This is a genomic window from Sagittula sp. (genome assembly GCF_052825245.1).
Genome location: NZ_JBRBWD010000041.1, coordinates 1 through 57,671 on the forward strand (window position 1 = coordinate 1; position 57,671 = coordinate 57,671).

At 67.4% G+C, this 57,671-nt stretch carries 45 protein-coding genes and 1 tRNA gene (1 of these 46 running past the window's edge); 20 read left to right on the top strand and 26 right to left on the bottom strand.

What is annotated here, in order from left to right; translation table 11 throughout:
- Positions 1–214: 214 nt before the first annotated feature.
- From ACU0DV_RS17925 to ACU0DV_RS17945, 5 genes are all read right to left on the bottom strand, one after another.
- Positions 215–4,738 carry a MupA/Atu3671 family FMN-dependent luciferase-like monooxygenase gene (locus tag ACU0DV_RS17925; RefSeq protein ID WP_446240738.1) on the bottom strand — a complete coding sequence of 1,508 codons (4,524 nt, stop codon included), beginning with the start codon at positions 4,736–4,738 and terminating at the stop codon, positions 215–217.
- Positions 4,725–5,714, bottom strand: a complete 990-nt coding sequence (locus tag ACU0DV_RS17930; RefSeq protein WP_446240737.1) for a glycosyltransferase family 2 protein — start codon at positions 5,712–5,714, stop codon at positions 4,725–4,727. The genes ACU0DV_RS17925 and ACU0DV_RS17930 overlap by 14 nt, the downstream gene beginning before the upstream one ends.
- 3 nt (positions 5,715–5,717) lie before the next feature.
- Positions 5,718–12,164 carry a type I polyketide synthase gene (locus ACU0DV_RS17935; protein WP_446240736.1) on the bottom strand — a complete coding sequence of 2,149 codons (6,447 nt, stop codon included), beginning with the start codon at positions 12,162–12,164 and terminating at the stop codon, positions 5,718–5,720.
- A 193-nt stretch (positions 12,165–12,357) separates the two neighbouring features.
- Positions 12,358–13,713: an oligosaccharide flippase family protein gene (locus tag ACU0DV_RS17940; protein ID WP_446240735.1), complete on the bottom strand. Its 1,356-nt coding sequence runs from the start codon at positions 13,711–13,713 to the stop codon at positions 12,358–12,360.
- Positions 13,710–14,540, bottom strand: coding sequence for a glycosyltransferase (locus ACU0DV_RS17945; protein WP_446240789.1), 831 nt, complete (start codon positions 14,538–14,540; stop codon positions 13,710–13,712). The genes ACU0DV_RS17940 and ACU0DV_RS17945 overlap by 4 nt, the downstream gene beginning before the upstream one ends.
- Before the next feature lie 180 nt (positions 14,541–14,720).
- On the opposite strand from ACU0DV_RS17945, the gene epsE reads away from it, so the two are divergent.
- Positions 14,721–15,938 (top strand): exopolysaccharide biosynthesis GT4 family glycosyltransferase EpsE, encoded by a 1,218-nt coding sequence (gene epsE, locus ACU0DV_RS17950; protein ID WP_446240734.1) that lies wholly within the window; start codon positions 14,721–14,723, stop codon positions 15,936–15,938.
- Positions 15,939–16,167: 229 nt separating this feature from the next.
- On the opposite strand, the gene ACU0DV_RS17955 is transcribed toward epsE, so the two are convergent.
- Positions 16,168–19,125 carry a calcium-binding protein gene (locus ACU0DV_RS17955; protein WP_446240733.1) on the bottom strand — a complete coding sequence of 986 codons (2,958 nt, stop codon included), beginning with the start codon at positions 19,123–19,125 and terminating at the stop codon, positions 16,168–16,170.
- A gap of 297 nt (positions 19,126–19,422) precedes the next feature.
- Between ACU0DV_RS17955 and ACU0DV_RS17960 the strand changes: the two genes are divergently transcribed.
- Both ACU0DV_RS17960 and ACU0DV_RS17965 read left to right on the top strand, forming a co-directional pair.
- Positions 19,423–19,779 carry a cupin domain-containing protein gene (locus tag ACU0DV_RS17960; RefSeq protein WP_283981774.1) on the top strand — a complete coding sequence of 119 codons (357 nt, stop codon included), beginning with the start codon at positions 19,423–19,425 and terminating at the stop codon, positions 19,777–19,779.
- Between the two features lie 12 nt (positions 19,780–19,791).
- The gene (locus tag ACU0DV_RS17965; RefSeq protein ID WP_100928785.1) at positions 19,792–21,354 is read left to right on the top strand and encodes a 2-isopropylmalate synthase; all 1,563 of its coding nucleotides are present in this window, start codon (positions 19,792–19,794) and stop codon (positions 21,352–21,354) included.
- 33 nt (positions 21,355–21,387) lie between these two features.
- On the opposite strand, the gene ACU0DV_RS17970 is transcribed toward ACU0DV_RS17965, so the two are convergent.
- From ACU0DV_RS17970 to ACU0DV_RS17995, 6 genes are all read right to left on the bottom strand, one after another.
- A complete protein-coding gene (locus ACU0DV_RS17970) occupies positions 21,388–21,588 on the bottom strand; it encodes a hypothetical protein (protein ID WP_157814968.1) in 201 nt (66 codons plus the stop codon).
- A 120-nt stretch (positions 21,589–21,708) separates the two neighbouring features.
- On the bottom strand, positions 21,709–22,149 hold the full coding sequence (locus ACU0DV_RS17975; protein WP_446240732.1) for a hypothetical protein: 441 nt from the start codon (positions 22,147–22,149) through the stop codon (positions 21,709–21,711).
- A gap of 147 nt (positions 22,150–22,296) precedes the next feature.
- On the bottom strand, positions 22,297–24,084 hold the full coding sequence (ggt, locus tag ACU0DV_RS17980) for a gamma-glutamyltransferase (protein ID WP_446240731.1): 1,788 nt from the start codon (positions 24,082–24,084) through the stop codon (positions 22,297–22,299).
- Positions 24,085–24,173: 89 nt separating this feature from the next.
- Complete coding sequence (locus ACU0DV_RS17985) at positions 24,174–24,890, bottom strand: LrgB family protein (protein WP_446240730.1); 717 nt, start codon at positions 24,888–24,890, stop codon at positions 24,174–24,176.
- On the bottom strand, positions 24,883–25,236 hold the full coding sequence (locus ACU0DV_RS17990) for a CidA/LrgA family protein (RefSeq protein ID WP_446240729.1): 354 nt from the start codon (positions 25,234–25,236) through the stop codon (positions 24,883–24,885). The genes ACU0DV_RS17985 and ACU0DV_RS17990 overlap by 8 nt, the downstream gene beginning before the upstream one ends.
- Entirely contained in the window at positions 25,233–26,219 is a 987-nt protein-coding gene (locus ACU0DV_RS17995) for a 2-hydroxyacid dehydrogenase (RefSeq protein WP_100928779.1), read from the bottom strand. The genes ACU0DV_RS17990 and ACU0DV_RS17995 overlap by 4 nt, the downstream gene beginning before the upstream one ends.
- 103 nt (positions 26,220–26,322) lie before the next feature.
- Between ACU0DV_RS17995 and ACU0DV_RS18000 the strand changes: the two genes are divergently transcribed.
- Positions 26,323–26,817 carry an SH3 domain-containing protein gene (locus ACU0DV_RS18000; RefSeq protein ID WP_446240728.1) on the top strand — a complete coding sequence of 165 codons (495 nt, stop codon included), beginning with the start codon at positions 26,323–26,325 and terminating at the stop codon, positions 26,815–26,817.
- Between the two features lie 144 nt (positions 26,818–26,961).
- Here the strand turns inward: ACU0DV_RS18000 and ACU0DV_RS18005 are convergent, their stop codons facing one another.
- The 4 genes from ACU0DV_RS18005 to ACU0DV_RS18020 form a co-directional block, all read right to left on the bottom strand.
- The gene (locus tag ACU0DV_RS18005) at positions 26,962–28,026 is read right to left on the bottom strand and encodes a Hint domain-containing protein (protein WP_446240727.1); all 1,065 of its coding nucleotides are present in this window, start codon (positions 28,024–28,026) and stop codon (positions 26,962–26,964) included.
- 142 nt (positions 28,027–28,168) lie between these two features.
- Entirely contained in the window at positions 28,169–29,170 is a 1,002-nt protein-coding gene (locus ACU0DV_RS18010; protein ID WP_446240726.1) for a lipid A-modifier LpxR family protein, read from the bottom strand.
- Between the two features lie 110 nt (positions 29,171–29,280).
- Positions 29,281–30,600 carry a UDP-glucose dehydrogenase family protein gene (locus tag ACU0DV_RS18015; protein WP_100928775.1) on the bottom strand — a complete coding sequence of 440 codons (1,320 nt, stop codon included), beginning with the start codon at positions 30,598–30,600 and terminating at the stop codon, positions 29,281–29,283.
- A 111-nt stretch (positions 30,601–30,711) separates the two neighbouring features.
- On the bottom strand, positions 30,712–32,103 hold the full coding sequence (locus tag ACU0DV_RS18020) for a phosphomannomutase (RefSeq protein WP_446240725.1): 1,392 nt from the start codon (positions 32,101–32,103) through the stop codon (positions 30,712–30,714).
- A 290-nt stretch (positions 32,104–32,393) separates the two neighbouring features.
- Here ACU0DV_RS18020 and ACU0DV_RS18025 point away from each other — a divergent pair, with 290 nt between their 5' ends.
- A complete protein-coding gene (locus tag ACU0DV_RS18025; protein ID WP_446240724.1) occupies positions 32,394–34,559 on the top strand; it encodes a malate synthase G in 2,166 nt (721 codons plus the stop codon).
- 78 nt (positions 34,560–34,637) lie between these two features.
- Here ACU0DV_RS18025 and ACU0DV_RS18030 read toward each other — a convergent pair.
- The 4 genes from ACU0DV_RS18030 to ACU0DV_RS18045 form a co-directional block, all read right to left on the bottom strand.
- A tRNA-Thr gene (locus ACU0DV_RS18030) sits at positions 34,638–34,713 on the bottom strand.
- Between the two features lie 46 nt (positions 34,714–34,759).
- The gene (locus ACU0DV_RS18035) at positions 34,760–36,328 is read right to left on the bottom strand and encodes a heme biosynthesis HemY N-terminal domain-containing protein (RefSeq protein ID WP_446240723.1); all 1,569 of its coding nucleotides are present in this window, start codon (positions 36,326–36,328) and stop codon (positions 34,760–34,762) included.
- A 13-nt stretch (positions 36,329–36,341) separates the two neighbouring features.
- On the bottom strand, positions 36,342–37,790 hold the full coding sequence (locus ACU0DV_RS18040; protein WP_446240722.1) for a hypothetical protein: 1,449 nt from the start codon (positions 37,788–37,790) through the stop codon (positions 36,342–36,344).
- Positions 37,791–37,804: 14 nt separating this feature from the next.
- Positions 37,805–38,551, bottom strand: coding sequence for a uroporphyrinogen-III synthase (locus ACU0DV_RS18045; RefSeq protein ID WP_370311598.1), 747 nt, complete (start codon positions 38,549–38,551; stop codon positions 37,805–37,807).
- 73 nt (positions 38,552–38,624) lie between these two features.
- Between ACU0DV_RS18045 and tsaD the strand changes: the two genes are divergently transcribed.
- Genes tsaD through ACU0DV_RS18065 form a run of 4 tightly spaced genes read left to right on the top strand, consistent with a single transcriptional unit; the run spans position 38,625 to position 41,354 of the window.
- Positions 38,625–39,704, top strand: coding sequence for a tRNA (adenosine(37)-N6)-threonylcarbamoyltransferase complex transferase subunit TsaD (tsaD, locus tag ACU0DV_RS18050; RefSeq protein ID WP_446240721.1), 1,080 nt, complete (start codon positions 38,625–38,627; stop codon positions 39,702–39,704).
- The gene (locus ACU0DV_RS18055) at positions 39,701–40,663 is read left to right on the top strand and encodes an NAD(P)H-dependent glycerol-3-phosphate dehydrogenase (protein ID WP_446240720.1); all 963 of its coding nucleotides are present in this window, start codon (positions 39,701–39,703) and stop codon (positions 40,661–40,663) included. Before tsaD ends, ACU0DV_RS18055 begins: the two co-directional genes overlap by 4 nt.
- Positions 40,664–40,665: 2 nt before the next feature.
- The gene (locus tag ACU0DV_RS18060) at positions 40,666–40,938 is read left to right on the top strand and encodes a YciI family protein (protein WP_283981756.1); all 273 of its coding nucleotides are present in this window, start codon (positions 40,666–40,668) and stop codon (positions 40,936–40,938) included.
- A complete protein-coding gene (locus ACU0DV_RS18065; RefSeq protein ID WP_283981755.1) occupies positions 40,935–41,354 on the top strand; it encodes an EVE domain-containing protein in 420 nt (139 codons plus the stop codon). Before ACU0DV_RS18060 ends, ACU0DV_RS18065 begins: the two co-directional genes overlap by 4 nt.
- A gap of 15 nt (positions 41,355–41,369) precedes the next feature.
- Here the strand turns inward: ACU0DV_RS18065 and ACU0DV_RS18070 are convergent, their stop codons facing one another.
- Positions 41,370–41,795 (bottom strand): hypothetical protein, encoded by a 426-nt coding sequence (locus ACU0DV_RS18070; protein WP_283981754.1) that lies wholly within the window; start codon positions 41,793–41,795, stop codon positions 41,370–41,372.
- 303 nt (positions 41,796–42,098) lie between these two features.
- Here ACU0DV_RS18070 and ACU0DV_RS18075 point away from each other — a divergent pair, with 303 nt between their 5' ends.
- Complete coding sequence (locus ACU0DV_RS18075; RefSeq protein WP_100928765.1) at positions 42,099–42,497, top strand: DUF1761 domain-containing protein; 399 nt, start codon at positions 42,099–42,101, stop codon at positions 42,495–42,497.
- A gap of 255 nt (positions 42,498–42,752) precedes the next feature.
- Here ACU0DV_RS18075 and ACU0DV_RS18080 read toward each other — a convergent pair whose 3' ends face one another.
- Entirely contained in the window at positions 42,753–43,094 is a 342-nt protein-coding gene (locus ACU0DV_RS18080) for a DUF2853 family protein (protein ID WP_100928764.1), read from the bottom strand.
- Between the two features lie 239 nt (positions 43,095–43,333).
- Between ACU0DV_RS18080 and ACU0DV_RS18085 the strand changes: the two genes are divergently transcribed.
- Both ACU0DV_RS18085 and ACU0DV_RS18090 read left to right on the top strand, forming a co-directional pair.
- Positions 43,334–43,906 carry an HD domain-containing protein gene (locus ACU0DV_RS18085; RefSeq protein ID WP_446240788.1) on the top strand — a complete coding sequence of 191 codons (573 nt, stop codon included), beginning with the start codon at positions 43,334–43,336 and terminating at the stop codon, positions 43,904–43,906.
- A 68-nt stretch (positions 43,907–43,974) separates the two neighbouring features.
- The gene (locus ACU0DV_RS18090) at positions 43,975–46,197 is read left to right on the top strand and encodes a response regulator (RefSeq protein WP_446240719.1); all 2,223 of its coding nucleotides are present in this window, start codon (positions 43,975–43,977) and stop codon (positions 46,195–46,197) included.
- A gap of 2 nt (positions 46,198–46,199) precedes the next feature.
- Here ACU0DV_RS18090 and ACU0DV_RS18095 read toward each other — a convergent pair whose 3' ends face one another.
- Positions 46,200–47,174 (bottom strand): ketopantoate reductase family protein, encoded by a 975-nt coding sequence (locus ACU0DV_RS18095; protein ID WP_446240718.1) that lies wholly within the window; start codon positions 47,172–47,174, stop codon positions 46,200–46,202.
- Between the two features lie 166 nt (positions 47,175–47,340).
- A complete protein-coding gene (gene ahcY, locus ACU0DV_RS18100) occupies positions 47,341–48,729 on the bottom strand; it encodes an adenosylhomocysteinase (RefSeq protein WP_283981750.1) in 1,389 nt (462 codons plus the stop codon).
- Positions 48,730–48,953: 224 nt separating this feature from the next.
- Here ahcY and ACU0DV_RS18105 point away from each other — a divergent pair, with 224 nt between their 5' ends.
- The 3 genes from ACU0DV_RS18105 (at position 48,954) to ACU0DV_RS18115 (ending at position 50,859) form a co-directional block, all read left to right on the top strand.
- Positions 48,954–49,547 (top strand): HD family hydrolase, encoded by a 594-nt coding sequence (locus ACU0DV_RS18105; RefSeq protein ID WP_100928760.1) that lies wholly within the window; start codon positions 48,954–48,956, stop codon positions 49,545–49,547.
- Positions 49,547–50,017: a GNAT family N-acetyltransferase gene (locus tag ACU0DV_RS18110; RefSeq protein WP_157814966.1), complete on the top strand. Its 471-nt coding sequence runs from the start codon at positions 49,547–49,549 to the stop codon at positions 50,015–50,017. Before ACU0DV_RS18105 ends, ACU0DV_RS18110 begins: the two co-directional genes overlap by 1 nt.
- A 128-nt stretch (positions 50,018–50,145) precedes the next feature.
- On the top strand, positions 50,146–50,859 hold the full coding sequence (locus ACU0DV_RS18115) for a hypothetical protein (RefSeq protein ID WP_100928758.1): 714 nt from the start codon (positions 50,146–50,148) through the stop codon (positions 50,857–50,859).
- 43 nt (positions 50,860–50,902) lie between these two features.
- On the opposite strand, the gene ACU0DV_RS18120 is transcribed toward ACU0DV_RS18115, so the two are convergent.
- Positions 50,903–51,457, bottom strand: coding sequence for an ActR/PrrA/RegA family redox response regulator transcription factor (locus ACU0DV_RS18120; RefSeq protein ID WP_005864075.1), 555 nt, complete (start codon positions 51,455–51,457; stop codon positions 50,903–50,905).
- Positions 51,458–51,538: 81 nt separating this feature from the next.
- Positions 51,539–52,171, bottom strand: coding sequence for an SCO family protein (locus ACU0DV_RS18125; protein ID WP_100928757.1), 633 nt, complete (start codon positions 52,169–52,171; stop codon positions 51,539–51,541).
- Between the two features lie 86 nt (positions 52,172–52,257).
- Between ACU0DV_RS18125 and regB the strand changes: the two genes are divergently transcribed.
- From regB to addB, 5 genes are all read left to right on the top strand, one after another.
- Complete coding sequence (gene regB, locus ACU0DV_RS18130) at positions 52,258–53,655, top strand: sensor histidine kinase RegB (RefSeq protein ID WP_446240717.1); 1,398 nt, start codon at positions 52,258–52,260, stop codon at positions 53,653–53,655.
- A 108-nt stretch (positions 53,656–53,763) separates the two neighbouring features.
- Positions 53,764–55,266, top strand: a complete 1,503-nt coding sequence (locus ACU0DV_RS18135; protein ID WP_446240716.1) for a PAS-domain containing protein — start codon at positions 53,764–53,766, stop codon at positions 55,264–55,266.
- A gap of 40 nt (positions 55,267–55,306) precedes the next feature.
- Complete coding sequence (gene tsaE / locus ACU0DV_RS18140; protein ID WP_446240715.1) at positions 55,307–56,770, top strand: tRNA (adenosine(37)-N6)-threonylcarbamoyltransferase complex ATPase subunit type 1 TsaE; 1,464 nt, start codon at positions 55,307–55,309, stop codon at positions 56,768–56,770.
- Positions 56,755–57,432 carry a nucleotidyltransferase family protein gene (locus tag ACU0DV_RS18145; protein WP_446240714.1) on the top strand — a complete coding sequence of 226 codons (678 nt, stop codon included), beginning with the start codon at positions 56,755–56,757 and terminating at the stop codon, positions 57,430–57,432. Before tsaE ends, ACU0DV_RS18145 begins: the two co-directional genes overlap by 16 nt.
- Positions 57,425–57,671, top strand: the 5' end (the start) of a protein-coding gene (gene addB, locus ACU0DV_RS18150) for a double-strand break repair protein AddB (RefSeq protein ID WP_446240713.1). The gene runs 2,690 nt beyond the window's last position; 247 of the gene's 2,937 nt are visible here — the first part of the coding sequence; the start codon lies at positions 57,425–57,427; the stop codon falls past the right edge of the window. The genes ACU0DV_RS18145 and addB overlap by 8 nt, the downstream gene beginning before the upstream one ends.

Here is a 57,671-nt window from a genome sequence, read left to right on the forward strand (position 1 = left end):
GCCTCTTCGCCGATCCGCGCCATGCCCCAGTGTATACCGGGTGCATGCAGCCGCTCGATCAGCGTCAGCAGAGCCTGTTGCGGGCCGGTCATCTCTGGCCGCTTCCGGTGCGGTTTCGGACCGCTGACGCGGCCCGACCCGCCGGGGGGCGCCGCCCCCCGGACCCCCCGGAGGTATTTCGGCCAAGATGAAGGCAGGGGGAGGGCGGCACAGGTCACGCGCGTCTGCGGCTGCGCATTTCGCGGCGGCGCGCCATGGCGTCGGAGCGGGCGCTGGCGCGCGTGGCGGCGGTCTGTTCGGGCATCTGCGCGACCTTGACCGGTTCGGGGGCCGCTGCCCTGGTTTGCGCGGGCACCGCCTTTGGCACGACGGGACCTGCCAGTTCCGCCACCTTCTTCCCGAGGTCCGAGAGGACCGGCAGGCGGAAGATGTCGGTGATCGACAGTTTCACCGCGCCCAGTTCCTCGCGGATGGCGCGGTGGACCTGCACGGCCAGCAGCGAGTGGCCGCCAAGGTCGAAGAAGTTGTCCGAGCCTTTCGGTTTCTGCACGCCGAGGAAGCGTTCCCAGATCGCCGCCACCTGCGCCTGAACGGCCTGGGCGTCGGCGCCCGGTCCGGTCGCCACCTGCGCAGGGGCCGGGGCGGCTTTGGGCGTGGCCTGCGGCCTTGGCGCGGCTTTCGGGACGGCAATGGCTTCGGGACGCGGCAGGGCCTTGCGGTCGACCTTGCGGTTCGGCGTCAGCGGGAAACGGGCGAGCGCCACGAAGCGGCCCGGGACCATGTAGGCGGGCAGGTCCCGTGCCATGGCGGCCTTCAGCGCGGCCTCGTCCTGCGGCGCGCCGGTGTAGTAGCCCACCAGCCGCATGTCGCCCGGCGTGTCCTCGCGCGCCATGACGACGGCCTGTGTGACGCCGGGGACCGCCTCGAGCACGGCCTCGATCTCGCCCAGTTCGATGCGGTGGCCGCGCAGCTTCACCTGGTGGTCGACCCGGCCGACGAAGTCGATGCGCCCGTCGGGGCGCCTGCGCACGAGGTCGCCGGTGCGGTACATCCGGCCCGGGTGGAACGGGTTCGGCACGAAGCGTTCGGCGGTCAGGTCGGGCCGCTGCCAGTAGCCGCGGGTCACGCCCTCGCCGCCGATCCAGAGCTCGCCCTCCATGCCGATGCCCACCGGCTGTTGCGCCTCGTCCAGCACGTAGAGCTGCTGGTTGGCGAGCGGCAGGCCGATGTTGACCACCTGTTCGCCGGGGGCGGCGCGGGTGCAGGAGGACCAGATCGTCGTCTCCGTCGGGCCGTACATGTTGGTCACGGTGGCGCCGGTGATGCGGGCGAACTCTGCCACAAGGGCGCCGGGCAGCGGCTCGCCCCCCAGGTATACATGCTGCACACCCTTCAGGGCAAAGCGCGCCTCGTCGTTCATCGCGATCATCCGCGCCATGGACGGTGTGCATTGCAGGTGGGTCACGCCGTGCCGCACGATCTGCGCCGCGATGGAAAAGTCGTCGGGCGCCAGCGCGCGGGCCTCGTTGGCCTTTGCCACCACCCTGGCGAGCGGGCGCAGCCCCTCCAGCACCACCTCGCGGTCGATGCCATAGTCGATCAGGCAGGCCACTTCGGTCACGCCGATGGCCCGGACCTCCTCGACCCGTGCCAGCGCGTCCTCCACCGTGCCGAACAACCCGCTGTCGTTGAAGTAGCGTTCGAAGGCGAAGTCGAGGATCGCGTCCAGTTCATCCGGCTCCAGCCCGTCGAGCTGCAGGTCGAAGGCGTTCGACACGCCCTCCGGCCGCTTGAAGGCGGGGAAGGCCCAGGCGTACTGCTTGATGAGGCCCGCCGCCGAGTTCAGGTAGTCCTTCATCGGGCCGCGGGCGATCTCGCGGGCGTGGTCGCGGGTGTCGGCGATGAAGGTGTGCAGCATCAGCGTCACCTTGAAGTCCGCCGGGTCGTGCCCCGCCTCGCGCAGCGCCGCGTGGTAGAGGTCGATCTTGCCCTTCACCTCGGCGACCGACTGGCCCAGCAGGTGGGTCAGCACGTTGCAGCCGTTGGCGCCCGCCTCCTTCCAGGTGGCCGGGTTGCCCGCCGTCGTCACCCAGACCGGCAGTTCGGAGGACACCGGGCGCGGCTGGGTCACCACCTCGTGCAGCGTTCCGTCCTTGCGCGGGAAGGCCACCGCCTCGCCGCGCCAGAGCTTCCGCACCGTGTCGAGGTCGCGCATCATCGCGGGCTTGTTTTCCGGCGGCGTGTTCTCGGGGCGCAGCACGAAGTCGTCCGGCTGCCAGCCGCTGGCGATGGCCATGCCCGCGCGCCCGTTGGTCAGGTTGTCGATGACCGCCCATTCCTCCGCGATGCGGGCGGGATGGTGCAGTGGCGCCACGACCGAGCCTGCACGCACGCCGATGTTCTTCGTGATCGACGCGACGGCGGCGCCGGTGACGGAGGGGTTCGGGTAAGGCCCGCCAAAGGCGTGGAAGTGCCGCTCCGGCGTCCAGACCGCGACGAATCCGTTCTCGTCCGCGAACTTCGCGCCCTCCAGCAGCAGGGCGTACTTGTCCCGGCCCGCGCCGTCGTCGTTGCCCCAGTAGTACAGCGAGAAGTCCATACCGCCGACCGTGGGCATCGGCCCCTTCGAGATCATGCCGCGGTCCTCGTCGCCGGTCAGCACCACCGTCATGCCGCGCGCCGTGGTCCAGAACAGTTCAAGCACCGAAATGTCGAAGGACAGCGAGGTGACGGCCAGCCAGACGCCCTCTGCCGGGATGTGCTGGTCCATGCCGACATAGAAGTTCACGGCGTTGCGGTGTTCGACCATGACGCCCTTCGGCTTGCCGGTCGAGCCGCTTGTATAAATCATGTATGCAAGATCGGACGGGCCGCTGGCAGGCGCCGGATCACCCTCCGGCATGGCGTCCAGCCGCGGCTCCGCGTCCAGCACCAGAAGTGCCGCGTCATGACGGGGCAGCTTCGCGTCCAGCGCGGCCTGCGTCACGATCACCTTGGCGCCGCTGTCCTCGACGAAGTGCTGCAGCCGGTCCGCCGGGTAGGACGGGTCCATCGGCAGATAGGCCCCGCCCGCCTTCAGGATCGCCAGCGCGCCGACCATCAGGTCGACGGAGCGCGAGGTGCACAGCCCCACGACCTGCCCGGCCGCCACGCCCATCTCGCGCAAAAGGTGCGCGGCGCGGTTGGCGCGGGCGTTGAGCTGGGCATAGGTCAGCTTCGTGTCCTCGAAGATCAGCGCCACGGCGTCGGGCGTCCGGGCGACCTGCGCCTCGAACGCGGTCTGCATGGTCAGGGCGCGGTCATGCGCCATCTCCGTCCTGTTCCATTCGTCCACGACCTGCGCGCGCTCCGCCTCCGGCAGCGGCAGCTCGGGCGTCGTGGCCCAGCATTCCAGCCGTGCGGCGAGGATCTCGGCCATGCGCGGCGCAAGGCGGCCCGCGTCGTAGGTCAGCGCCCGGGTCTGCAGGTCCACCGTGACCACCGTTCCGGGGACGTGGCCGCCGTGGCTGACGCCGATCTCCGGCATCTCCGGCCAGGACAGTTCCGGCGCGCGGGCGAAGAGGTCGGTGGCAAAGGGCAGCGGCTCGGACGGCTCCGCCCCGCAGCGCCACAGCGCCCAGTCGGACACGAGGTCGCTGCCGGTGTGCCAGGCGCGCGCAAGGTCCGCGACCTCCAGCCCGGTGACCCGCCGCGCCCAGAGCGACACCGCCGCCTCCGTCACGTTCTCCAGTTCCAGCGCGCGGATGTCGCCCGGCGTGCCGCCCGCCCCGGGCACCGTCGCCGGCGCATAAGTGCGGAAGGCCGCGCGCGCCGCCTTCTCGGCCCGCACCGCGTCCGTGACCGTGCCCTCCGCGCCCAGCGGCAGCACGTCGCCCACCGCCGCGATCTCAGACGCCTCCGCCGGCATCCCGCAGATGCGCGTCAGCCCGGTCAGGACCAGCGCGCCGCCGCCGCAGGCCACGACCAGCCGGTCGCCCGCCTCCAGCACCGTGCCGGGCGCGGCGTGGCTTTGTTCGACCCGCGCGCCACCCACCAGCCAGAGCGCATCGCGCGACCGCAGCTTCGCGGCGCACAGCGGGTTCCAGTAGGGCCCGTGGTCCAGCGCGCGCACCAGCCGCTCAAGCTCGGTGGCGGGGCGGGCGAAATCCAGAAGGCCGAAGCCCGCGGGCCGGTCCTTCAGCGCATGGTAGCTGCGCTGCGACAGGTCCTGCGGCTGGCGTTTCAGCCCGGTCTCCAACTGGTCCAGCACCTCGGGGAAAGAGCCGATCGCCGCCTCCCACGCCTTGGTGTTCAGCGTCAGCGCCGTATCCTCCGGCGTCACGTCAAAGCCGCGCTGCACCAGCACGTCGCCCTCGTCCACGCCGCCCTCGATCATGTGCCAGGACACGCCATGCGTCGTCTCGCCCTCGATCAGCGCCCAGACCGGCGCGTTCAGCCCGGCATGGCGCGGCAGCGGCCCGTCGTGAAAGTTCACCGCCCCCGACACCGCGCAGCGCAGCACGTTGTCCTGGATCATCTCGAGGTTGGCGATGGACAGGAGCCAGTCGAAGATGCCCAGCCGTTCCGACAGGCCCGGACCGTAATCCTCCACCCGCAGCCCGCGCCCCGACGCCCAGCGGCGGACATCATCGCTTTTCGTGACGACCGCGCGAATGTGGTGGCCGCGCTTCAGCACCATCTCGGCGCATTGCACCAGCAGAGATTCGTTTCCCATCAGGACGCAGTCAAACGCGGGCATGGTCTTCCCTCCGTTGCGGGCCGGCTGTCGCCGGAAGCGGGCGCAGCATGGCATTCAGGTCGTGTTTCACGAGATCGCGCAGGAAATGCGCGGGATCGGCGGGCGGCTTCTTCTGCAACAGCACCCTCAGCCGCCACAGCAGGCCACCGGCCACATGCGCGGCGGTCGCGGCCATGGCATAGGCCCGCCCGTGGTTCTTCGAGAAGTAATGCCAGCGGCTGTCCAGCCAGAAGCCCGGCACCCGCTGCCACCGGCGCATCCCCGTCGAGACAGAGCCGATGTGCATCACTTCGCTTTCGCATACATAATGTGTACCGTGCCCGGCACGCGCCGCGCGCAGGCACAGGTCGGTCTCCTCGAAGTAGAGGAAGAAGGTCTCGTCAAAGCCGCCGATGCGGTCCAGCAAGCTCTGCCGGATCATCATGGACGCCCCCGCCAGCCAGTCGACGGGGCGCGTCGCCTCGGGCACGCCCAGCGGCACCCTGTGCGCCTCCAGCATCCGCGAGATCGGCCCGAGGCGCGCCGCGCCCTCCAGCTCCGACGCGACAGAGGGGAAGCGGAAGGCGGTCCAGTGCGGTTCCCCGTCCTCGCCCACGATGCGCGACCCGGCGATGCCGGTGTCCGGATGCGCCTCCATGTGGCGGACCAGCGCGGCAATCGCACCGGGCGCGGGAAAGGCGTCGGAGTTCAGCAGGTAGACGTAATCGGGCGCCGACCCGTCCGCCATGCGCGCCGCGATCCCCACGTTGTTGCCCGCGCCGAAGCCGCCGTTGTGGCCCGACTGGATCACGCGCACGTCCAGCCCCTCGGCCTCCACCGCGTCCCGGATCGCCTCGAACGACCCGTCGCCGCTGTCGTTGTCGACGCAGACCACGTCGGCCTCGACACCGTCCAGCGCGCCCAGCGCCGCGCGCAGCGACCGCAGCGTCATCTCCGGGGTCCGGTAGTTCAGCGATACGACCAGCACACGCGCCATGACCTACTCCGCCGCGTGCCCCGGAAAGCGGAGCACCTCTCCGCCGCCGCGCTGCCCGGCCTCCGCCGCCTCGATGGCGTCGCGCATCAGCGCCGCCAGGACACGCACGTTCGGCTCCAGCACCATGGAATCGTGGTCGCCCGGCACCTCGTGGACCTCCACCTGCGGCGCCACCGTGCGCCAGTCGTTGTCCTCCAGCACGTAGGTCCGTTCCGAGTTGACCAGCTTTCCGCCGGACACCCGCCACTTGCCCTTCAGCGGCGGACGGTACAGCACAAGCCGCCCATCCCATGGATGCACGTTGTATGCAGAGATAGCGCGGTAGAAGGCCGCCTCGATCTCGGCGTTGTGGAAACCGTGCGCCTCCTCCGTCACCCCGGACTGGCGGCGCTTGGCAAACTCCCAGGCGATGCGGTTCCGCGCCCAGACGAAGGGATACAGCACCCCCTTCTCGCGCGCCTTGTGGCCCTGGATGATCAGCCGGTCGGGCAGCGACAACGGACGGCGCTGCGGCAGCGGCGTGTCCAAAAGGACGACCAGCGACACCGCCTGCCCTTCGGCCTCGAGCTGCCGGGCGACCTCGTAGGCGGTGATCCCCCCGCCCGAGAACCCGCCCAGCATGTAAGGCCCTTCCGGCTGCACCTGCCGGATCTCGGAGATGTAGTCGCGGGCCGCCTCCTCGATCGTCTCGTGCGGCGCCTCGCCGCCGTACAACCCGCGCGCCTGCACGCCATAGAACGGCCGGTCGGTGCCCAGCAGGTGCGCGAGGTGGCGCAGGTTCAGCACGTTGCCGAACATGCCCGCGATCAGGAAGAACGGCTGCTGCGCGCCGCCGTCGCCGTCGTGCATGGCAACGAGGTGCTTGAACCGCCGCACCGGCGCGGCCTGCACGTCCGGGGTATCGCCGCCGACCGGGCCGATCTCCGCCTCGATCAGGCGGGCACAGGCGCGGATCGTCGGCGCCTCGAACAGGACCGAGATCGGGAAGTCGACGCGGAACGCCTTCTTGACCATGGCGAACAGCCGCACCGCGATCAGCGAATGCCCCCCGAGGTCGAAGAAGCTGTCCTCGACGCCGACGTTCGACACGCCCAGCAGGTCCTGCCAGAAGCCCGCCAGCCGCACCTCGATCTCGCCCTCCGGCGCGACGAAATCGCTGTCCAGCTGCGGCCGGTCGAAGGACTGGCTCGCCACGCTTTCCACCACCGACGCCTGCCGGACCAGCGACGGCAGGTCCATGGAGGACACCACCACCTGCCGCTCGCCCGAGGCCAGGACCCGGCGGAACGCCTCTGCCCCCTCGTCGGGCAGGATGCCCTGCGACAGGTTGTGGGCCAGCCGTTCCTCCGCGGGCGACAGCGCCTGCGTCGCGCCCGGTTCGTCGAACTCCACCTCCGCCGAGGTCAGGCGCGTGGCCGACAGGGCGTCCGGGCTGTCCAGCTTGCGGATGGTGAACCCCTTGATCTCGGCCACGACGGTCCCGTCCGTGTCGCACAGCGTCACGTCGAAGGACGCCGCCGCGCGGTCGGCGCGGTTCTCGGCGGCGTTGCGCACCCAGGACACGATGCGGTCGGGCAGCGGCGCGTGCACCTTGACCGAGGCATAGCGCACCGGCACCCAGAGGTGCATCGCCTGGTAGCCCTCGATCAGGTCCATCGCCCAGCCGGTCGCGATATCCAGAAGCGCCGGGTGCAGGAGGCAGCGGTCGCCTTCCGCCACGGCGCCCAGCGACAGTTCCGCGATGCCCTCGCCTCGGCCCAGCGCCGTGCGGTCCAGCACCTTCCAGCGCGGGCCGAAGGCGAGATGGACCTCCTGCGCGGCGGTCATCTTGCCACCCTCGCCGTCCCGCTTCGACACGCAGCGCGCGCGGATCGCGTCGAGGTCCAGCGCCTCGGGCCGCGAAAGCGGCATCAGCGACAGCGCCCCTTCGGCATGGGCGGCAAAGCCGTGCCGCCCGTTCAGGCTCACATCCGCCAGCACCGCGAAATCATAGCCGGAATCCGTCCGCTCCAGCCGCACCTTGACCTCGCGCGTGCCCTGCTCCGCCACCTTCAGCGGCCGCAGGAAGTTCAGGTCGCGCACCTCGAAGGCGCCGTCCTCGTGGTGAGCGCGCAGCGCATGGGCGGCCAGCGTCAGGTAGCCGGTGCCGGGCAGCAGCGCGTCGCCCGCGCGGGTCCGGTGCTCTCCGATCCACCAGTCGTTCACCGACCAGTGGGCGTGGAAGACGCGGTTGCCCTGCGCGTCGAAACTGGCGGTGTCCAGCATCGGCAGCGCCACATCCGTCACCGGCGGCTTCGGCAGGTCGCCGGTGCGCGCGGCCACGGCCTCTGCCGCCATGCCGACCTCGTTCCAGATGCCCCAGTTCAGCGCCACGACCCGTGTCTTGCCGGACCGCGCCTGCGCAAAGGCGTTGAGGAATTCGTTGGCGGCGACGTAATCCACCTGCCCGGCCGGCGCCGTCACGGTGGAGGACGAGGCAAACAGCACCATCCAGTCGGCATCGCCGTCGGGAAAGACCTCGCCCAGCACGTCGGTGCCGTGGATCTTCGGCGTGAACACGTCCTCGACGCTGGCCGGTGTCTTGGCCAGCATCGGCGCGTCGTCGATCACGCCCGCGCCGTGCACGATGCCGGTGATCCGGCCATAGGCCTTTTCGACCTCGGCGCGGACCTCGCGCATCCGCGACGCGTTGCAGACGTCACCGGCCAGCACCATGACCTCGGCGCCCTGCGCCTCCAGCGCCATGACCGCCCGGATGCGCCGGGCGCCCGCGTCCTGCGGGGCGTGGCGCATCAGGTAATCGTCCCACTCCGACCGCTCCGGCAGGGCCTTGCGCGCCAGAAGCGCCAGTTTCGCCCCGCGCTTGGCCAGGTCGCCCGCCAGCGTCAGGCCGATGCCGCCGAAGCCGCCGGTGATCAGCACCACGCCGCCCTCCGGGACCTCCTGTGCCGGCGGCAGGGCCACCGGCTTCATCGCGCATTCGTAACGGCGGTCGCCGCGCAGCGCGGCGATGCGGTTGCCCGGCTCGGCCAGCAGTTCCTCCAGCACGCGGGTATCCAGCGCCTCCAGCGCGGCGGCGCGCGCCGCCTCCGCCTTGGTGCGCGCCCAGAACGGCGCCTCCCCGGCGACCGGCAGCACCACGTCGAGGGTGGAGACGGTGACACCCGACAGCTCCTTCGGCATGACCCGCGCGGGACCGGCGATGGTGGCCTTCGCCGGGTAGGGCAGCGCCTCGTCCCGCAGCCGGGCCGCGCCGTTGGTCACGACCGTCATGTGCAGCGGGCGCGGCGTGTTCTCCGCCTCCAGCGCCTGCGCAAGGAACAGCAGCGCGTAGAAACCCTGCTCCTGCACCCGGTGGAAGAAGGACGACCCGGGCCGGTGGCCCTCGCCCTCCGTCAGAAGCCACAGGTGCGCGATGCGCGTCGGCAGCAGCCCGCGCGCCGAAAGGTCCGCGACCAGCAGGTCATAGCCCTCGCGCCCGCGCTCCGCCGCCAGCACGTAGTTGCCGTCGGACAGCCGGGCAAAGGCGTCGCCGGGGCGCACCTCGACCACGTCGTGACCGGCGGCGCGCAGCCGGGCGGACACCCGCGTGCCCACGCCCGCCTCATCGCGGAACACCAGCCAGACCTGCCGCTCCGCGTCCTCCAGCCCGTGCGCCACGTCGACCTCGACCTCTGCCGCGCGCGGGCGCCAGACCGGCTTCCAGCCCCAGCTCTCGATCTCGTCGCTGCGCATCAGGTAGGTGGAGCCCTGCGTCCGCGCGGTGCCCGGCGCGATGAAATAGCTCTGCCGCTGGAAGGCGTAGGTCGGCAGGACCACGCGCTTGCGCCGCGCCTCGCCCCAGACTTGGCCCCAGTCGATTTCGACGCCCAGCGCGGCCAGCCGCCCCAGCACCTCGAACATGAAACGGTCGTCGGGCACATCCTCGTCCCGGTGCCGGAGGCTCGACAGAACCGCCTGCGCCGCGACCGACGGATGCTGCCGCGCCAGCGAGGACAGCGCCTTGCCCGGCCCGACCTCGAGGAACACGCGCCCCTCGCCCGCGACCGCGCCGATGCAGTCGCCGAACAGCACCGTGCTGCGCAGGTGGGACACCCAGTAGTCCGGGTCCGTGGCCTGCGCGTCGGTCATCCGCGCGCCCGTCACGTTGGAGGTCAGCGGCAGCACCGGGGCGCGCAGCTCCAGCCCGCGCAGGTATGCCCCGAACTCCGCAAGGATCGGCTCCAGCATCCGGCTGTGCGCCGCCACGTCGATGCCGATCCGCTGGCAGTCGATGCCCTCGCGCTCCAGTCGCGCGCGCAGGTCCTCAAGCGCCGCCACCGGGCCGGAGGCGACAGACAGCCCCGGGCCGTTCACCACGGCAAGGTCCAGCGCGTCGCCCAGCATGGGCCGCAGCGCATCCGCCGACAGCGCGACCGACAGCATTCCGCCCGGCTCCACCGTGTCGAACAGCCGTCCGCGCAGATGCACGAGGCCGATGCACGCCTCGAAGGACATCACGCCCGCAAGGCAGGCCGCCGTGTTCTCGCCCATGGAATGGCCGGTCAGCGCCACCGGCGTGACGCCCCAGCCCATCCACATCTGCGCCAGCGCGTATTCGGTGATCATGATCAGCGGAAGCTGGACCGAGGGGCGCAGCAGCGCCCGGTCCGCCGCCGCCACGTCCTCTGCCGTCTCCGGCAACCACAGCGCCTTCAGCGTCTGCGCCTTCTCGGCCGCCAGACCACCCGCGGCCTCCGCCTCAAGCCCCGCCAGATGCTCCAGCCCGCGGTCCATCCACTCCGCAAAGACCGGCTCCGTCTCATAGAGATCGCGCGCCATGCCCGCGTATTGCGCACCGCCGCCGGGGAACATGAAGACCACCTCGGGCCGTTCCAACGCCTCGTGCAGGTGCCTCCGCCGCGCGTCGCCGTCGAGGTAGCGCGCCGCCTGTTCGTGGCTCTCGGCGACCACCACCATGCGCTTTTCGAACGCCCGGCGGCCTTCGCGCAGCGTATAGGCCACGTCCGCCAGCTTCTGTTCGGGATGGGCGCGCAGATGCGCCGCCAGCCGCGCCGCGTTGTCTTCCAGAGCGGCCTTCGACCGGCCCGAGACGGTCAGGATCTGGAACGGCCAGTCGCTCTCTTCGCTGGCGATCTCCGGCGCCTCTTCCAGCACGACGTGCGCGTTGGTCCCGCCCACGCCAAGCGAGTTCACCCCGGCGCGGCGCGGATGCGCCCCGCGCTCCCAGGCGGTCAGCCGGTCGTTCACCACGAAGGGCGAGCCCTCGAACCCGATGGCCGGGTTCGGCGCCTCGAAGCCCAGCGAGGGCGGCATCTGCCGGTGATGCAGCGCCAGCGACGCCTTCACCAGCGAGGCGACGCCCGCCGCCGTGTCGAGGTGCCCGATGTTGGTCTTGACCGACCCGATGCGGCAATGGCCCACCGCCTCCGATGTCTCGCGGAAGGCCTCCGTCAGGGCGGCGACCTCGATGGGGTCGCCCAGATAGGTGCCGGTGCCGTGGCATTCCACGTAATCCACCGTGTCCGAGGTGACGCCCGCCACCGCCTGCGCCTCGGCGATGGCCTCCGCCTGCCCTTCCACCGAAGGGGCGAGGTAGCCCGCCTTGGCCGAACCGTCGTTGTTGACCGCCGTGCCCTTGATGACCGCCCAGATGTGATCGCCGTCGGCCACCGCGTCGGCCATGCGGCGCAGCACCACGACCCCCGCGCCGGACCCGAACACCGTGCCCTGCGCGCGGTGGTCGAAGGCGTGGCAGGCGCCGTCCGGGCTGAGGATCTCGTTCTCCTTGTAGAGGTATCCGCGGTTCTGCGGCAGCTCGATCGTCACGCCGCCCGCAAGCACCATGTCGCATTCGCCGTTCAGCAGCGCCTGCACCCCGTAGTGCACCGCCACGAGCGAGGTCGAACACGCCGTCTGAAGGTTCACCGAAGGGCCCTTCAGGTTCAGGATGTGCGACAGGCGCGTCGTCATGAAATCCTTGTCGTTCCCGGTGTGCCGCAGCAGGAACATCCCCGTGCTGTCCACGAGGTCCGGGTTCGAACAGACGTTGAAATAGAAATACGACCCCATCCCGCAGCCGGCAAAGACGCCGATCCGGCCGTCGAAGCCTTCGGGCACGTGGCCCGCGGTCTCCAGCGCCTCCCATGCGCATTCGAGGAACTGGCGGTGCTGCGGGTCCATCACTCCCGCGTCCTTGGGCGACAGCCCGTAGAAATCCGCGTCGAACATCTCGAACCCGTCGAGCGGCGCGGCAAAGGGGACGTAGTCGCGGTGGCGCATCAGGCCGGGATCTTCGCCCGCCTCGCGCAGCTCTTCTTCGGAAAGGCGCCGGATGGAGGACACCCCGTCGCGCAGGTTGCGCCAGTAGGCGTCGATATCCGCCGCACCCGGAAGATGCGCCGCCATCCCGACAATTGCGATGTCGTTCTCGCCGTAAGCGTCCGTCATGCCCAACACACCATGCCCCTCACTACGCCACCACCCTGAATGGTAAATGCGGGGTGAATACGGCGATTTTTAGGTAATCCCCCGCAAATGGTCTTATTTGCAGGGGCCTTGTCTCCGGGTGCTGCACAATGCGGCACCCTGATTTGAATCGCGGCAGGTCGTACTGATAATCGACCTATCCGAAGGGGTGGGGTCACATGGCCGCCAATGCCACAATTGCGCCCCAATTCACCCACAATGCGAGCGATGTTAAACATACTGCAACCAATGCGAAACCCACGTCATGCGCGGCGTCCCAGGCGCCCATGCGCACCGCCAGCCAGACCACCGCCGGGTAGGCGGCCAGGTAGGCCGCCCCCATGCCGATCAGCGCCCCCAGCAGGCCGTGCTCCCAGACGCCCACGATCAGGCCGATCCAGATCAGCACGGCGCGCGTCAGCGCCAGGTAGAAGAACCGCCGCGAGTCGCCCGCCGCCAGCGCCGCCTGGTCGTAGGTCATCACGATCAGCAACGGCATCTGTGCGCAGGCCAGCACCACGGCCACCGCCCCCGCCGCCGCGTAACGGTCATCGTACAACATTCCCACCAGCCACACACCCAGTACCGAGAAGATGCCGACAAAGACCATCAGCAGGCTCGTCACGATCACCCGCATCTTGCGCAGCTTGGCAAAGTTGCGGGCGCTCGCGCGCGGGGGCGCCTCCCGGTAGATCGGGATCAGGATCTTCTGCGTCACCATGTAGCCCAGCATCAGCGGGAAGGACGCCCAGAAGAACCCGATGTTGTAGACGCCGAACACGTCGAGCGGCAGGAATTTCCCCATCAGGATCTTGTCGGCCTGATTGTAGAAGAACCCGCACACGGTGGCGAGGAAGACCCATTTGCCGAACGAGATGAGCTCCTGCGCGGCGCTCTGGTCCCAGCGCAGGCGGTCGCGCACGCCGGGCAGGAAGCGGGTGTTGAGGTAAAGCTGCACGCAGGACCCGACCAGCGCCGAGGCGACCAGCGCCCAGACGCTGCCCCACCACCACGCCAGCAGGATCGCGGCCACCACGCCAGACAGCTGCGTGACCATGTCCAGAAGCGTCACCCGCTCCAGCATCAGGTGGCGGTTCGCGGTGACCATCTTGGTCGGCCTGAACCCGTCGATCACCAGCGTCAGCGCGGCCACCGGCAGCATGTGCGCCAGTTGCGGCGCCCCGAAGAACTGCGCCGCGGGCCAGGCCAGCGCACAGGCCACCACCCACAGGCCGAAGCCGCGCACCACCTGCATGGTCCACGCCGTATCTAGGAAATCCCGGTCGTCACCGCGCTTCGACTGCATGATCGCGGGCACCACGCCCACGTCGCTGAACTGGTGCAGGCCCATCAGGAAGACCATCACCAGCGCCATCAGGCCGAAGGCCTCGGGGAACAGCAGCCGCGTCAGGATCAGGTTCGACGCCAGCCGCACCATCTGGCTGAAGCCGAAGCCCCCCACCGTCAGCAGCGAGGACCGCATCACCCGCGCGCCCAGCGACCCGCCGCGCAGCCTCGACAGCGCGATCATCGCCCGCGACTCCAGCCGCTCTGCCGCCCGCGGGTGGCCTTCACCGCCAGCGCGACACCGGAATAGACGCCGAAGCCCAGCGGATCGCGCAGCGCCATCCGCAGCTTCGCGCCCGTCCCCAGCGGCGCCTTGTCCTCGTTCTTCAGCAATTGCGGGTACATACGCCCGATCTCCTCGACACCGGCATCCTGCCTGCGTCTTACACGCACGAGCCGGGAAAAACCCTCGGCGATTGGCCAGCGGTAGGCGGCGTCGACCCGCACCCGCTCTGCCGGAGTAAAGTTCAGCCGCACGAAGGTGTCATCGGAAATGATGTCGGGAAAGGCCCCCCAGCGCGCGCGGCCCGCGGCATTGACCGCGAACAGACCACATCCCGGCACACCTGCCGCCATGAAAGGCACCTGCCGCCAGATCCGGGCGTAGGCGCGCGACACCGCGCCCTCCGCCGCGATCTCCACCCGGCCGCTGGCATAACGCGGGGCGTCGACCTCCAGCGCCTCGACGACCTGCCGGATCACCCCCGGCCCGACCGTCACATCGGCGTCGAGGTAGATCCGCACCGGCGCCGACACCGCGGCGTCGCCGGCGTTCAGCGCGCCCAGCTTGCCGCCCTCCGCCAGCTCCAGCACCGTCAGCCGCCACTCCTTCGCGGCAAAGGCCCCGGCATGGTCCCGCGCCCGCTCGGCCGTGTCGTCGGTGCAGCCGTTGGCCACCACGATGACCTCCACGCCATCCGGGCCGGGCCACTCCGACGCGACAAGCGCCGAAAGGCAGCCGCCGATCAGCGCCGCCTCGTTGCTGGCCGGGACGATCACCGCCGCCCGCATCGCATATGTGTTGTCACTCTTACGCACGAACCCGTACCCGCTGCGCCACACCCCAGGAAAAACCGGGTCGGTGGCAGACCCTTACTTTCAGTTAACTATGGCCAAATGATGATACCCCCCGGAATAGTTGGCCCACCTGTCTGTGGGAGGGCAGGGCTGCCAAACTTCAGGGAATCATTCGTGCCGCAAGGCCTCCGCATCGGTTATCTGGTCCCGCAATTCCCGGGACAAACTCACATCTTCTTCTGGCGCGAAATCAAGGCGCTCGAAGCGATGGGGCATTCCGTTCACGTCTTTTCCACACGCAGACCCCCCGCAGGGCTCATTTCGCACGACTGGTCCGGAGAGGCCATCGCCCGCACCACGTATCTCGGCCGTCTCGACCCGTTCCGCGCCAGCGCCGCCATCGCCAGGCTTCTGCCCAAGGGTCTGGCGAAATGGGTGCTGTCGGAACCGCGCACCTTCATGAAGGACGTGACCGTCTGCCTCGCCGCCGCCGACCGGCTTCATGCCGCGTCGCGCCGCCTGCAACTGGATCACATCCACGCCCATTCCGCCGCCCGCGCCGCCTTCATCGCCGCGCTGTCGCACCGCATGGGCGGGCCGAACTACTCGCTGACGCTGCACGGCCCGCTGTCCGACTACGGCCCCGGCCAGCGCTTCAAGTGGCGCCGCGCCTCCTTTGCCACGGTCATCACCGAAAAGCTGCTGGCCGAGGTGCACGAGGAACTCGCCGGCGACCTGCCCGAACGGCTGATCGTGCGGCCCATGGGCGTCGACACCGACATCCTGTCGCGCAAGGCCCCGTACGCCCCGCCGGAACACGGCCGCCCGCTGCGCATCTTCTCCTGCGCGCGGCTCAACATCGTTAAGGGCCATCAGGACCTGATGACCGCCACCCGCCAGCTCATCGACCAGGGCACCGACGTGCGGGTCGAGATCGCGGGCGAAGACGACGACGGCGGCACCGGCTACCGGCAGGAGCTCGAGGCCCACCTCAAGAAGCTCCGCCTGCAGGACCACGTGAAACTGCTGGGCGCGATCTCGGCCGAACAGGTGAAGGCCAAGCTGGAAGAGGCCCACCTTTTCGTCCTCGCCTCCTGGCACGAACCGCTGGGCGTCGCCTACATGGAGGCGATGTCCATGGGCGTCCCCACCATCGGCACCGACGCGGGCGGGGTGCGTGAACTGATCGACGACGGGTCGACCGGCTATCTCGTCGAACCGAAGAACCCCGGACAACTGGCGCGCACCATCCGCGCGCTGGCGGGCGACCCCGACGCGCTGCTCCGCCTCTCTGCCGCGGGCCGCGCGCATATAGAGGACAAGTTCCGCGCCTCCCTAGGGGCAGAGGTGCTGGTGGAGGAAATCCGGCGCCTCTCCAGGAAGGACTCCTGAGGACGCCTTCGGGAGGAGGTGCGGCGGAATTCGTCCCTCTGTTCACGGAAACGTGTGGCGCGTCAGTGCGCTTTTCCGGTCCGCCCCGGGCGAACCCGGGATTTTTGCCGGATCGCGCGTGAATCGCCGGTTTCCATAGTTAACAACCGGCCGGTTCGAGGGGCTGAACCGGCCGGGACTCACCATAAGAATGGGTTAACGCGCGCGGATGAACGCCGCGGGCGGCGGGTTAACCCCCGAGGCTCTCGACCGCCATGTCGGGGCCGTTCTCGACCTCGAATCGCAGCACCTCGACCCCGGCCATGCGGATCGTGCCATCCGGGCCCGTGGCCTCCAGCCGGTCGCCAACCTGCTGGAATTCATAGCTTTCCTGCGGCAGGGGCAGCACCACCACGTCGCGCCCGGCCCCGCCGTGCACCACGTCCGCGCCGCCGCCGGTCAGGATAATATCGTCCCCGCCCAGCGCGACGAGGTAATCCTCTGCCGCCGTGCCCTCCACCCGCTCGTCCGAGCCCGAGCCCAGCGCCCGGATTCCGTCTTCGAAAACAACGGGATCGCGGGTTTCCCACTGGGGTCCGCTGGCGTTGTAGGCCATCAGCATGTCCCAGCGCGGGTTGGAATCCTCAAGATGTCTTAATGCGCCCCAGGACCCCCATTGCGTGGCCGGCGCCACGTCCACGAAGGCGTTGAACAGCGTGCCCCCGGCAGCCGCCCAGCCGCCCATCAGGATCTCGTAAAGTTTCGCCATTTCAGGGGTATAGTTGAATTCCCGGAAGAAGGCGGTCAGCCGTTCGTCGTTCACCCGCGCGCCATGCCCGGCGACATGGGTGCCGCCTTCGTACATCACCAGCGTCAGGTCGTATTTCATTGCCGCGTCGGCGTGGTACGGGAACACTTCGTTAACGAGTTGCGATAAAGACCCTTCTTCCAAGGCCTTGGCCACCGGCGCGATGGCCCCTTCGAAGCGCGCGTCCTTCACGAACTCCCGCAGGGCGACACGGCGCAGGCCCTCGGCCTCTCCGGCCTTGGTGGCCAGCTCCTCAGACTGGTCGAGCCACCCGTCCATCCGTCGGGCCATCTCCTCCGTGCCCATCTCGTACCCGAAATAGCCCGTCACCGCATAGGCATCGAAGCTTTCCACCGGCTTCTTGCCCAGCGCCAGATAGGCCAGCGGCGCCACGAGGATGTTCTCCTCCAGCCCCGGCCAGCCGGTGTGCGTCGCCGCCACACGGACCAGCCGCTCCTGCGCCGCATCGCGGTAAACTTCGGTCCAGATGTCCATCACTTGTGCCGAGCGCAGCCCGTACCACTGCATCCAGCCCATCTCGCTCTCACCCCAGAGGGTCGTCGCCTGCTCCCGCGCATAGACGGCCTGCGGAAAGATCTGGTTCCAGACCTCGTTGGAGTACTCGACATAGGCCTTCAGCCCGGGGTCCAGATCGCGCTCCACCATCTCGGCGAACTGCCGGACATAGGCGTCGTCGGCCTGGTGCGGCATGGTGAACCACGGGTCGGCACCGATCACGTTGGCCAGCCGGATCATCACCTCAAGCGGCACGCCCCACTCGCTCCACGTCGACAATTCCATGACCGGGCGATCCTCCCAGGTCATCACCGGAGAGCCGTTCGTCATCATCCAGTCCATGAACCGGATTTCCCGAACGTCCTGAATTGTATCAAGAAACAAGGGGTTGAAGAGCGCGCCCGCCTCCCACAGCGGCACCAGTTCCTCCTTCACGACCGAGATGTTGCGGATCGGATCGTCGGCCGAGGTCTCGGTGATCCTGACCCCCACCACCCCCTCGCCCGGCTCGTAGAAGAAGCCCACCTCGTGCTCGTCATAGCGCACCCGTTTCGCGCGGCCCGACAGCTTCAACTCTCCGGTGCCCTCGTAGCGCAGCACGTAGGACCCGCGCAGCCAGGACTGGTCAGGGTTCTGGTCCGTCAGCAGCACCGCCTCAAGCGCGGTCGCCTCTTCCGGAACACGCACCGGCCAGTCGTTCTCGTCGAGGTAGCCACCGGCCCGCAGTTCCACGGTGGATATCGCGCCCCAGCCCTCCGCTGTGTGCCCGACCCAGCCGCGCGCGGATTTCATCATGTCCACAAAGGGATGCTGGGTCGACCAGTCGGCAATCCCGTTCAGCCCCATGCCCAGCGACGGCACCCCGTCGGGCCGGATGCCCGCGGGCGGCAGGATCACCGCCTCACGCTCCGGCAGGTCGGCGGCAGCGACCTCGGCCTCCTCCGCGACCGTCTCTGCGCCCCCGGTTTCGGCGGGCGCCCGTGCGTCGCGTTCCGGGGCGGCCTCCCAGATCAGGCGGGCGATCTCGGCGTAGTTCTCCACCACCTCGGGCAGAAGCGTCGCGGGCGGGCGGTATCCCTCCGGCGGCGGCACTTCGTAGATCCAGGCGTAAGTGACCATGGCTGCAAGGAAATACAGCGACGAGGTGCCATGCGGGGCGCTGTCCTCGTACAGGTCCGCGGGCGGCACATCGGCCAGCGGACCACCCTCCGCCATCAGCCCCGCCAGCACGGAGGCAACCGGGATCAGCTCCACCTCGTAGTCGGGGCGCGTGACCTCCAGCATTCCGATCAGGTCGAGATACCACTGGTGATAATCGCCCCGGTTGACCTCGTGATAGGTCTCGAACGCCCGTTCGCGCGGGGGGAAGCGGCCGGTGATGCCGTCCATCTCCGCCCAGCCTTCATAAACATAGAGCGCGCTCTCGGGGCTTTCCTCGTGCACCCAGTCGAACAGCTTCTGCATGGCGCCCAGAGGCGTTTCGCCAGAGGGGTTGTCGCCTTCGTAGGGCACGTCGGGCAACTGGTACTGGATGAAGTTCGCGGGCGTCACCACCACCGCGTCGAAGCCCGCATCGCCGAAAGACCCCTGCGTCGGCCCCCACACGCCCTGCACACCTTCGAAGGACCAATTGGCGGTCGGCGGCAGCCCGTCCGAGAAGTTCCGCAGAAACCCCCACTGGCCGTCGACACCGAACGACCGCCCGTCCGCCTTCGCCAGTTCGTTCATCCAGTGCGGGACGTTGGTCTGCTTCGACTGCTCGCTCAGGTGATGCACCAGCGAGTTGCCGAAGAAGTAGACTTCCGCGACCGAAAGCTCTGCCCGGCCCGCGCCGGGGACGATGCCCAAAGCCAGCGCGCCCGCCGTTACCCATGTCCTGATCATCACCCTGCCCTGCCTGTTTTCAACGAGTATGCCCCAACTCGGCCCACCCGCAAAGAACCGCCGGACCGCCCCGGCATCATTTCGCGAACTTCATGGGTTTTCATTCACGATTCCGTCCGTATAGTGGCGGCCATGATGACCTTGGCCCATATCGCGACCATCCAGCGCCTTCCGGCGCCGTTTGCGCGTGGCCTGGACCTGCTGCTAACTCGCCTCTGAGCGTGGCCCGATCGGCGCGCGTGCTCAGAGGACATGTGTGACGCGCCGACCCACTTCACGCACGAGTTAGGACACTTCATGAAAGCGATAAATCTGGCTGAAAAGCTGGCCCTGTTCTCCACCCACTGGGACCCGCACGTGGTCGCCGGTTACAACGGCAACGACGTCATGGTGGTGAAATTCCAGGGAGAATTCCCGTTCCACAAGCATGACACGACCGATGACTTCTTCCTTGTTCTCGAGGGCGAGATGGTCATGGAATACGACGACCGCGACCCGGTGACGGTGCGCGCGGGCGAGATCGTCGTCGTGCCCGCCGGACAGACCCACAGGCCCCGCGCCGAGGAGGAGGTGAAGGTCCTCCTGATCGAGCCCAGGGGCGAACCCAATTCCGGAGACGCCGACGTGACCCCGGCCTCCAAACCGAGCATCTGAGGAATCAAGACCATGAGCACCGACAGCAACCGCGTCCTCATCTTCGACACCACGCTCCGCGACGGCGAGCAATCCCCCGGCGCCACCATGACCCACGAGGAGAAGCTGGAGATCGCCGAGCTTCTGGACGACATGGGTGTCGACATCATCGAGGCGGGCTTTCCCATCGCGTCCGAGGGTGACTTCCGCGCCGTGTCCGAGATCGCCGAACGGTCGAAGAACGCCGTGATCTGCGGCCTCGCGCGCGCCCAGCTTCCCGACATCGACCGCTGCTGGGACGCGGTGAAGAAGTCGGAGCGTCCGCGCATCCACACCTTCATCGGCACCTCGCCGCTGCACCGCGCCATCCCGAACCTGACCATGGACGAGATGGCCGAGCGGATCGAACAGACCGTGAGCCACGCCCGCAACCTCTGTGACAACGTGCAGTGGTCGCCGATGGACGCGACGCGGACGGAATGGGATTACCTCTGCCGCGTGATCGAGATCGCCATCAAGGCAGGCGCCACGACGATCAACATCCCCGATACGGTGGGCTACACCGCGCCCCGCGAAAGCGCCGACCTGATCCGCCGCCTGATCGAGACGGTGCCGGGCGCGGACGAGGTGGTCTTTGCCACGCATTGCCACAACGACCTCGGCATGGCGACGGCGAACTCCCTTGCCGCGGTGGAGGCCGGTGCCCGTCAGATCGAATGCACGATCAACGGCCTGGGCGAACGCGCGGGCAACACCGCGCTGGAAGAGGTCGTGATGGCGATGCGCGTCCGCCACGACATCATGCCCTTCGACACGCAGATCGACACGAAGAAGATCATGCACATTTCGCGCCGCGTCGCGACGGTGTCGGGATTCCAGGTGCAGCCGAACAAGGCGATCGTCGGCAAGAACGCCTTCGCGCACGAGTCGGGCATCCACCAGGACGGGATGCTGAAGAACGCGGAAACCTTCGAGATCATGCGCCCCGAGGACGTGGGCCTTGCCGGCACCTCGCTGCCGCTTGGCAAGCACTCCGGCCGGGCCGCGCTGCGGGCAAAGCTGAAGGACCTCGGGACAGAGGTGGGCGACAACCAGCTCAAGGACATCTTCGTCCGCTTCAAGGACCTCGCCGACCGCAAGAAGGAGGTCTTCGACGACGACATCCTCGCGCTTGTGTCCGCGACGACCGAAGGCGCCGACGCGATCACGCTCGTCAATCTTCGGGTGGTCTGCGGCACCGGCGGCCCGGCCGAGGCACAGGTCGAGCTCGAGATCGACGGCAAGGACCTGACGGCCACCTGCGAAGGCGACGGTCCGGTGGATGCGACCTTCAAGGCGATCCGCGCGCTGCACCCGAACATGGCGCGGCTCCAGCTTTACCAGGTGAACGCGGTGACGGCTGGCACGGACGCGCAGGCCACCGTGTCGGTGCGGCTGGAAGAGGACGGCGTGATCGCCACGGGCCAGTCCGCGGATACGGACACCGTGGTCGCATCGGCGCTTGCCTATATCCAGGCATTGAACCGTCTGATCGTCCGTCGCGAAAAGGTCGGCGCCGGGGCCGACAAGCGCGAGATCAGCTACAAGGAACTCTGAAACACGACGCGCCGGGGCCTGTCCCCGGCGCCTTCAGTTCACGAAGTCCCAGGCGGTGCTGCGCTTCTGCGGTGCTTTCTTCTCGGCGTAGGTCGCGCCGACGCACTTGTAGAGCGCGCGCACCAGCTTTTCGGTGAGGTAGCGGCTGGCGCTGAATTCCCAGCCGCTTGCGCGTGCCGTGGCATATGTCACGAATGCGGCCACGATAGCGAGGATCGTCATATCTGAGGACATCGTCGTTTTCCCATCTTCCACTCGCATCGAAAGATGACGGCGCAATCGGGCAAGAATGTGCACAACCGTGGGCGGTGTCGGGATATTTTGACGGATTTCCTTGGTCAGCGCGCCTGCGTGTCAGCCGCGCGGCAGCGTGTCCAGCGTGCCGCCAGCAACGAGGTGGTCGAGGATTGCGCGCCGCGTCACGGGGTCGGCGGCTTCCAGAGCCTGCATTTCCTGCGGGGTCAGGTCGCGCCGGGTAAAGCCGCGTTTCTTCATGCAGCGGTCCATGCCGGAAACCTCGCCGTTGTAGCGCAGTGCCGGTGCGTTCGATGCGACGAAGATCGGCCCGACGACCACACCACCCCAAAGCACGCTGCCGATGTAATGACCGGCCATGGTGTTCTGTCCCGCCTGCTGGGCGGGGCCAAGGCAGCTCTGGAATGCCGCGCGGGCGGAGGCAAGGCTTGCGCCCTGCTGGTAGGGGACCGAAGGTCCGGGAGTCTGAGCTGCGCAGGCCGCCAGAAGCGCGGAACACAGGAGCACACCAAGGGCACGAATGGGAAAAAGCACGGTCATGCGCGAAGGCGTATCCGCCGCACCGTTGAGTCGCAAGGAACTGGTCCGCAAAGGAAAATGGATGTGGTGCCGGTGTGACAGGAGTTATGCCGTGCCGCCGTCATCCCTTCTTGGCGGACGCCCCGGCCGGCGGGGCGCCCGTGTCGCTCATTCACCCAGGGCGATGCCTTCGCGCCGGGGATCGGCACCGCCGGACAGCCCGTCAGCCGCCACGGCAATGGCATGAAGGCCCGAGGTCAGACCCTGCACGCTGACCTCGAATCCCATCTCCGTCAGGGCGTCCTGCATCCCGGCCATGTCGGTCCCTTCTTCCAGATCGAAGGTGCCGAAACGGTTCAGCCCGTGCGGCATGGCAACCGCCTGTTGAACGTCCATCCCCCAGTCGATGAAGGCGATGATCGCCTGCGCGGTGTAACCGATGATCCGCGACCCGCCGGGCGAGCCGATCACCAGCACCGGCGCACCGTCCTTGCGCACGATGGTCGGGCTCATGGAGGAGCGCGGCCGCTTGCCCGGCTCAACCCGGTTGGCAATCGGCACGCCGCCGTCATGCGACCGGAAGGAGAAGTCCGTCAGTTCGTTGTTCAGCAGGAAGCCGTTCGTCATCAGGCGCGAGCCGAAGCCGTTCTCGATGGTTGTCGTCATCGACAACGCGTTGCCGTACTGGTCGACGATGGAGATGTGCGAGGTCGACGGGAACTCGATGCTCTCGTCATCGGCGTAGAGCATGGCGTGATCCCACTCCGGCGCACCCGGGGCGACCTCCGGCAGCGCGTCGTCGCCTTCCAGCAGCTTGGCGCGTTCGGCGAGGTAGGCGGGATCGACAAGGCCCTTGGTCGGCATCGGAACGAAATCGCTGTCGGCCATGTAGCGGCCACGGTCCGCGAAGGCGAGACGCGAGGCATCGCCGATCTTGCGCCACGTGTCCGGATCGTCTGCTGCGCCCGGCTCCGACGCGTCGAGCATCCCGAGGATCTGGCCCACGGTCAGCGCGCCGGAGGACGGAGGACCCATGCCGCAGACCTCGTGATCGCGGAACTCCGCACAGACGGCAGGCCGCTCTTTCACCTCGTAAAGAGAAAGGTCGAGCAGGGACATCACGCCGGGATTGTCCGTGAATCCGGTGACGGTGTCGACGATGCCCTGCGCGATCTCACCTTCGTAAAACCCCTTTGCGCCCTCAGCCGCGAGGGTCTTCATGACTTCGGCGTAATCCGGGTTGGTCAGCGTCGTCCCCGCCGCGATGGGTTCGCCGTCCGGGAAGAAATAGGAGGCCGCAACCTCCTGCCGTGTCAGCTTCAGCGGATCCTCGGCCACCAGCGCAGCGAGGCGGGGAGAGACCTCGAACCCGTCCTCTGCCAGCCCGATGGCCGCATCGAACAGGCCGGCCCACTCCGCCTTGCCCCATTTGTCATGCGCGGCCTGCATCAGGGCGGGTGTGCCCGGCACACCGACCGACCGGCCGCCGACCACCGCGTCCCAGAAGCCCAGCGGCTCGCCCGCCTCGTCCTGGAACAGCAGCGGCGTCGCGTCCAGCGGCGCGGTTTCGCGCCCGTCGAGTGTCGTGATCTCGCCCGTCTCTCCATCGTGCCAGACAAGGAACGCGCCGCCTCCCATGCCGGAGGACTGCGGCTCCACCAGCCCCAGCACGGTCTGGACGGCGATCATCGCGTCCGCCGCCGTGCCGCCGTTGCGCAGCACCTCTGCACCTGCGGACACCGCATGCGGGTTGGCCGCCGCAACCATCCACTTCGACGCCGTCACGGGTTCGCCCGCCTCCTTGGACGCCAGCGCCGCGCCGACCTCTTCGGAGATGGCGGCGAAGCCTGTCGTTCCCCCGGTTTCCGCCTCTGCGTCCACCGCATCCGCCGCCTGTTGCGCCATCGCCGTCCCGGCCATGACACCCAACAGTGCCACCCATCCTGACATACGCATCGCCACACTCCCTGATTGTATTAACTTCTACCCTGAAGGTACTCGATTCTGCCGAAAGGCCAATGCCCTTGCGGCCTGGAACTGGCGGCTCAGAACAGGATGCCGACGACCAGCGGGGCGAGCATCGCGGTCAGGATCGCGTTCAATCCCATGCCGATGCCAGAGAACGCACCTGCCGTGGGGTGGATGCGGAAGGCGTGCGCCGTGCCGATCCCATGCGCCGCGACACCCACCGCAAAGCCCCGCGCCCGCCAGTCGGTCACCCCCAGGGCGTTCAGCATCGGCGTGGCAACAACGGCACCGACGATGCCCGTAAGAATGACCAGCGCCGCCGTGAGGGTCGGCAGACCGCCCACCGCCTCCGACACGCCAAGCGCCACAGGGGCCGTCGCGCTTTTCGGTGCCAGGGACAGCAGAACCGGCCCGCGCACCCCGAACAGCCATGCGATCCCCAGCGCCGAGAGCATCGCCACCAGCGACCCGGCCAGCAGCGCCGCCAGCATCGGCCAGAGCGCCCGCTTCACCCGGCCGAGGTTCAGGTACAACGGCAGCGCCAGCCCGACCGTCGCGGGGCCCAGCATGAAGTGCACGAATTGCGCGCCTTCGAAATAGGTATTGTACGGCGTGCCGGTCACCCGCAGCACACCCGCCAGCAGGATGACGGAGATCAGCACAGGGTTGGCCAGCGCGTGGCGCCCCAGCGCCTGCGACAACGCCTCTGCCGCGATGTAGGCCGACAGGGTCAGGGTCAGCCACAGCAGCGGTTCGCGGGCCAGATAGGACCAGAGCGCCAGCGCCTCACTCATCACCGACCCCCGCCATGCGCGCCACCAGCACGAAGGCCCCCACCCCGGCAAGGATCGCAAGGATCGTGCTCGCCACCAGCGCGACGGCCAGCCCGATCCCGTACTGCGTGAAAGCGTCCAGATGCGCGACCACGCCGACGCCCGCCGGGACGAACAGAAGGGACAGATGCCCCAGCAGTCCGGTCACCGTCTCGCGCATCCACTCCGCAAGGCGGGGCGCGGCAAGGAAGGTGACGAACAGCGCGGCAAGGCCGATCACCGGGCCGGGCACCGCCAGATCGAAGGCGCGCGACAGGGTCTCTCCGCCAAGCTGGTACAGCAGCAGGACGGCGAAGACGCGGATCACAGCATCGAGGGGACGACCTGGTCCGGGGGACGATGGCCGTCGGCGAAGGTCTTGATGTTGATGATGACCTTCTCGCCCATCTCGATCCGGCCCTCGCGGGTGGCCGACCCCATGTGCGGCGTCATCACGACGTTCGGCATGGCCCGCAGCTCAGGGTTGCCCTGCGTGCCCTGCTGGTAGACGTCCAGACCGGCACCCGCCAGCTTGCCCGCCTTCAGCATCCGGACCAGCGCGTTCTCGTCGATCACCTCGCCGCGCGACGTGTTGACGATCACCGCGGTCGGTTTCATCAGCTGCAGCCGCCTTGCGTTCAGCAGGTGGAAGGTGGAGGGCGTGGAGGGACAGTTCACGCTGATCACATCCATGCGCGCGACCATCTGGTCGAGGCTTTCCCACCACGTGGCTTCGACGCTCTCCTCCACCTCGGGGCGCAGGCGGCGGCGGTTGTGATAGTGGATCTGCATCCCGAAGGCCTGCGCCCGGCGCGCCACGGCCAGCCCGATGCGCCCCATCCCGAGGATACCCAGCCGCTTGCCGCCCAGACGTCCTCCGAGGAAAGCGTTCGGCGCCCACCCCTGCCAGGATCCTTCCTGCATCGCGGTCAGCCCCTCCGGGATGCGCCGGGTCACGCCCAGCATCAGCGCCATTGCCATGTCGGCGGTGTCGTCGGTCACCACCCCGGGCGTGTTCGACACCAGGATGCCGCGCGACCGGGCCGTGGCCACGTCGATGTGGTCGAAACCGGCACCGTAGTTGGCGATCAGCTTCAGCCGTTCGCCGGCCTGCCCGATCAGCCCCGCATCGACCCTGTCGGTGATCGTCGGCACCAGGACATCCGCATCCTGCACCGCCGAAACAAGCTGTTCGCGAGTCATCGGGGTGTCGTCGCTGCGCAGCCGGACGTCGAACAGCTCGGACAGGCGGGTCTCCACCACCTCCGGCAAGCGTCGCGTCACGACAACACTCAGACGTTTTGATGGCATGAAATCTCTCCCAAAGCTTCTCGCGGATGCCGTTCGTTTGCTAACCTGCGTCAGGACCGGACGGGGCACAAGAACCCCGCCGCAATAATTCGGGCAGCAACTCATGTTCAGACATATCCTGTCGGCGATCCTGTCGCTGAACGTCCTGGCCTCGGCTTCCTTTGCGGCAGAGCGCGGCCCGGTCACCAACCTGCCGCTTCCCCGCTTCGTCTCGATGAAGGCCGCAGAGGTCAACGTGCGCAGGGGGCCCTCCCTGTCGCACCGGATCGACTGGGTCTACAAGCGCCGCGACATGCCGCTCGAGATCACGGCGGAATACGGACACTGGCGCCGCGTGCGCGACCGCGACGGCGCAGGCGGCTGGGTGCATTACGCGCTCCTGTCGGGCGTGCGGACCGTCATCGTCGACCAGGACCTGCTGGCGCTGCACCAGAGGCCGGAGGCGGACAGCAACGTCACCGCGCGGCTGGAAATGGGCGTCATTGCCCGGCTCGGCGAATGCGGCATCGACTGGTGCGAGCTGAGCGCCGACGGCTACAAGGGCTGGGCGGACAAGTCCGCGCTCTGGGGCGTCGGCCTGCACGAGATCCGGGACTGACCCCAGACCTTCATCTTGGCCGAAATACCTCGGGGGAGTCGCGGCACGCGACGGGGGCAGAGCCCCCTCCCCCGTTCGGCCCGGTGCCGCCCGGAGGGTCACTCACGACGGGCCGCGGCGGACCGCGACCCCGCCGGTCCTGACCTAGGCCGCCTCGTGCAGCAGGATCGCCGCCTCGGAGCTCGACAGATTGCGCCGCGCGTAGGAGCCGTAGGCATGCGGGTTGTCCGCGATCAGCGGCAGATGGCTCAGCAGCCGGGCGCGATCCGCCTCCGAGATTGTCGAGAGCGCGGTATTGGCCGGATGAAAGCTTTCCGTCTCGACGCCGTTGGCGAACAGCACCTCGTGGCGGGACAGCAGGAGGTGGATGTAGGTCACCTCCTTCAGGGTCATGTCCAACCGCACCGTGCTGCCGTTCACGAGGTCACGCGCCGCCACCAGCACCTCGGGCGTGTTGAACAGCGCCCGCGCCACCACACCCTTCACCACCATGCGGTGTTCCGGCGAAACGAGGATCTCGTCGTCCGGCTCGCCGATTCCGAACGCGCCGGGACGGATGCGGATCGGCCTGAGCTTCGGCATCGCAAAGAGCCGCGCCCCCGACATACGCCGCGACCCGATCCACTGGATCTGTTGCGGCCCGGAGTCCTTGGTCTGCACCATGTCGCCTTCGCGCAGCTCCTCGACGTGAAGCGGCCCGTGGGGCGTCAGGATGCGTGTGCCGGGCGTGAAGCAGATCACGCCGCTGGACTGTTCTCCGGCCGCGTGGGTGCCCAGCGGGTCGAGGTTGTGATGCACGATCCACAGATCGCGCCCGGCGGGCGGGATCTCGTCGAGGAACATCAGGAGCGGTCGCGACCCGCGCTCCACCTCGATCAGCGTCACCATGTAGCTGGACGACCCGTCTGTCACGACAAAGCTGGAATCCGTCAGCGGATGCTCCACCTCGACATCGTCGACCCGTATCTTCTGTGTCAGTGCGGCGCCGACAAGTCGCCGCACCATGCGTGCCGCCCGTCTGCGCAAGTCCGCTTCGCCGTCAGCCTGGTCCAATCGCAAGACCGATGACGGGCCGTCGACCCGCACCGGTTCACCCGCCCAGGACCACGCGGCCCCGACGGTCAATGCAGACGTGGGTGCGGCCTTCAGGCCGTCTATTTCCGTCTGCGACCAGGAAATGACGAACGTGCCTCTATAGCCCGTTCCCATACCTGTACTACCTGCCTCAAAGTACTACCATTTTTATATTTATTATTGGAAGGTTAACCGAACAACCTTCACCTGTGAACCCTACCCTATACTTTCGAGCGCAGGCCTACGGCTAAAGCCTTTTAACCGTAGCGGTTATGCATCAGAAACGGAGGTCCAGCCGCACCGATCCCAGCACCTGGCCCTCGGGTTGCGTGTCGAACTCCTTCGACATCCAGGTGAAGCCGTAGAACATGGCGTTGCTCTGCCCCTGCCAATGCAGGCCGGCGCGGGCGCGGGTCCGGGTGTTGCTCAGATCGTAGCCGTGGCCGGACGGCAGGAACACCGAACTGTCCACGTAGGCGATGTCGCCGCCCATGACGAAGCTGAATCCGGGCACTGAATCGGTCACCGCCCGGTATCGCTGGCCGGTCACGGAGTCGCGCACCAGAAGCTCGCCCTGCCCCACGGATCCGATGGTCAGGTCGAACCCCGCACGGACCAGCGTCTCGACCCCGGCGCGCGCCTCGCCGAAGGGCCGCAGCACGGATTGTCCGCCCATCGAGATACTGTTGGCCGCCTCGAGCACCAGCGTCGGATGCACGCCGTTCTCGATCTGGTTCGACAGCACCGATCTGGAGGCGGGCTGTTCGCCGATGGCATCGTGCACGAAGGTCTGGAGGTCGCCGAGGCCGGTCTGCGGGCCGGTCACCACAAGGTCGCCACCCATGCTCATTTCCACCGGGCCGCGCATGAAGTGGGTGTGCAGGCCCAGCGAGAGCGCACCGGCCCAGGGCCGATCGTCCGGGTCGGGCGTGCGCATGTTCTCCGGCGCGATGATCTGACCGGCGAGACGGTACTCGAGGATGTCGAACGGCCGGTCCGGCAGCATGCCCGACCAGTTCCGTCCCACCACGCGGGACGAGGACACCGATCCGGTCTGCCAGCGGTCGTCGAGATCGCCCAGAAGGTCGTTGTTCGTCAGGCGCCCGTGACCCAGCACGATGCGCCCCGACGTGCCGTAGTTCGCGGGCGCGGCATAGACCGGCTCTGCCCCATAGCTGGCGTCCGGGTCATAACCCGCATCGGCGTCATAACTCTGGGAATGCGCTGCGGGGGCAAGCGCAAACGTGGCAGTCAGTGCCACGGCAAACAGACGGATCATCTCTGTCCTCGGTCTTCGTGCCCCCCCGGGCCCGATTGACATAACACGCAGGCCGCCGCTCCGAAAAGGGAGACCGGTCAATTTAGGGGAATGATGTTGCGCGTTTGCCTTTACTCGGAAAATCCAGACCGGCCGATGCTGTCATAAGCGGTAAACCCTGCCTCCCGCGCGGCATCTGCGCTGTAGATGTTGCGCAGATCGGCCATCCGCCGGCCACGCATGCCCTGTGCCATCCTCGGCAGGTCGAGCGCGCGGAACTCGTTCCATTCCGTCAGGAAGACGACGAGGTCGGCCTCGGCCGCCGCAGAATAGGGATCTTCGTACCAGGAAACACCGGGCAGAAGGTGCTCGCCCTCGCGCCGGCCCTGCGGGTCGCAGACACGGACCTCTGCCCCGCCGCCGATCAGCGCGGGAACGATGGTCAGGGACGGCGCATCGCGCATGTCGTCTGTGTTGGGCTTGAAGGTCACGCCCAGCACCGCCACCCGCTTGCCGTTGAACGAGCCGCTGCACAGGTCCATCAGCTTTTCGATCATCCGGCGCTTCACGTCCTCGTTCACCTTGATGACCGTTTCCACAAGGCTGACGGGGCTGGCGTGGTCCTGACCGATGCGCGCCAGCGCCTTGGTGTCCTTCGGGAAGCACGACCCGCCGTAGCCCGGCCCGGCGTGCAGGAACTTGTTGCCGATCCGACCGTCGAGGCCCATCCCCTTCGAGACCTGCTTCACGTCGGCGCCGACCCGTTCGCACAGGGCGGCGATCTCGTTGATGAAGGTGATCTTCGTCGCGAGGAAGGCGTTGGCCGCGTACTTGATCATCTCGGCGGACTGGAGGTCGGTCGTCATGATCGGGAAGTCGCGCAGGTAGAGCGGGCGGTAGATGTCTTCCATGACCTTGGCGGCACGCTCGGTTTCCACGCCGACGACCACGCGGTCGGGCTTCATGAAGTCGTCGATGGCCGCACCTTCGCGCAGGAACTCGGGGTTGGAGGCGACGTCGAAGTCGAGATCCGGGTTGGCCTTCGCCACCACGTCGCGCACCTGCGCGTTGGTGCCCACGGGCACGGTCGACTTCGTAACGACCACGACATAATCCTTCGCCGCCCTGGCGATCTCCTCGGCCGCGGCCATGACGTAGGTCAGGTCGGCATGGCCGTCACCGCGCCGCGTCGGCGTGCCCACGGCGATGAACACCGCGTCGGCGCCGTCGATGGCCTGCTGCAGGTCCAGCGTGAAGCTGAGGCGCCCGGCCTCCACGTTCTTGGCCATCAGCACGTCGAGGCCCGGCTCGTAGATCGGCACCTTGCCCGCCTCGAGCATCTCGATCTTGCGGGGGTCCTTGTCGACGCAGACGACGTCGTGCCCGAAGTCCGAGAAACAGACACCCGACACGAGGCCCACGTAGCCGGTTCCGATCATCGCGATTTTCATGAACGCACTCCTAAACTGCCCGCCGTTCGGTGCAGACCCTTGGGCGGCGCGCAGGTGTTTGTCAACGCACCCGGGGCGCGCAGTCCTTCCTTCGGCGCCCTCGCGCCCGCGTCAGGCCAGCCGGTCGCGCAGCTTTCCGAGCGTTTTGGTGACCAGCTCTTCGGCTTCATCGCGGGTCGCCGCTTCGGCGTAGCAGCGGAATTCCGGGGCATTGCCGGAGGGGCGCAGATGCACCACGCTGCCATCAGTGAAGGTCGTGCGCAGGCCGTCGGTTTCGTCCACCGATGCCTCGGTCCCGTAGCCGTCGAAGAACGCCGCCCGCGCCTCGGCAGAGCCCCTGAGTTCCGCGATGAAGGCCTTAGACACGTCCGTCTCGATCCCCTGTATGCGGTCGGCGGCGGTAAACACCGCCGGAAGCGCGTCCCACAGGGCCGACAGGGTCACGCCCTCTGCCCGCGCGGCGGCCAGCGGCGCCACGATGGGCAGCAGGCAGTCGCGGGTCATCAGTGGCTTCAGCGCACCGGCAGGCGCGTCGGCGGTGAACCCCAGAAGGAAACCGCCGTTCGCCTCGTAGCCTGCGACACGCGCGGCGGGATCACTGGCCAGCGCATCTTCCATCGCGGCGATGACGAAGGGCGAACCGATCTTCGTCCGCTCCACCCGGTCGAAACCGAAACCAGCATCAGAGATCATGGAGTTCGAGGACACCGGCGTGCAGACCACCTTTGCCCCCAACGCCTGCGCCGTCAGCGCGCCCAGCACGTCGCCCGGCACAACCCGCTGCGCGTCATCGACCACCATCGGCCGGTCGGCGTCGCCATCGGTGGAGACGAGGACATCCAGCCCGTGCGCGTCGAACCATCCGGCGAACAGCTCCTTGGTTTCGGGGTCCAGTGCCTCCGTATCGACGGGGATGAATGTGTCGGAGCGGGCGATGGCGACGGTCGTGGCACCCAGCGCCTCGAACACCTCCATCATCAGGTCGCGCGCTACAGAGCTGTGCTGGTAGACGCCCACGGTCAGCCCGTCGAGGCACCGGCCAAAGGCGGACACGTAGCGCGCCCTGTAGGCGTCCTGCGCGTTGGCCACGGCAAGATCGCCCTGCCCGCCGGATGCCCGGGGCTGCCCGAGGGCCGCGTTGATCCGGGTCTCGTCGGCCTTGGAAATCTCGCCCGTTGGCACGTAGAACTTCAGTCCGTTGCGGTCCGCCGGAATATGGGAGCCGGTGACCATGACCGCCGCCGCCCCGGCCTCCAGCGAGGACAGCGCGAGCGCGGGTGTCGGAAGCGCACCGCAATCGACCGCCTCAAGCCCGGCGGCGCGCACCGCGTCGATCACCCAGCCCGCGATCTGAGGAGAGGAGGGGCGCAGGTCCCGGCCCACATGCACCGAGCCGCCATGCGGGCAGGACGCAAGGAACGCCGACACGTAGTCGTGCACCAGGTCTTCGGTCAGCTCCACCACGAGGCCGCGCAGGCCGCTTGTTCCGAACTTTGGCGCCATGTCTTTACTCCGTTCGTGCGTCGGTTGCGTTGTCCCGCAGGGCGTCGGCCATGGCAAGGGAAAGCTGGGGGCCGGGCGTCCGGCCACGTCAGGTCGCGCAGGCGATGGGCGATCGCCCCCTTGGCGCCCGGCTGACAATCTCCCTGCGCCGCGCAACTGCCCGTTTCGGCGCTTTCGACCCGAGGATTTTGCCGCGCGCAGACAGCGACCCATTGGCGACGGCCGAACAATGCACCATTCTGCACACTGTGGCATGCAAAGCCGCTCCACGACCAGAAAGAGGAACATCCGTGCCTGACCAGACCGCCGCGCCCCGTATCGACACCGAAGGCCTGTCCATCGACGCCGGGCTGAAACGCTTTGTCGAGGAGGAGGTCCTGCCCGGCACCGGGATCGACGCCGCAGACCTGTGGTCCGGCCTCTCGGCCCTGGTGCATGACTTCGGCCCGCAGAACCGCGCGCTGCTGGAAAAGCGCGAAACGATCCAGAAACAACTGGATACCTGGCACAAGGAGCGCCGCAGCGCGCCGCACAACCGGGTCGCCTACAAGGGGTTCCTCGAACAGATCGGCTATATCGTGCCCGAGGGCGGCGATTTCACAATCGAGACCGCAAACGTCGACCCGGAGATTGCCACCGTGCCCGGGCCGCAGCTTGTCGTGCCGGTGACAAACGCCCGCTTCGTGCTGAACGCGGCGAACGCGCGCTGGGGCAGCTTCTACGATTGTCTGTACGGCACGGATGCCATGGGTGTCCTGCCGCCGCCGGGCGGATTCGACGACGGGCGCGGCACCCGCGTCGTGGCGCGCGCCGCCGTGTTCCTCGACGAGATATTCCCGCTGACCGCCACCAGCCACGCGAAGGCCACAAGCTACGTTGTGAAGGACGGCGCGCTTGAGGTTGACGGGTCCGCCCTGAAGACGCCGGAGGCCTTTGCCGGCTACAAGGGCGATCCCGACGCACCCACCGCGATCCTCCTGAAGAACAACGGGCTGCACGTGGAACTGGTCTTTGACGCCAGCCACCCCATCGGTAGCCAGACGCCCTCCGGCCTGGCGGACGTGCAGCTCGAATCCGCAATCTCCGCGATCATCGACTGCGAGGATTCGGTGGCCTGTGTCGATGCGGAGGACAAGACGCTTGCCTACCGCAACTGGCTCGGCCTGATGAAGGGCGATCTGGATGACACGTTCGAGAAGGGCGGCAAGCAGATGACCCGCCGCCTGCACGGCGACCGGACCTACACCGCACCGGACGGGTCGGAGATCACCCTGAAGGGGCGCGCGCTGCTCTTGGTGCGCAACGTCGGCCACCTGATGACCAACCCGGCAATCCTCGACCGCGACGGGGGCGAGATCTACGAAGGGCTGATGGACGCGATGTTCACCACGCTCATCGCCATGCACGACCTGAAGAAGACGGCAGGGCCGCGCAACTCCGTCGAAGGGTCGGTCTACGTGGTGAAACCGAAGATGCACGGGCCCGAGGAAGTGGCTTTCACCGACGCGATCTTCACCCATGTCGAGAAGGTCCTGGGCCTGCCGCAGTACACGGTCAAGCTGGGCATCATGGACGAGGAGCGGCGCACCTCGGTCAACCTGAAGGCTTGCATCCGCGCCGCCCGCCACCGCGTCTGCTTCATCAACACCGGCTTCCTCGACCGGACCGGGGACGAGATCCACACCTCGATGGAGGCGGGGCCGTTCTCGCGCAAGGACTTCATCAAGCGCAAGTCGTGGATCACCGCCTACGAGAACCAGAACGTCGACATCGGCCTTGAATGCGGGCTGTCGGGCAAGGCGCAGATCGGCAAGGGCATGTGGGCCGTCCCCGACAAGATGGCCGCGATGCTGGAACAGAAGATCGAGCACCCGCGCGCCGGGGCGACCTGCGCCTGGGTGCCCTCGCCCACGGCCGCGACGCTGCACGCCACGCATTACCACAAGGTCGACGTGATGGCGGTGCAGGCGGAACTGGCCAAGGGCGGACGCCGCGCCTATGTCGACGCCCTGCTGGACATCCCGCTGGCCGCCTACCGCCAGTGGACCCGCAAGCAGATCCGCCGCGAGGTGGAGAACAACGCGCAGGGCATCCTCGGCTACGTTGTGCGCTGGATCGACCAGGGTGTCGGCTGCTCGAAAGTGCCGGACATCAACGACGTGGGCCTGATGGAAGACCGCGCCACCTGCCGGATCTCCGCCCAGCATATCGCGAACTGGCTGCATCACGGGGTGGTCTCGAACGACGAGGTCGAGGAGATCATGAAGCAGATGGCCGAGGTGGTGGACCGCCAGAACGCCGAGGACCCGAACTACGTACCGATGGCGCCGGGCTTCGATGACATCGCGTTCAAGGCGGCCTGCGACCTGGTGTTCGACGGGCGCAAGCAGCCCTCCGGCTACACCGAGCCCGTCCTGCACCGCCGCCGCCTGCAACTGAAGGCGCGCCAGCACTGAGCCAACGCAGCCTCTGAAACGCGAAAAGCCCCCGGATCGGGGGCTTTTTCATGATCCCGGCAAGCTCCGGGAGGGAAGTGGTGCCGGTGAAGGGACTCGAACCCCCGACCCCATCATTACGAATGACGTGCTCTACCAGCTGAGCTACACCGGCATCTGGTGGGCGGCCTATTAGCAGGCCGCCCGACCGAGGGGAAGGCCTATTTTGATCCGGCGGCCGCTTCGGCTCGCGCGGCCTCGTTGGGTTCGCCGAGGATCTCAGCGTCCGCTGGCTCCGTTGCGTCGGGGGCCTTCGGTTTGCGTTCGACCGGGCTGACGTCGATCATGCCGGGGGCGGCTTCGGGCACCACCGCGGTGTCCTCCACGGGGGACTTGTCCTCCAGCGCGCCGATGATGAGCGGCAGCATGTTGGCCTGGGCGGGCAGCACGACCTCGGACTGGGCCGGGGTTGTCCACGACAGCGTGTCGAAAGCCCCGCAGTTTGTGCAGGTCGGGCGCCACTCTCCGTGGATGGTCTTGCAGTTGTCGCAGACCCACTGCGGGCCGCGCGGGGCTGTGACGGCCTTTGCCAGCCAGCCACGCACCACCTGATCGGGCGCGCCTTCGCCCTTCTCGATGGCCGCCATGATCGCCAGGACACGGGCGTCCGGTTCCTTCTCCACCAGATCACCCAGCGAACGGCGCGCTTCGGGGAAGTGTTCCGCCGCGAGGTTCAGTTCCGCCTTCAGAAGCCGCGTCTCTCGGTGATCCGGGTTGATCCGGGTCAGCGGAACGAACCGCTTGATGCGCTCGTCCGGGGTCTCGTTCGGCTCGATTTCCGCGTAGGCCGCGGCGAGGTCCGGGTGCGGATGGCTTTCCCAAGCCTTCTTCAGAACGCGGATCGCGTTGCGCGGACGGCTTTGGGCGATGTAGGCGCGCGCAGCCTTTGCCGCGGCGGGCACGAGGTCGGGAGAATTCCGGTTCGCCTCGATCGCCTTCTCGGCGGCCGCAATGCTTTCGTCCCGGTTCTCGATCTCCGTCGCCTGGCTCAGCGCCAGCACTGCGTCACGCCGTTTGTAGACGTCGCGCGGCAGGGTACCGTGCTTCAGCTTGGCCTGAAGGGTCTTGCGGGCGCCGGACCAATCGGCCTTCTCGGCCTGAAGCTGGAGAAGGGTGTCCTGCACCTCCTCGTGCTTCGGCTTCAGCGCAAAGGCGCGTTCGGCCAGTTGCAGCGCGGTATCGGTGTCGCCCGAGGCCAGCTTCTGCTTCATGATTCCGCGGATGCCGACAAAACGGGTGCCGTCGCGGGTCAGGAGCTTCTTGTAGGTCTCTTCGGCCTTCTTGCGATCGCCCATCATCTCGGCAGCCTGAGCGGTCACGAGGTCTGTCAGTTCCGGCTTGTGCAGGTACTTCTCGGCCTTCTGGGCCTTGGCGATGGCCAGCCGGCCCTCACCCGAGGCCAGTGCCATCATGCCGTCCGCCAGTGCCTCGTAGCCCTTGCGTTCGCGGTTGCGGTGGAAGTGCCGCGACAGGGCGGTTTCATCGCCGTTGATGAACCGCAGCAGGGCGACAAGCAGGCTCGCCAGTTTCAGCAGCAGCCAGACCGCCAGCAGCAGGACAAGCGCGCCGATGAGCATCATCACCGGGGTCAGCGTGTATTCCACGCCGTTCAGCGTGATGCGTGCCTGCGCCAGCCCGGTACCGTCCGCCTCGATGAGATACCCCAGCCCCAGGGTCAGCGCCGCCACGATGACGACGAATACGACGATCTTGATCAGTGACCACAACATGATTTCCGGACCCTTATTGCTGGTTCAGTTCCTGGGCGAGCGAGTCCGCCCCGGCGAGCGCGTCTGCACGCAACTGGGCCAGCGCGATCCAGTCGGACATCGCGGCCTTCGCCTCCTCCGGCAGTGCCTCCAGCTCCACGAGCGCGGTCTGCAGGTCCCCCCCCTTGATGGCCGCTTCCGCGCGCGACAGAATCGCGTCGGCGGAGTTGCCTTCCTTCGGTACGACAGAGCGTGCGCCCATCTGGCTGGTCAGGAAGCTGGCGAACCCGCCGCCGCCCTCCTCGCCGTCCGCGGCCGGAGCCCTGCGGGCCGCGGCCAGCGCATCGCGCGCCGCGTCCGGGAAGCTTTCGGCCAGCGTCGGGATCGAGGGAACCCCGTCGCCTGCCGTCGCCTCCAGCGCGCCGGGGATCGAGACGCCGTTAGTCGTCAGGATGTTGACCGGCTCGGAGAACGGGCGTCCGTCCTGCACGCGCGCCGTCAGATCGGCCAGCGCGGCGCGGTTCTCGGCCAGGCGGGCCTGATCCTCGGCGCTGGTCTCCAGTGCCTGCGCTTCCGACAGGACGCGCTCCATCTCGGCGGTCTGCGCCTCGATCTGCTGGCTCAGGGCGGCCTTCTCGGCCTCCAACGCCTCTTTCTGTGCGGTCACCTCGTCGCGGAGGGCTTCGAGTTCACGCTCATAGGCGGCAATGGCTTCGGGAGAGACGGACTCTTCGATCGGGCGCTTTTCCAAAGCGGTCAGGCGTCCGTCAATGGCCGCCATCTCGTCGCCCATCCCGGTGATCCGGCTGTCGATGTCGTTCAACGCCGACTGCACCGCCGTCAGACCGCCTTCGAGGGCGGACAGGTCGATGCCTTCGACCTGCGCCCGGATGGCATCCAGATCGCTGCGAGAGCTGTCGGCACCGGCAGACAGACGTTCCAGTTCCGCGCCCTGGTCGGACAGGGCGGCACGGGTTTCGGCAAAGAAGGGATCGGGCTCCTCGGGGCCGCCCGCCGTCAGTCCGTAATAGGCGGCGCCGTAGCCGAGGCCGGCGGCGATCACGCCCCCCAGCAGCATCGGAACGAAACCGCCGGACTTCTTCTCCGCCTGCGGGGCCACCGGAACCATCCCGGTCGCGGCCTTGCTGTCGCCGGCAGCGCGCTTGTCGCCCGTGGATGTGGGTTCGTCGGCAACGAAAGCGGGCTGCTCAGATGTAACTTCATCGTCAGGCGTCACACCCTGTTCGGGCGCTGCCGCTTCGTCCACCGTGCCGTCAATCGAGGCCTCGTTCCCGGTTTCGTCTACCGTGCCCTCGGTGCCGGCATCTTCGTCAGGTCTTGCGGCAGCGGTGTCAGAGGACGTCTCGACAGTCTCTTCCGTCTCCTGTGGTGTCAGGTCCGTCTTGCGGCCTTCCTCCGGTCCGGTTTCGGTTGCGGCGTCGGTCTCTTCCTTCGCCGATTTGTCCTCAGTCGTGTCTGCCACGTCCTGTCACCCTTTCAACCTTCGTCCGGAGAGGCCCCGGATCCTTTTATCTGCGCCTGCGCCCTGTCGAGCGTCTCGAGCACCGCAGTCACCATCGCGCCCGAGTCGGGGCGGTCCGCGACCTTCAGAAACACTATATGAAGCGGAGGCAGGGCCAAGGCCACCGCTTCGCTCATTGCCGCGACAAGAAGCGGCGCTTTTGCCCTTTCCTGCGCCAGTAATGAAGCCGTCCGGGGAGAAAACACCGGAGCGACGACCGGAGCGTCCCCGACCAACGCGGCCCGCGCGGTTTCGTTCAATGCCAACTGCGGCTGATCGTAGACGGCAACGGCGCGGGTATAAAGCCCGTCAAAAGTCAGACGCCTGGCGATGTCCCCGCGCGTGTGGGTCCCGTGCAGATGAAGAAGCGGCCCCTCGATCCCCGCCCCCAGCAATTCCTTCACGAGGCTCGCAGCGGTCGGCTGCACAATGGCCGGGCGCAGACCGGCGGCCTGCGCCGCCTGCGCCGTGGCCTGTCCGACGGTGTAACACGGTATCTGCAGCTTCAGCCCGCGCGCCTTCCAAGCCGCCACGCCATGCACCGAACTGAAGATCAGGCCCTTCACGCCATCCAGCGGCAGCGCGGTCTCCGTCTGCACGATCTCGAACAGGGGCGACACGACCGGCCTGAAGCGCCCACCCGCCCGGTCCAGTTCTGCCACGAATCGTTCGGAGGCGGCGCGGGGCCGTGTCATCAGCAGAACGGGAAGCGTTTCATGCATGTGGCCTCTGGCGTTGTCGGGCGCGTTCTCCGGTGGTACTCGCTGTGCTCACGCATGTCCACGGGAGCGCCGGATGAACGACCCCCTGATCCTCGGGCTGGAAAGCAGTTGCGACGACACCGCCGCAGCTCTGCTGCGCGGCCGGGAGATCCTCGCCTCCGTGGTGGAGGGCCAGAGCGCGCTGCATGCGGACTTCGGCGGGGTGGTCCCGGAAATCGCGGCGCGCGCCCATGCCGAAAGGCTCGACCTCTGCGTCGAACGGGCGCTGGAGCAGGCAGGTGTCCCCCTGTCGGAGGTCGACGCGATTGCGGTCACCGCCGGGCCGGGGCTGATCGGCGGCGTGCTGTCCGGTGTGATGCTGGCCAAGGGGCTGGCGACCGGGCTGGGCAAACCCATGATCGGCGTGAATCACCTTGCCGGGCACGCGCTGACGCCACGGCTGACGGACGGGCTGCGCTATCCCTATCTAATGCTGCTGGTCTCGGGCGGTCACTGCCAGTTCCTCATCGTGCGCGACGCGCAGGATTTCACCCGTCTGGGCGGCACCATCGACGATGCCCCCGGCGAGGCCTTCGACAAGACCGCGCGCCTTCTGGGCCTGCCTCAACCCGGCGGGCCGTCGGTGGAGGCAGAGGCCCGGCTGGGGGACGAGCGCCGCTATCGCTTCCCGCGCCCGCTTCTGGACCGTCCGGGCTGCGACCTGTCGTTCTCCGGCCTGAAGACCGCGCTGATGCGTCAGCGTGACAAGATCGTGGCCGAGAAGAACGGCCTGACACGGCAGGACCGGGCCGACCTCTGCGCCGGGTTCCAGGCGGCGGTGCGTGACACGCTGGCCGAGAAGACCCGCCGCGCCGTCGCCATGTACCTCGACGAACAGCCCGGCGCTCCGGCCCTTGCCGTTGCGGGCGGCGTCGCAGCCAACATGGCGATCCGCGGTGCGATGGAGACCGTCTGCACCGAGACCGGCCTGAGGTTCACTGCACCGCCGTTGGCACTTTGTACGGACAACGCGGCGATGATCGCCTATGCCGGTTCCGAACTTCTGGCCGCGGGCGCCGAGGACGACATGACCCTCGCCGCACGTCCGCGCTGGCCGCTGGACACGCAGGCGGCACCACTCATCGGCCACGGCCGGAAAGGAGCCAAGGCATGAGCATCTCCATCCTGGGCGCCGGAGCCTTCGGCACGGCACTGGCCACCACGCTTGCCCGGGAGGGCCGACCCGTCACGCTCTGGGCCCGCGATCCCTATGCCGTGTCGCGCATCCGCGACCACCGGGAGAGCCCGCGCCTGCCGGGTGTGCAGCTTCCCGAGATCGTCAGCGCGACCACCGACCTCAACGCCGCGGCAAGCGCGGAAACCGTCCTGGTGAGCGTGCCGACGCAGACCCTGCGCAGCGTCCTGGAGCGCATCGACAGCCCACTTGACGACCGCGCCCTTGTGCTGTGCTGCAAGGGCATCGACCTCGAAACCGGGCTGGGTGTATCGGATGCCGCGCGGAAGGTGAAACCCGGCCTGGTCCCTGCGGTCCTCACCGGCCCGAGCTTTGCCGCCGACATCGCCAAGGGGCTGCCGACCGCCCTGACACTGGCCTGTGCCGACGAAAACATCGGTCAAACGCTCCAGCACCAGCTCTCTACCTCGTCCCTGCGACTGTACCGCACCACCGACGTGACCGGGGCGGAACTGGGCGGGGCGCTGAAGAACGTGATTGCCATTGCCTGCGGCGCCTGCATCGGTGCGGGGCTGGGCGACAGCGCCCGTGCCGCGCTGATGACACGGGGCTTCGCCGAGATGATGCGCCTTGCCGAACAGCTCGGCGCCAGGCCCGAGACGCTGTCCGGGCTCTCCGGTCTTGGCGACCTGACGCTGACCTGCACGTCCGACCTGTCGCGGAACTACCGCTACGGCATTTCGCTTGGCCGGGGCGAGGCCTTCGATCCCGAGATCACGGTCGAAGGGGCCGCCACCGCCCGGGCCGCCGCGCGGCTGGCCGACGACAAGGGTCTTTCTGCCCCCATCGCCACCGTGACCTCGCGCCTGACCACCGGTGCCCTGACGGTGCGCGAGGCGATGGACGACCTGCTTTCACGACCACTCAAGGAAGAATGACGATGCTCATTGCACTCATGGCCCGGGACAAGCCCGGCCACCTCCAGACCCGCAAGGACAACCGTGATGCCCACCTCGCCTATATCGAGGCGACGGGTGTTGTGACGCAGGCCGGTCCCCTGCTGGACGAAGCCGGCGAAATGGCCGGTTCGCTGGTGATCCTCGACGTCGAGGACATGGCCAGCGCCCGCGCCTGGGCCGACTCCGATCCCTACGCCAAGGCCGGACTGTTCGAGAACGTCACCCTGACCGCCTGGAAAAAGGTGATCGGATGAAGTTCTGGCTGTTCAAGTCAGAGCCCTCCACCTGGTCGTGGGACGACCAGGTGGCCAAGGGCGACGCGGGCGAGGAATGGGACGGCGTGCGCAACTACCAGGCCCGCAACTTCATGCGGGAGATGACGCCGGGCGATCTCGGGTTCTTCTACCACTCCCAGAAAGACCGGGAGATCGTCGGCATCGTCGAGGTCAGCGCGCCCGCACATCCCGACAGCACCACCGATGACGACCGATGGGAGTGCGTGGACATCAAGGCGGTGGAGCCCCTGCCGAGGCCGGTCACGCTCGACGAGATCAAGGCGGAGCCGCGGCTGGCAGACATGGTTCTGGTCCGGAACTCGCGGCTGTCCGTGCAGCCGGTGACCGCCGCGGAGTGGGACGTGATCTGCGCCATGGGCGGCAAGACCGGCTGACAGCTGCGGCCCGTTTCAGACGGTGTCGGGTTTGGAGGCGCCCCCGCCCTGGGCAAGAGCGGCCCGCCATCCCGGGCTCAGCCGCCGGAGCATCGCGTTCAGCCCGGTTTCCGGCTCCGGCGCTGCGGGCAGTTCACTCAGGTCGAGAAAGGCAAGCGCCACCGACCTGACCCGCGTGACGCAGAATTCGTACGGCGCACAGAGCTCGACCAGCTGCTGGCACATCCGCCCGACGCCGAAGGCCAGCGCGCCCGGCGCAAAGACCGCGACCCTGACGGGCGCCCGGCGCACCCCTTCGTTGATGTCCTGAAGGCGCTGCGACACCTCCAGCCAGTCGACGAAGGTGATATCGGCGCGCGTCATGCCGGAGAGATCGAAGAACACGGCGTTGCGTCGAAGATCCTGCTGGCCAAGGAACGCCGCTTCGATGCAATCGAACACATCGGCTCGGGTCAGCGCCCCTTCGCACCGGATGACCGCCAACCCCTGAATTGGGAATTTTTCCAATGAAAGCATACCAACCTCACTTTCAACCGGGCCCCAGCAAGAGCTGACGCCAACAAGATACACACACCGATCCGCCCACTATCTATCTCTGGTTGCAGTAGTAAAGACTTCTTTGCGTTGGAAGGCGTGACCGACTGTCCGGAAGCGCGCGCAGATCGGCGTTGACAGCGCCTGGCAGGTTGCAATTCTGGATGTGGCCAAAACGGTTCTGCACACTACCGGAGGGAATGATCGTTGATGGACCTTGTCAGCGTCATCTGTGCCACGCTCGCCGCGTTCATCGCCGGGGCGGTCTGGTACAACGTCATGTCGAAGCCGTGGCTCAGGGCCACCGGCATCCCGACGGATGAGAACGGCAGACCAAAGGGCGGCGGATCGCCCGCGGTCATTTACGGGCTGGGGTTCGTGATGCAGCTGATCGTGGCGGGCATGATGCGCCACGTCTTCGTGCTGAGCGGGATCGAGACGCTCGGCGCCGGTCTTGTCGGCGGACTGGGGATCGGCCTGTTCTTCATCACGCCATGGATCGCGCTGAACAACATGTACGCGATGCGGGACCGGAAACTGACCCTGATCGACGGCGGCTACGCGACGCTGGCCTGTACGATCATGGGGATCGTGCTGAGCCTTTTCTGAACGGCAAAGCCTAGTTGAAAAGAAACGGGGGGCCGGACGAACCGGACCCCCCTCTCACCCACGTGCTCCCTACGCACCACACGTGAAACCGGATTGGGGTCCAGCCATTCTGGCCAGATGTCACGGAAACCCTAGCGTCGGGTGACCGCTGCCGCAATCGAGATGTCCCGGCAATTTTTGGCAAACCCAAGCCGATCGGACATGACGGACGCCGCCGGTTTCACGCGGCGGCGTCAGAGGCAAAGGCGTCCCGGCTCAGCCGTAGACGGCTTCCTTGCCGAAATGCTTGGTGAGCATGTAATAGACCACGGCCCGGTACTTGTTGCGCTCGGACTTGCCGTAGGTCTCGATCACCTGGTTGATGGCTTCCATCAGGTCGGGGCTGTCTTTCAGGCCAAGCTTCTTGACGAGGAAGTTGTCCTTCACCGTCTCGAGCTCGCCCGGCTGGCTGGAGGCCACGGTGGAGGAATCGGCGTTGTAGATCGACGGCCCGCAACCGATGGTCACCTTGGTCAGGAGGTCCATGTCCGGCTCCATCCCGCATTTGGTGCGCAGATCCTCGGCGTATTTCTGAATCAGTTCGTCACGTTTTCCCATGACAGCAGGCTCCCTCGTTCCCGGCGCATTGTGCGCACTTTGCTTGAATTCTCGGCCCTCGCGACCGTGTCGGGCATGGTTAACCGTTCCGGTCGGGCAGGCAAGGAAAATGACCCGAGGAGGATCCGAGTGCCTTGGCCCAAAATCCGCTGGCCCGCCGCCCGAAACGCTGCCAGCATCGGCCCTGTCACAGAAGGAAGCCGCAGATGACCGATACCCGTACCGTCACCTTCACGCAGATGAAGGACGGAACGCGCGAGGACTATCTCTTGCTTGAGGAAAAGGAGAAGCCGTTCCTCGCGCTGACCGCCGACCGCGTGCTCGGAGAGCTGCGCCGCGCCGGCGAGGTCACGCTGGAGGGCTACCGGATCACACGTCTGGAACACGGCCTGCAATCCGCGACGCGGGCGGAACGGGACGGCGCCGACCTCGACTGGATCGTGGGCGCCCTGCTGCACGACATCGGCGACGGCCTTGCCCCGCAGAACCACGACCGCATGTCAGCCGAGGTCATCCGGCCCTTCGTGCGCTGGGACGTGGCCTGGGTGGTGGAGCATCACGGCATCTTCCAGATGCTGTACTACGCGCACCACTACGGCTGGGACCGCAATGCGCGCGACCGGTTCCGGGATCATCCCTGTTTCGACAATTGCGCCGAGTTCTGCGAGCGCTGGGACCAATCGTCCTTCGACCCGGACTACGACACGCTGCCGCTGGACCACTTCGAGCCCATGGTCGAGGACGTCTTTTCGCGGAAAGCCTACGACCCGGCCGTGCTGCGCGAGGGGTTCGTCTCCCGGCTGGTGGGCTGAAGCGGTTCAGCAGGTCTTAATCGGCCTGCGGTATCGAGGGCGCAACCGCCCACGGCCCGCAGGACCGCATGCACCGCATCGTCTACATCGTTTCTGCCTGTGTCTTCGCGCTGGCGATCAGCCTCTGGCTGGGCAACCGGCTGGCGCTTGACGCCGCCCGGCAGGACCTCGTCTCACGCGCGGAGGAACGGGCCTCCATCTGGTTGCATCATGCAGAGGGAGAGTACACGGGCCTGCGTGCCCTGCTGGACGGGAGTCCGCCCGCCCCCATGGCCCGCGACCGCCTCTGGCAGATGGCCCGCGACGAAGGGGTGCTGGAGTTCCGGATTTTCGACAGCCGGGGACAGCCGGTGTTTTCCCTGAACGGACCCACCCGCCTGCCCCACAAGTCCGATGCAGGGTCAAATGCCGGGAAGGTGCTGCGGACCGGAAAGGCCGTGACGGAAATCGTCGCCTCCGACAGCGCCGCCAGACGCTACGCGGAGATCTACAGCCCGGTCCGCTTCAATGGCGAAATCCGCGGCGTCTACGAGGTCTACATCGACATCACGCGCGCGTCCGACGCCATCGCGAAACTCTACAGCCACCTCGTGCTGAGCGTCGCGCTTCTGATCTCGACCACCATGCTGATCCCGGTCGCCACCGGGCTTTTTTACTGGGTGCAGCTGAAGAAGACAGCTGCCGGTCTCGACCACGCCCGCAAGCGCGCGGAGGAGGCGGAGCGCATCAAGTCCGCCTTCCTTGCAAACATGAGCCACGAGATACGGACCCCGATGAACGGCATCATCGCCATGTCCGAACTGCTGGAACAGGGCACGCTGAACCCCGAGCAGCGCTCCATGACTTCGACTATCTCCTCGTCTGCCGTGGCGCTTCTGGCGATCATCAACGACATCCTCGACTTCTCGAAGATCGAGGCCGGCAAGATGCTGGTGCATTCCGAACCCTTCGACCCGATCAAGCTGGTGGAGGAGGTGGCCACGCTGTTCTCTCCGGCTGCGGCGGCCAAGGGGGTCGAGATCTGCGTGGAGTCGGTTCTGGAAATGCCGCTGATGGTCATGGGCGACAGCACACGCCTGCGGCAATGCCTCCTGAACGTCATCGGCAACGCGGTCAAGTTCACCGCCATGGGCCACGTGCACATCTGGCTGAACAGGTCGGAGGACGGCCAGATCGTCGTGAAGGTGACGGACACCGGTGTCGGCATCGCCGAGGACAAGCTGGACCACATCTTCGAGGAGTTCTCGCAGATCGACAGCACCCACACGCGCCGGTACGACGGGACCGGCCTTGGGCTGGCGATCTCGCTCCGGCTGGTCCGGCTGATGGGGGGAAGCCTGTCGGCCCGGTCGCGCCCCGCTGTGGGCTCCGTCTTCGAACTGCGCCTGCCGCTTCCCGAGACCGACGCCCCGCCGGGCAAGGTTGCGTTCTGGCGGATGGCCCGGCGCGACCTGTCGGGCAAACGCATCCTCCTGACCGATGCATCGGCAGTCACATGTGCGGCCCTTCGCACGGTTCTGGGCGGCATGGGCCTGCGCCCGGTGGTGGCCCGCAACGGGGAAGAGGCCCTTTCGCTCGCCCGGACCTACGCGCAACAGGGCACGATCTTCCAGCTTGCGATCCTGTCCGACGAACTGCCCGACATGACGGCCACGGCGCTGGCAGACGCGCTGCGCCGGTCGCTCGGACCGGAAAGCCCGGGCAGCCTGCTGATGCTTCGCGCAGACCGGGATGTGCCGATGGAAACGCTGGAGGAGCAGGGGTTCGTCGGCGCCCTGCGCAAACCGCTCTTGCAGGAGACGTTGGCCAGCGAACTTTGCCGCACCCAAAGCCCGCTCCAGATCGGCAAGTCACCCGTCCCGCCACGAGCCACCGCCCGCGTCCCGGACTTTTCCGCGCGCCGCATTCTCCTGGCGGAGGACAACGCCACCAACCAGCTCGTGATCCGCAAGCTGCTGGCCGGAACCGGCGTGACGCTCCAGATCGCCGCCAATGGGGCAGAGGCCGTGACCAGCTACATCAACGACCCGCCGGACATCGTCCTGATGGACGTCTCCATGCCGGTGATGAACGGCTACGAGGCCACCCGCCGCATGCGCGAACTTGAGGAAGCCTCGGGCGTGTCCGGCGTACCGATCATCGCACTGACCGCCAATGCCATGGCAGAGGATCGGGCCGCCTGCCTCGAGGCGGGCATGTCCGATTTCCTGGCTAAGCCCGTCCGCAGGATCGAACTGCTGGAAATGATCGCCCGCTGGCTGGACGCGGTGCCGCAGGAGCGCCGCGCCTGACCTCAGACCGTGTTGCCGACCTCGGCCATCAGATCGGCCAGGGTCAGGTCCCCGGGCCGCAGCCCGTCGCGCACCATCCGCGCGCCCACCCGCTGCATCGCGGCGTTGGCGGGCGTCGGCACGCCATGTAGCCGGCCAAGGCGGGTGATCTCGCCGTTGAGGTAATCTGTCTCGATCGACCCGGCGCCGCGCAGCAGGCTCTGCGCCGAGGAGCTGCCGGACCGCGCCTCGCCCGGAAGGTCGGAAATCTGCGCCAGCCCCCGCCGTTCCGGCACAAGTTGGGCGCGGTCCTCCCACGCGATCCCGGCAGCGTCGAGGACGGCCAGCGCCTCCTTCCGCATCAGATCGGGAAGCGGGCCCTTTTCCGCCTCCGGCCCCATCGCCGCGTTCAGGATGTTTTCGAGGTTCATCAGCAGCTTGCCGTACTTCGATGCCATCACCTTCGGATGCGTGAACCCGGCCATGCCCGCCGCGTCGAAGGCGTCCACGAACCGCTCGTCATCCGCATCCAGCCCGCCGGGGAAAAGCCCGGTCTCGAACACTCCGAACTTCGGAGCGGCAAAGCAGAGCACGCGCCCGGGATCGATGTAGGTCGCGGGCATCCAGACCATGACGCCATGGACCTTGGGGAAAAGCCGCAGCGCCATGTCCTCGTTGACGACACCGTTCTGCAGGCAGAACAGCGGCTGATCGGCGGCACCCGCTGCGCGCAGATCCTCCAGCGCGCCCGCCATGTGCTGCGCCTTCATGCACATCAGGATCATGTCGCCATTGCGGAAGACGATCTCGGTCGGATGGCCGACCACGGTCAGGGGCACGGCTTCGTCCAGGTCATGCCCCTTCAGCCAGAGGCCGTCCGCCCGGACCGCGTCGAGCATGGCGCCGCGCGCGATGCCGATGACCTCTGTCCCCGACCGCGCCAGCAGCCCGGCGACGCATCCGCCTATGGCGCCCAATCCGTAAACGATGATCCGCATGTGCCGCCCCCTGTCCCGTTCCGCGGCTTCACCCTAAACGCGGTCATGCACCGTTGGAAACCGCTCCCGATCCGCCACGGAACACAAAGGCTGGGCGCGTCGCGACGCGGCCTCCAAATGGTGCAACAGGATGTAGGGCGGAGATTCTCCGCCCCGCTGCCCGCCGTCAGTAGCGGTAGTGTTCCGGCTTGAACGGGCCTTCCGGTTTCACACCGATGTAGGCCGCCTGTTCCGCCGAAAGCTGGGTCAGCTTGACGCCGATCCGGCCGAGGTGCAGGCGCGCCACCTTCTCGTCGAGGTGCTTGGGCAGGATGTAGACGCCCGGCTTGTAGCTGTCGCCGTTCTTCCACAGCTCGATCTGCGCCAGCACCTGGTTGGTGAAGGAGGCCGACATCACGAAGGACGGGTGCCCGGTGGCGTTGCCGAGGTTCAGCAGGCGTCCCTCGGACAGCAGGATCAGACGATTGCCCGAGGGCATCTCGATCATGTCCACCTGTTCCTTGATGTTGGTCCACTTGTGGTTCTTCAGCGCGGCGACCTGGATCTCGTTGTCGAAGTGGCCGATGTTGCCGACGATGGCCATGTCCTTCATCTCGCGCATGTGCTCGATGCGGATCACGTCCTTGTTGCCGGTCGTGGTGATGAAGATGTCGGCGCTGTCGACGACGTCTTCAAGCAGCACGACCTCGAACCCGTCCATGGCAGCCTGAAGCGCGCAGATCGGATCGGCCTCTGTCACTTTCACGCGCGCGCCCGCACCGCGCAGCGAGGCGGCAGAGCCCTTGCCCACGTCGCCGTAGCCGCAGACAACTGCCACCTTGCCGGCCATCATCGTGTCGGTGGCGCGGCGGATGCCGTCGACCAGCGATTCCTTGCACCCGTACTTGTTGTCGAACTTCGACTTGGTGACGGAGTCGTTCACGTTGATCGCCGGGAACGGCAGACGCCCTTCCTTCTGCAGCTCGTACAGGCGGTGGACGCCGGTGGTGGTTTCCTCCGACACGCCCTGGATCGCGTCGCGTACCTTGGTGAACCAGCCCGGGGACGCTTCCATCCGCTTCTTGATCTGCGCCTTGATGACGGCCTCTTCCTCGGACTGCGGGACGGGGATGATGTCCTCACCGGCCTCGGCACGGGCGCCGAGCAGGACGTAGAGCGTCGCGTCGCCGCCGTCGTCGAGGATCATGTTCGCGCCTTCCGGGAACAGGAAGGACTTGTCGAGGTAGTCCCAGTGTTCTTCCAGCGACTGGCCCTTGATGGCGAAGACGGGGATACCCGCCTCCGCGATCGCGGCCGCGGCGTGGTCCTGGGTCGAAAAGATGTTGCAGGATGCCCAGCGGACGTCGGCGCCAAGCGCCACGAGCGTTTCTATCAGGACGGCAGTCTGGATGGTCATGTGCAGCGAACCGACGATGCGCGCACCCGCAAGCGGCTTCGCCTCGCCGTATTCCTCGCGAAGGGCCATCAGGCCCGGCATCTCGGTTTCGGCGATATCCAGTTCCTTGCGACCGAAGGCGGCCAGCGAAATGTCCTTGACGATATAATCTTGCGACATTGCAGTTCCTCTGCATCCTGTGAGCGACCCGGAACCGGGCCAAATTCCTCCCGGCGCAGGTAACATCCTGACGGATGCCACACAATGCGCTTGTACCGCGCATAGGCTGAACGCGGTTAAGAAGTCCTTTCATCAGGCGCGGTTGCCCGCGAAGTACCCCCGATTTACACCGCCGCCGCGAAACCTTAACCAAAGGGCGCACAGGACAGGACACCGGAGACGTCATGGCCAAACCCCCTCGCGCGTGGCAACGGATGTTGTCCGGACGCAGGCTCGACCTGCTGGACCCGACCCCCATGGACATCGAGGTCGAAGATATCGCCCACGGGCTGGCCTTCGTGGCCCGCTGGAACGGCCAGACCCATGGCGACTACGCCTATTCCGTGGCCGAACATTCGCTGCTGGTGGAGGAACTCTTTGGCCGCCTGTGCCCGAAGGCCAGCGCGACCGAACGGCTGACGGCACTGTTGCACGACGCGCCGGAGTACGTGATCGGCGACATGATCAGCCCGGTGAAGGCGGCGGTCGGTCCCGGCTACGAGGAACTGGACAAGCGGTTGTCGGCAGCGATCCACATCCGGTTCGGCCTGCCCGCCGTCACGCCCGCGCGACTGAAGAAGCAGATCAAGAAGGCCGACCGGATCTCGGCCTGGATGGAGGCGACGCAGATCGCCGGTTTCACCCGCGCTGAGGCCGACCGTTTCTTCGGCGCGCCCGATCTTGACATGATCGCCGACCTGTCGATCCGCCTGCGCCCGCCCGTCGATGCGCGGCACGATTTCACTGCGCGCCACGCCAGCCTGATGGACATGCTCTGATGCTGAAGACCCGACCGATGACCGCCGACGACATGCCCGCCTGCATGGAGATCGTGAACTTCACCATCGCGCAGGGGGGCACGACCGCCTACGAGGAACCGTTCACCGAACAGAGCTTTACCGAGGAATTCATCGACGGCCCCGCCATCAGCACCGTGGTGGAGACCTCCGACCGCATCGTCGGTTTCCAGAACGTGTTCGACATTGGCGACGGGCTCTATTCCATCGGCAGTTTCACCGACCGTCGCGATCCGGTCAAAGGCGCGGGCCGGGCGTTGTTCAATGCCACACTGGCCGCCTGCCGGGCGCGGGGCGGGGTGGCGATCCTTGCGCGGATCACCTCAGACAACGACTCCGGCCTCGGGTATTACGGCCACATGGGGTTTGCGGACGACCATGTGATCCCCGGGGACGTGACCCGGAAGGACGGCAGGGTGGTCGACCGGATCGTGAAGCGATACCCGCTCTGATTGCCGCGCATTCCTAGAACGCCGTTCAATTGGGATCACTTTGTCAAAATCTGGCCCCATTTCCCTGAAATAGCGAACAAAGCGCGGCCCAGGCCCCGCATTGTTTCGATACCTCAAGGAGTGAACCCGTGTTGCCTGCCAAGATCCTCGTCCTGTCCGTCATCGTCATGAGTGTAGCCGCATGCGGTCAGATGCCGTCGGTCAGCCGCAACGCATCGGCGCTCTCCTTCACGGCGACGCAGGACGGGGCGGACGACGCGATGGTCGAACAGGCGCGGGCGCTGGACCAGATGACCAAGGACATCCTGCGCCGCACGACGATGCAGGGCGCGGCCATCGGCGCAGCCGCCGGCTGCGGCCTGGCCGTGGTGTCGGCGTCGGAAGGCGGCAAGTGCCTGGTGGGCGCGCTGGCCGGCGGTGCCGCGGGGGCCGTGGTGGGCAATGCCGTCGGGCAGAGGAAGGTGAGGGAACGGGTCGAGCTCGTGTCCCTGTCCCGCGTGACCCCGGCGATTTCCGGGGCGCAGAAGCAGATGGCCACGCTGACAGAGACGATGCCGGGCCTGCTGGAGTCGCAAGACCAGGAAATCGCCGACCTGAAGGCGGCGCACGCGGCGGGAGAGATTTCGGGCAAGGCCTACGCCGGGCGACTGGACGAGATCCGGGCAGCCCGTGCAGAGGTTGCCCAGGCGCTGTCGATGTCGGCGGAACAGGCGCGCGCGGCGAAACTGGCGCTGAAGGATGCCGGTGCCAAGGGACAGACCGGGCTCGACTGGCACATCATGTCGATCGAAACGCTGGAGGACGAGGCGGTCTCCGCCCGGTCCCGCATCAGCCTGCTGTGACCTCGGGAAGGGCGGCGCACAGCCCCGCCCTACGATCTGTCGCTCAGCGCGGCGACCGTTTCGCGAGGATCCGCTGCAGGGTGCGCCTGTGCATGTTCAACCTCCGGGCGGTCTCGGACACGTTTCGGTCGCACAGCTCGTAAACCCGCTGGATGTGCTCCCACCGCACGCGGTCGGCGCTCATCGGGTTCTCCGGCGGAGGCGGAAGTTCGTCGCCCTTCGACAGAAGCGCATTGGTGATGTCGGTCGCATCCGCCGGTTTCGACAGGTAATCCGTGGCACCGATCTTGACCGCGGCGACTGCCGTCGCAATGGCGCCATAGCCCGTCAGGACAACGATCCGCGAATCGGGCCGCTTCTCGCGCAGCACCTCCACCACGTCCAGTCCGTTGCCGTCCTCAAGCCGCAGGTCGACGACCGCGTAGGCCGGGGGCCGCGCCGTGGCGATGGCCGATCCCGCCGCGACAGAGCCTGCCATCTCGACCTCGAAACCACGTTTTTCCATGGCCTTGGCCAGGCGCCTCAGGAACGGTTCGTCGTCGTCAACGAGCAGCAGGGACTTGTCGTCGCCCAGGTCGTCTATGTCGCGTTCTGCCAAGGCCTGTCTCCCGCTGCGCTGCCGTGGGGATCACTATTAACCACGCCTACTGGTGGGGTCAAACGCTACCACTTGCCGCTGTCAAGTGGCTTCTATGAAGCAGGCGACACGGTCTGCCATCTGTTCCGGCGTGACCTCGCGGCGGAAGTAGTCGACGAACCCTGCCCCCGGCAGGACGAGGTACGTGAAGGTGGAGTGGTCCACGAGGTAGTAGTCCGGATCGCCGTCCTGCTTCTTGTAGTAAGTGCGATAGGCCTGGCTGGCGGCCTTGATCTGCTCGGCAGAGCCCGTCAGCCCGACCATCTTTGGATGCAGGTTGGAGGCGAACTCGCCGACCGCTTCGGGCGTGTCCCGCTCAGGGTCGATGGTGATGAAGACCGGCGTGACGCTCATCCCGCGGTCCGCCAGCAGGTCGACCGCATCCGCGTTGCGCGCCGTGTCGAAGGGGCAGACGTCCGGGCAGAAGGTGTAGCCGAAATAGACCAGCGCCGGCTCGGTGATGACGTCCGCGTCGGTCACCGTGTTGCCGTCCTTGTCCACCAGTTCGAAAGGCCCGCCGATGTCGCCCGCAACAACCCCCTCGCGGCAGTTGGCGTACACGTCGTCCGAACTGCCGCCGAACAAGCCGTCAAGCCAGCCGGCGGAGGCCGCGAAGGTGCCACCCAGCAAAACGACGACCGCGCCGATCGCGGCATAGGACAAGGTTCGGGTCATGGGCACTCTCCTCGGCGGAACACATATTGTTTGCGGAATGTCATCCAACACTTGCCTAACCAAGCGCGACAGACGAAACAATCCCAATGAGCACAACTGAACTCGGTCTGATCGGCGAAGAGCAGCGCAGCAACTGGATCCGTCTCCGCACGATGATCCTGTTACGCTGGGTCGCCATCCTTGGCCAGCTTGCAGCGATCACGATCGCGCAACGGCTGTACAACCTCCAGCTCGAGCTTGGGCTGGCCTACCTCGCCGTCGGCACATCGGTCGTCGGCAACCTCGTCGCCATCTTCGTCTTCCCCGAAAGCAAGCGCCTGTCGGAGACCGAGAACTTCCTGATGGTGATGTTCGACCTGCTGCAGCTGTGCTTCCTGCTGTACCTGACCGGGGGGCTGCACAACCCGTTCTCGCTCTTGGTGCTTGGGCCAGTGACGATCTCGGCCACGGTGCTGAGCCTCAGGTCGACGATCACGCTGATGCTCACCGCGATGGTGCTGGTGACGGGTATGGTGTTCTGGCACCTGCCTCTGCGGACCGAAGAGGGTTTCATCCTCCGCATACCGGACGTCTTCGTCTACGGTCAGTGGGTGGCGATCATGATCGCGCTGGTGTTCCTGTCCGCCTACACGCGCCGCATCACGCGCGAGATGAACTCCATGTCCGACGCGCTGACAGCCACGCAGATGGCCTTGGCCCGCGCGCAGAAGCTGAACGACCTCGGCGGGGTGGTGGCGGCGGCGGCGCATGAGCTGGGCACACCGCTGGCGACGATCAAGCTGACGTCCTCGGAACTGGCCGAGGAGCTGGACGATTTCCCGGACCTCAAGGAAGACGCGCTGCTGATCCGCAGCCAGGCGGACCGCTGCCGGGACATCCTGCGCGGCATGGGCCGCGCCGGGAAGGACGACCTGCACATGCGGCAGGCGCCGATTGTCGAGGTCATCCGCGAAGCCGCCGAGCCGCATCAGGACCGCGGCAAGGAGATCCTGATCGAGGACGGCCCCGGCCCGGGCGGAGAGTACAATCCGCCGCAGATCCTGCGTCGCCCCGAGATCATCCACGGCCTGCGCAACCTCGTGCAGAACGCCGTCGATTTCGCCCGGACGACCGTCTGGGTGGAGGCGATGTGGACCGACGACCTGATTTCCATCCGCATTCTCGACGACGGCCGGGGCTTCCCGCCGCAGGTGATCGGGCGCATCGGCGACCCCTTCATGCGCCGCCGCCGGTCCGACGCGGACCGCAGGGCACGGCCGGAATACGAGGGCATGGGCCTGGGACTGTTCATCGCCAAAACCCTTCTGGAACGGTCGGGGGCGGAGCTCAGCTTTGCCAATGCGTCCGATCCCTACGCGCCGATGACCGAGACCGGACAGCCAACCGGCGCCATCGTGGAGGTCATATGGCCGCGTGCCAAGATCGTCCCGGACCCGGCCAGCCGCGGCACGCCGCTGGGGGAAAACCAGCTCATCAGCGGCTAGGGTCCTCACTGCAATCGTTTAACCGGTCGTTAACTAAGCTGAAGCTAGGTTTAGCCCGGGTGTGTCATGTCTGGTTCGCAAGGCGGGGGAAGCGGTTTGGAGGACTACATGGTTCTTGCCATCGGCGCAGGAGGCGGGGCCGCTGCATTTGCAGCGCTGTTCGTATATCTCGTCTCGAAACGCCGTGAAGATGCGCGTCTGAGGTTCGGGCGGCGGCAGATCGACACCGTCATCCTGTTCCGGAACGGTGTTGTCATCGACCACACGCCGGATGCGCTCCACCTTTTCGACCGCTCCAACCTGCACGGCGTCACATGGCAGGACCTGCGCGCCCACCTGCTGCCGGGGTTCCCGCAACTGCCTGCCGATCCGCCCGACGTCGAACGGACGTGGAGCTCCGAGTTGCTGGCCGACGCACGGCTGGACGCGGTGCCTTCGGGGCGGAACCTGCGCGTCAGCCTGTCCACCCCGCACAGCGGACCCGCTCTCCTGTTCCGGGCGGCAGTGCTGGACGCGGATCACCAGATGATGCGCCAGATCTGCGACAACACCCCCTACCCGATATGGCAGACGGAGGACGGCGCGCTCACCTGGGCCAACGAGGCGTTCGAGACCCTGAAGGCGGACACCGGCGCGGTTGACGAGGACGAATGCCCCTTCGACCTGCCGCTGCCGATCAAGCGCACGGTGCAGACGGATCGCGTCAGCCTGCGGACCCGCACCGGCGAGGCGCTCTGGTACGAGGTCATCTCGCGGCCCGTGGGCACGTCCTGGCTGCATTATGCGTCGTCGATCAACAACCTCGTCGAGGCCGAGATGGCGCAGCGCAACTTCGTGCAGACCCTGACCAAGACCTTCGCGCACCTGCCCATCGGCCTTGCCGTCTTCGACCGCGACAGGCGACTTGTGCTGTTCAACCCCGCGCTGGTCGACCTGACCCACCTGCCGGTCGATTTCCTGTCCGCAAAGCCGAACCTCCTGTCGTTCTTCGACCACATGCGCGAAAACCGCATGATGCCGGAGCCGAAGAACTACAACACGTGGCGGGAGAAGATTTATGACGTGGTCTCGGCCGCGCGCGAGGACCGCTATGCGGAAACTTGGAACCTGCCGTCCGGCCTGACCTACAAGATCACCGGGCGCCCACATCCCGATGGCGCCGTCGCCTTCCTGATCGAGGACATCAGCGCCGAAATCTCCCTCACGCGCCGTTTCCGGTCGGAGCTGGAGATGACACAATCCGTTCTGGACCGGTTCGACGATGCGGTGGCGGTGTTCTCGCGGCTGGGGGTGCTGACCTTCACCAACGCCGCCTATCGGGACCGCTGGAACTGCGACCCCGACAGCGCCTTCGCCGAGATCACCATCGTCGATGCCACCAAGGACTGGAGCGCGGGATGCCTGCCCAGCCCGATCTGGTCGGAGATCCGCGATTTCGTCCTGACCCTGCGCGAAAGGGCCTGCTGGGACGCCGAACTTGTCACTACCGATGGCGAGCACCTGCATTGCGCGGTCGAGCCGGTGTCCTCCGGGGCGACGATGGTGCGGTTCTCTCATGTCGCAGGGGCACCGGCGTCCCTGAAGATCAGCGAGGCGGCCATGCGCGACTGATCGCGCTTGCAGCGACAGGCGCGAAGGCTATCCTCGCGCCATGACCGTTCAGGACACCCGAAACCGCAGGCTGACCCTGCCGACGCCCGACGCCACCGAAGCTCTGGCCCGTGTTCTCGGCGCGCGCTTGCGGCCGGGCGACGTGCTGTTGCTGTCCGGCGGGATCGGCGCGGGCAAGACCCATTTCGCACGTGCGCTCGTGCAGTCCCTGCTGGAGACGCCGGAGGACGTGCCCTCCCCCACCTTCACCCTTGTTCAGGAATACGAAACCCGCAGCGGTCCTCTCTGGCACGCCGACCTGTACCGGCTGACCGGCCCGCAGGAGATCGTGGAACTCGGCCTGCTGGATGCCTTCGAGGACGCGATCTGCCTTGTCGAATGGCCCGACCGGCTGCAGGGCCTCGCCCCGGCCTCGGCGCTGCACCTGACGTTTCGCACCGTCGGCGATGACGATACCCGCACCCTGACGATCGGCTGGAGCGACCCCGAATGGGACGAGCGGCTGAAGACAGCCTGGGCCGGCGCACAGACGGAGGCGCGCGAGAACCCGGTCGATCACTTCCTGGAAGAGGCCGGCTGGAGCGACGCCACGGTGCATCCGATGGCCGGCGATGCGTCCTCCCGCCACTATGCGCGGCTGACACGCGGTGACGAGACGGCGATCCTCATGCAGGACCCGCACGGCGATGCCGCCCTCTTTGCGCGGCTGGCCCGCCATCTCAACAGCCTCGGCCTGTCCGCGCCGAAGGTGCTGGCCGAAACCTCGGGGATGCTGCTGCTCGAGGACCTCGGCGACGGGCTGATCGCGACGCTGGCCCGCGACGCCGAAGCGGAGACGTCGCTTTACCTTGCGGCGGTGCGGGCATTGGTCCGGCTGCACGGGTACCAAGCGCCGGACTCCCTGCCCGTCGCCACCCCGGAACACCTCGCCGGTGCCATCGACCTGACGTTCACGCATTACGCGCAGATGGCGGACCTGCTCGCCGAGGCGACGGAAACGTTCCTGCCGATCCTGAGGGAATACGCCGCACCCGAGGGTGTGCTTGTCCTGCGCGACTTCCATGCAGAGAACCTGCTGATGCTGCCGGGGCGCTCCGGCGCCGCGCGGGTCGGGCTGCTCGACTTCCAGGATGCGCTGGCGGGGCATCCGGCCTATGACCTCGCCTCGCTTTGCCGGGACGTGCGGCGCGACGTTCAGCCCGCGACCGAAGCCGCCTGCCTTAACGCCTACATCGACGCCGCCGGCACAGATCCTCAAGCGTTCCGCGCGGCCTATGCGGTGCTGGGCGTTCAACGCAACCTCCGCATCCTCGGGGTCTTTGCGCGGCTTGCGGTGACGCAGGGCAAGACCCGTTACCTGGACTTCCTTCCGCGCTGCTGGTCGCATATCCAGATCCAGTCGCTTCACCCCGCTCTGGAACCGATGCGGCCGATCATCGCCAAACTGCCCGCACCGAACGCGGCCTTTCTTCAGGAACTCCTGGCACGATGCCCGACGCAGTAATGCTGTTCGCCGCCGGATTCGGCACGCGCATGGGCGCGCTGACGAAGGACCGCCCGAAACCGCTGATCGAGGTGGCAGGGCGTGCCTTGCTGGATCACGCGCTGGACCTGGCGCGCGACGTCCCGGTGCGCGTCGTCAATGCCCATTACCACGCGGACCGGATCGAGGCGCATCTTGCCGGTTCGGGCGTTCAGGTCAGCGTCGAACTGCCGGACATCCTCGACACCGGCGGCGGGTTGAAACGCGCGCTGCCGCTGCTGGGCGAGGGGCCGGTCTTCACCCTGAACACCGATGCGGTCTGGTCCGGTCCCAACCCGTTGGCGCTGCTGTCCGACGCATGGCAGCCGGAGCGCATGGATGCCCTGCTGCTCTGTGTGCCGCTGGCCCGTGCCGTTGGGCGCAAGGGCGGCGGCGACTTCGCCTTGGCCGGGGACGGAACCCTCACCCGGCCCGGCGACATGGTCTATACCGGCGCACAGATCGTGAAGACCGATGCGCTGCGGGGGATCGGGGAGGACATCTTCTCCATGCACCGCCTGTGGGAGGATGCCGCCGCACGGGGCCGCTTCCACGGCATCGCCTATCCGGGCACATGGTGCGACGTGGGTCATCCCGAGGGCATCGCGCTGGCCGAAGATATGCTGGACCGCGCCAATGCCTGACCTCTTTACCGACGCCGCCGGGGGGCCGCGCGTCTTCGCCCTGCCCCCCGGCGTGGATTTCCCTGCCGCCCTGATCGACGGCCTGCGCGCGCGGCTGGACGGCAGCCCGCCAGAGGCCATCGCCCGGGTGGAGCTTTACGTTGCCACGGACCGGATGCGCCGCCGCCTGCGGAGCCTGTTCGACGCCGGGCCCGTCTCCCTTTTGCCGCGCATCCGGCTGCTGACCGACTTGGCCGATC

Coding starts and splice junctions, on each gene's coding strand:
- ACU0DV_RS17965 (WP_100928785.1), top strand. CDS start 19,792: ATGAGCACCGACAGCAACCGCGTCCTCATCTTCGACACCACGCTCCGC.
- ACU0DV_RS18135 (WP_446240716.1), top strand. CDS start 53,764: ATGGTTCTTGCCATCGGCGCAGGAGGCGGGGCCGCTGCATTTGCAGCG.
- ACU0DV_RS17975 (WP_446240732.1), bottom strand. CDS start 22,149: ATGACCGTGCTTTTTCCCATTCGTGCCCTTGGTGTGCTCCTGTGTTCC.
- ACU0DV_RS18125 (WP_100928757.1), bottom strand. CDS start 52,171: ATGACCCGAACCTTGTCCTATGCCGCGATCGGCGCGGTCGTCGTTTTG.
- ACU0DV_RS17940 (WP_446240735.1), bottom strand. CDS start 13,713: ATGATCGCGCTGTCGAGGCTGCGCGGCGGGTCGCTGGGCGCGCGGGTG.
- ACU0DV_RS18085 (WP_446240788.1), top strand. CDS start 43,334: ATGAAGGACGGAACGCGCGAGGACTATCTCTTGCTTGAGGAAAAGGAG.
- ACU0DV_RS17955 (WP_446240733.1), bottom strand. CDS start 19,125: ATGATCAGGACATGGGTAACGGCGGGCGCGCTGGCTTTGGGCATCGTC.
- ACU0DV_RS17945 (WP_446240789.1), bottom strand. CDS start 14,540: ATGCGGGCGGCGGTGATCGTCCCGGCCAGCAACGAGGCGGCGCTGATC.
- ACU0DV_RS18145 (WP_446240714.1), top strand. CDS start 56,755: ATGCCCGACGCAGTAATGCTGTTCGCCGCCGGATTCGGCACGCGCATG.
- regB (WP_446240717.1), top strand. CDS start 52,258: ATGAGCACAACTGAACTCGGTCTGATCGGCGAAGAGCAGCGCAGCAAC.
- ACU0DV_RS17970 (WP_157814968.1), bottom strand. CDS start 21,588: ATGTCCTCAGATATGACGATCCTCGCTATCGTGGCCGCATTCGTGACA.
- ACU0DV_RS18080 (WP_100928764.1), bottom strand. CDS start 43,094: ATGGGAAAACGTGACGAACTGATTCAGAAATACGCCGAGGATCTGCGC.
- ACU0DV_RS18105 (WP_100928760.1), top strand. CDS start 48,954: ATGGCCAAACCCCCTCGCGCGTGGCAACGGATGTTGTCCGGACGCAGG.
- tsaD (WP_446240721.1), top strand. CDS start 38,625: ATGAACGACCCCCTGATCCTCGGGCTGGAAAGCAGTTGCGACGACACC.
- ahcY (WP_283981750.1), bottom strand. CDS start 48,729: ATGTCGCAAGATTATATCGTCAAGGACATTTCGCTGGCCGCCTTCGGT.
- ACU0DV_RS18020 (WP_446240725.1), bottom strand. CDS start 32,103: ATGGCGCCAAAGTTCGGAACAAGCGGCCTGCGCGGCCTCGTGGTGGAG.
- ACU0DV_RS17995 (WP_100928779.1), bottom strand. CDS start 26,219: ATGCCATCAAAACGTCTGAGTGTTGTCGTGACGCGACGCTTGCCGGAG.
- ACU0DV_RS18090 (WP_446240719.1), top strand. CDS start 43,975: ATGCACCGCATCGTCTACATCGTTTCTGCCTGTGTCTTCGCGCTGGCG.
- ACU0DV_RS18015 (WP_100928775.1), bottom strand. CDS start 30,600: ATGAAAATCGCGATGATCGGAACCGGCTACGTGGGCCTCGTGTCGGGT.
- ACU0DV_RS18075 (WP_100928765.1), top strand. CDS start 42,099: ATGGACCTTGTCAGCGTCATCTGTGCCACGCTCGCCGCGTTCATCGCC.
- ACU0DV_RS17930 (WP_446240737.1), bottom strand. CDS start 5,714: ATGGCGCGTGTGCTGGTCGTATCGCTGAACTACCGGACCCCGGAGATG.
- ACU0DV_RS17935 (WP_446240736.1), bottom strand. CDS start 12,164: ATGACGGACGCTTACGGCGAGAACGACATCGCAATTGTCGGGATGGCG.
- ACU0DV_RS18045 (WP_370311598.1), bottom strand. CDS start 38,551: ATGCATGAAACGCTTCCCGTTCTGCTGATGACACGGCCCCGCGCCGCC.
- ACU0DV_RS18065 (WP_283981755.1), top strand. CDS start 40,935: ATGAAGTTCTGGCTGTTCAAGTCAGAGCCCTCCACCTGGTCGTGGGAC.
- ACU0DV_RS18035 (WP_446240723.1), bottom strand. CDS start 36,328: ATGTTGTGGTCACTGATCAAGATCGTCGTATTCGTCGTCATCGTGGCG.
- ACU0DV_RS18005 (WP_446240727.1), bottom strand. CDS start 28,026: ATGGGAACGGGCTATAGAGGCACGTTCGTCATTTCCTGGTCGCAGACG.
- ACU0DV_RS17960 (WP_283981774.1), top strand. CDS start 19,423: ATGAAAGCGATAAATCTGGCTGAAAAGCTGGCCCTGTTCTCCACCCAC.
- ggt (WP_446240731.1), bottom strand. CDS start 24,084: ATGCGTATGTCAGGATGGGTGGCACTGTTGGGTGTCATGGCCGGGACG.
- ACU0DV_RS18060 (WP_283981756.1), top strand. CDS start 40,666: ATGCTCATTGCACTCATGGCCCGGGACAAGCCCGGCCACCTCCAGACC.
- tsaE (WP_446240715.1), top strand. CDS start 55,307: ATGACCGTTCAGGACACCCGAAACCGCAGGCTGACCCTGCCGACGCCC.
- ACU0DV_RS17985 (WP_446240730.1), bottom strand. CDS start 24,890: ATGAGTGAGGCGCTGGCGCTCTGGTCCTATCTGGCCCGCGAACCGCTG.
- ACU0DV_RS17925 (WP_446240738.1), bottom strand. CDS start 4,738: ATGCCCGCGTTTGACTGCGTCCTGATGGGAAACGAATCTCTGCTGGTG.
- ACU0DV_RS18010 (WP_446240726.1), bottom strand. CDS start 29,170: ATGATCCGTCTGTTTGCCGTGGCACTGACTGCCACGTTTGCGCTTGCC.
- ACU0DV_RS18110 (WP_157814966.1), top strand. CDS start 49,547: ATGCTGAAGACCCGACCGATGACCGCCGACGACATGCCCGCCTGCATG.
- ACU0DV_RS18055 (WP_446240720.1), top strand. CDS start 39,701: ATGAGCATCTCCATCCTGGGCGCCGGAGCCTTCGGCACGGCACTGGCC.
- ACU0DV_RS18095 (WP_446240718.1), bottom strand. CDS start 47,174: ATGCGGATCATCGTTTACGGATTGGGCGCCATAGGCGGATGCGTCGCC.
- ACU0DV_RS18000 (WP_446240728.1), top strand. CDS start 26,323: ATGTTCAGACATATCCTGTCGGCGATCCTGTCGCTGAACGTCCTGGCC.